This is a genomic window from Pseudomonas sp. UBA3149, assembly GCF_002364655.1.
Classification (GTDB): Bacteria; Pseudomonadota; Gammaproteobacteria; order Pseudomonadales; family Pseudomonadaceae; genus Chryseomonas; species Chryseomonas luteola.
Genome location: NZ_DEYV01000012.1, coordinates 171,924 through 229,594 on the forward strand (window position 1 = coordinate 171,924; position 57,671 = coordinate 229,594).

The following is a 57,671-nucleotide window of genomic DNA, read 5'->3' on the forward strand; positions in this document are numbered from 1 at the left end:
GTGCCTTCATCCTGACCGACCAGTGCACCCTCCGTGACCTCAGCCCGGCGTGCACGGCCGGCAATCGGAGAGGTCACGTTGGCATAGGCGAGCTTCAGGCGGGCGCTCTGTACCTTGGCTTCGGCTGCCTTCTCGGTTGCCCGCGCCTGCTTCTCAGTAAAGAAGTCCTTGCGGTACTGCTGGGCACTGATGGACTCATCGGCCATCAGTTGCCTGGAGCGTTTGGCAATGTCCTCGGCCGCATCGGCGGCTGCACGTGCCTGAGCCAGCTCCGCTTCAGCCGCTGCCAGTTCGGCCTTGAGTGGAGCCGGATCAATACGGAACAGCAGCGTACCGGCTTTGACCTCCTGGCCTTCCCGATAGGTGCGGGCTTCCACAATACCCTCCACGCGAGCACGGACTTCCGCCGTACGATAGGCCTCCATCCGCCCGGTCAGGCGTGTGGTCAGCGGTTCCGTCGAGGGCGTGGCCGTTGCGATGTCCACCTTCGGGACGGCTGATGTTTGCGTTTCGGCTGCCTTTTCGGTGGGTTCACAACCTTGGAGCAACACGGCCAGTGCCAACAGCGCGCCCTTTACCACATCCTTCATGCTCTCACCCGGGCCATGCAGTAGACATCCACGTAGGCACCGTCACGATAGGCATAGGCGATCTGAGTGCCCTCGTGAACAAAGCCGAACTTTTCATACAGGGCGATAGCCGGGGCGTTGTCCGTATACACCGTCAGCTCAATACGTTTGAGGTTCATCCAGTTGTCGGCGGCATCGATCAGCGCCGCCATCAGCTGGGTTCCTACGCCTTTACCAGTGTGGTCATCCCCAACCGCAATGACCAGCTCCGCCACATGAATCCGCCGGCCTTTCATACGGTTGAGCGTTGCAAAGCCCAGCACATTGTTTTGCTGTTCGGCCAGCACCCGAACGTCTTCAGCGGGGTACTGCTTGATCCAGTCGCTCATGCTCTGAGTGGGTCGGTAGGGTAGGCGCAGCGTACCCCGGCGCGTGCCCGGCTGGTTCAGAATCGATGCCAAAGCCTCGGCATCGCTCTCGCGGATAGCGCGTAGGGTAATGGTCATGAGTCCTCCTTGATTCAGGCCCGTTGTCGGTCAACGATCTCGCCTGAGCGTTCCAATGGTGCGACCGACGCCGCCAGTAATTCCTGAGTATACGGGTGTTGTGGCGCCTGAAAGATCCGGCAGGCCTCGCCGTGTTCCACGACCTTGCCATCCTTGATGACAATCAGATCATGGGCCAATGCCCGAACCACGGCCAGATCATGGCTGATGAACAGATACGTTAGCCCATGAATCGCTTGCAGGTTACGCAACAGGTCGACAACCTGCTTTTGAACGGTACGATCCAGAGCAGACGTGGGCTCGTCGAGCAATATCAGCTCGGGTTGCAGCACAAGCGCCCTCGCGATGGCGATACGCTGGCGTTGGCCGCCCGAAAACTCATGAGGATAGCGGTGCCGTGTTTCAGGATCGAGACCTACTTCCTGTAAGACCCGAATGATCGCCGATTCCCGCTCTTTGGGTGTGCCGATCTCGTGGATATCCAAACCCTCACGGATGATCTGCTCGACGGACATCCGTGGGCTCAGGCTGCCGAACGGATCTTGAAACACAATCTGCATGTGGCGACGAAGCGGACGCATCTGCCAGGCGTTAAAGGTTTCGATCGCCTGCCCCTGAAAGCGGATGGCGCCCTGGGCCTGCACCAGTCGCAGGATCGCCTGGCCCAAGGTGGACTTGCCTGAGCCGGACTCGCCCACGATGCCCAGGGTGCGGCCTTTCTTTAGCTCGAAGCTCACACCGTCCACCGCCTTGACATAGTGGCGCTGGCGGCTGAACAACGGTTTGGGCAGCGGAAACCAGACGCGTACATCCTGCGCCTGTATCAGCGAGGCATCGCTGGTTGTTGCTACCGGCCCGCCGTCGGGTTCGGCTTCGATCAGCATGCGGGTATAGGTATGCTGAGGTGCGGAAAAAAGGGCCTGACAGCTGTTCTGCTCAACTACCACGCCGTTACGCATCACACAGACACGCTGGGCAATGCGCCGGACCAAATTCAGGTCATGGCTGATAAGCAGCAACGACATGCCAAGGCGCGCCTGGAGGTCCTTCAGGAGTTCGAGGATCTTCTGCTGCACAGTCACGTCCAGGGCTGTGGTGGGCTCGTCGGCGATCAGCAGTTCCGGCTCGTTGGCCAGCGCCATGGCGATCATCACCCGCTGGCGCTGGCCACCCGAGAGCTGATGCGGGTAGGCCTTGAGCCGCTTGAGCGGTTCGCGTATGCCGACCAGCTCCAATAATTCGATCACTCGTGCACGCGCGTGCTTGCCGCCCAAGCCCTTGTGCAGCGCCAATACTTCGCTGATCTGCCGTTCCACAGTATGCAGCGGGTTGAGGGATGTCATGGGCTCCTGAAAGATCATGGCGATACGGTTGCCGCGCAGGGTGCGCAGACGCTTTTCGTTTGCGGTCATGAGGTTTTCACCGTTGTAGCAGATGCCACCGGAGGTTGTGGTAATGGAGGCAGGCAGCAGGCGCAGGATCGAGTGAGCCGTGACGGATTTGCCCGAGCCGGATTCGCCCACCAGCGCCAGACATTCGCCACGGCGAATATCCAGGTCGATACCGTGTACGACTTCCTGGCCGGAAAAAGCCACTCTCAGATCGCGGATTTCAATCAGACTCTCGGTCATCACACGGCCCTCGGGTCGAATGCATCACGGAAGGCTTCGCCAATAAAAACCAGCAGGCTCAAGATCAAGGCGAGGGCGAAAAAAGCGGTCATCGCCAGCCAGGGTGCTTGCAGGTTCTGCTTGCCTTCGTTGGCCAGCTCCCCTAGCGACGCGGTGCCGATCGGCAGGCCAAAGCCTAGAAAATCCAAAGCGGTCAGCGTTGTAATGGCACCGGTAATGATGAAGGGAACATAGGTGAGCGTGGAGGTCATCGCGTTGGGCAGGATGTGCCGCCACATGACCTTGCGATCAGACAGCCCCAGCGCCCGTGCCGCTTTGACGTACTCCAGACTGCGCCCGCGCAAGAACTCGGCCCGTACCACGTCCACCAGCGCCAGCCAGGAAAAGAGCGCCATGATGCCCAACAGCCACCAGAAGTTAGGCTCCACAAAGCCGGACAGGATGATCAGCAGATACAGAACCGGCAGGCCTGACCAAATTTCGATAAAGCGCTGCCCCAGCAGGTCTACCCAGCCCCCGTGATAACCCTGCAAGGCGCCTGCGGTGATCCCGATCACAGCGCTGACAGCCGTTAGTGCCAAGGCAAACAGGATAGAGATGCGTGCGCCGAAAATTACTCGTGCCAGCACATCACGGGCCTGACTGTCGGTGCCCAGCCAGTTTGTTTCCGACGGCGCACTGGGCGCCGGGACGGAGAGGTCGTAGTTTACCGTATCGTCACTGAACGGAATGGGAGGAAAGACCATCCAGCCGCCCTGGTCCCCTATCAGTTTCTGTACGTATTCGCTGCGGTAGTCTGGTTGGAACGGTAACTGGCCACCAAACTCGGTTTCGGTATAACGATTGAATATCGGGAAATATAGCGAGCCGTGGTAGCCCACCACCAAGGGTTTGTCGTTGGCAATGAGTTCGCCACACAGGCAAGTCACCAGCAATGCGCAGAATATCCAGAGCGACCACCAGCCGCGACGGTTGGCCTTGAAGCGGGCAAAGCGGCGTTGGCTTAACGGAGACAGTGTCAGCATCAGGCGTTCCTCGCCGAAAAGTCGATGCGTGGATCGACCAGGGTGTAGGAGATGTCCCCGGCCAGTTTGATCAGCAGGCCAAACAGCGTGAAAATGAACAGCGAGCCGAACACCAGCGGATAGTCACGGTAGAGCGCCGCCTCGTAGCTCATGCGACCCAGTCCGTCGAGCGAAAAGATCACTTCAATCAGTAGGGAGCCGGCAAAGAACACCTCGATCAGTGCCTGGGGAATACCGGCAATGACCAGCAGCATGGCATTGCGAAATACATGCTTGTACAGCACGCCGCACTCAGTAAGCCCTTTAGCCCGCGCCGTGACAACATACTGGCGGCTGATTTCGTTCAGAAAGCTGTTCTTGGTCAAAATGGTCAGGGTAGCGAACCCGCCAATGACCAGCGCCGAAACAGGCAGCACCAGATGCCAGAAATAGTCCACTACCTTGCCCGCGAGGCTGAGCTGGTCAAAGTTCTCCGAAGTGAGCCCTACGGCGGGAAACAGACTGAAATAACTTCCACCGGCAAACACCACGATCAGGAACATGGCGAACAGAAAGGCCGGCAAGGCATAACCCACGATGATGGCGGTGCTGGTCCAGATATCGAATGCGCTGCCATGACGGATCGCCTTGCGTATCCCGAGGGGAATCGAGATCAGGTAAGTGATCAGTGTGGCCCAGAAGCCAAGTGAAAGGGATACCGGCAGCTTTTCCAGAATCAGGTCCGTTACCTTGGCACCACGGAAAAAGCTGTTACCAAAATCCAGGTGCGCGTAGTTCCTGATCATTAGCCAAAGGCGCTCAAGCGGTGGCTTGTCGAAGCCGTACTGCCGCTCGATTTCCTTGATCAGCTCAGGGTCCAGGCCTCTGCTACCTCGCGAGCCGGACGAGGCTCCGGCCGCTCCATCATGGCTACCTCCTGCAATACCGCCCTGGTTGCCCATGCCTTGCAGGCGAGCAATGGCCTGATCTACCGGGCCGCCAGGGGCCGCCTGGATAATGACAAAGTTGACGATCAGGATGACCAGAAGCGTAGGAATAATGAACAACAGGCGTCTAAGGATATAGGCTGCCATCAGGGTTTCTCCTGTAGCCGTGCGGCCATCTGCTCGTTGGTGAGCGGGGTTGGGCTGACTTCCCACCAGGTGTCGAGCCCCTCTTCATAAGCGGGTGCTATGCGGGGACGGCCGAAACGGTTGCGGAATACGCTGGGCTCGCCGTCCGAGTAATAATGCGGAACCATGTAATAACCCCATTGCAGCACCCGATCGAGCGCGCGGGCGTAATGCACCATCTCATCCCGGCTTCTGGCATTGGCCACGCCTTCGATAAGCCGATCGACTACTGGATTCTTCAGGTTCATGGCGTTGGAGCTACCCACCCGGTTGGCACTGTCGGAGCCGTAATAATCAAAGAGCTCTCGCCCTGGCGATGCGCTGGGATCGCCACCCCGGGGAAAGCCGGTCACGATCATGTCGTAGTCGCGGCTGTTGGTGCGGTTGATGTACTGCGCTGTGTCCACATTGCGAATATTCAGCCCAATGCCTATCTGGGCCAGCGTCCGTTTGAAGGGCAGCACCATCCGCTCAAAACCGGATTGCCCATTGAGAAAGGTAAAGATCAGGGGATCGCCGTTGGCGTTGACGAGCTGGTCGCCCTTGGGATGCCAGCCGGCGGACTCAAGCAGGTACAGGGCTTCGAGCTGCTTGTCCCGAATAAAGCCCGAGCCGTCGGTCTTGGGCGGCTGGAACAACTCGGTAAAGACTTCATCCGGTATCTGGCCTCTAAAGGGCTCGAGGATTTTCAGCTCCTGTGCATCCGGTAGCTGTGTGGCAGCGATTTCGGTCTTGGGAAAGTAGCTCTGCTGGCGTTTATAGAAGCTGCGCATGAGCTGCTTGTTGGTCCACTCAAAATCCCAGAGCATGGCAATGGCCTGGCGGACGCGGCGATCCTGAAAGAAGGGATTGTCCAGGTTGAAGACAAAGCCTTGAGCACGGACGGGCTTTCCTGTCGCCAGGATGTCTCGCTGCAAGCGCCCATCGCGCAGGGCGGGGCTGTCGTAGCGGATGGTATAGCCTGTGGCGGAGTACTCGCGGTTGTAGTCGTACGCGCCGGCCAGCAGGAGCTCGCGGGCGACATCGGTGTCGGCAAAGAAGTCGACGGTGAGCGTGTCGAAATTGTACAGTCCCCGAGTTACCGGCAGATCCTTTGCCCACCAGTTCTTGACGCGCTCGAAGGTGACAGTGCGTCCCGGATCGACGTGCGAGACCTTGTAAGGTCCGCTCCCCAGCGGCGGCTCAAAGCCGTTACCGTTGGCAAAGTCCCGGTCTTTCCACCAATGTGCAGGCAGGATGTGCATGGACGCCAGATCCAGCGCCAGACTGCGGTTTTCGTTCGTCTTGAAGGTAAACAGGATCTGCCGGTCGCTTTCAATGGTGACGTCTTTTACGTCACCGTACAGCTGCCGAAAGCTCAGGCTCGCCTTGGTCACCAAGGTCTCGAAAGTGAAGCGAACATCCTCAGCCAGAACGGGCATACCGTCATGAAAGCGTGCCTTGGGGTTGAGGAAGAAGCGTACCCAACGGTTCTCCGGGTCGCGCTCCATCTTTTCGGCAATCAGACCGTACACCGTATAGGGCTCGTCCAGCGAGCGATAGGCCAGCGGCTCGTAGACCCAGGCATTGATCTGGTCGACGCCAGTGCCCTTGTCTAGATAGGGCAGCAGGAAGTTGAAACGGTCGATCGATTTGGCTGAGCGTCTGAGCGAGCCTCCTTTGGGCGCGTCGGGATTCACATAGTCGAAATGCTCAAAGCCCTCAGGGTACTTGGGCGGGTCGCCATAGACCGTCATGTAACTGTGGGGCGTAGCCAATAACGCCGATGAAACGAGGCAGGAAACAAGCAGTACCATCAAGCGGCTGTACGTGTGGATCGACCCTGTTGAAAACACCGCTTCACTCCTTATGAACGACACACATTAGGCTCTGCTCAAGCCTTTAAGCCTTGAATGATGTGAAGTGCCGACAACAGCCGAACCCGGCAACTAGCGTTGCCGGGTTCGGCTTCTTACATGAATTTGTAATCGAACCCTACGCGCAGGTAACGGCCCATAGGGTCGTACTGGGAGATGTCGTAGTAGTAGTTACTGCCTAATGCCGGGTCATACGGAGGCTTTTTATTAGCGATATTTTCCAGGGATGCCCGTAGCGTGAGGTTCTTGAAACCTCTATAGCTGACAGAAGCATCAAACTGGCTGTAGCTGCTGACTTTCTCCTTGCCCTCGGTTGCCAATGCGTCCAGGTAAGCCTGATGGTAGCTGCCGGTATAGAGCCAGCTCAGCCGAGTCGTCCAGGCGCTGTAATTCCATGTCAGGCTTGTATTGGCTTTCCAGCGAGGCATGGCTGCCCAGTAGTTACCGCCCGCCACGTTTATCAGAGGGGCGCCCGGATATTCTGGATAGCGGTAGTCCTTCAGGTAGGTCCAGTCACTGGCCAGGGTGAAGTCACCAAACCCATTGGTGGGTATACGCTGCGCCAAGGTCAGCTCATAGCCGGAAGTTTTCAGGTGACCCAGGTTCTCGTACCGGGTGATTACCCGAGTCAGGTGACCATCCTCATCACGAATGACCTGGCCGGGGTAGCTGTCCTGATTCTCGATCACATAGTTCGCCGAGACGGCGTCAATATAGTTCTCGATATCGATGTGGTAGTAATCGAGCCCGATAGTGGTGAGCGGTGTGGGTGCAACTACAACACCCAGGCTGATATTCTTGGTGCGCTCAGGCTTGAGCTCCGGATTCGACTCCTGGAAGCGGTTGATATTGAAGTTCTGGCCTGGGCGAAGCGGGTCGTAGGGGTCCGTTGCGGTGATATAGGAAACAGAGGCGCTATCGGCGTTTTCCGGTATGGTCGGCGCACGAAAACCACGGCTCCAGGAGCCTCGGAACGTGACGCGATCCTCTGGCTGCCAGCGAAAGCCAAACTTGGGCGAGAAGGCCTTGCCAAAATCGCTATACCAGTCCGCACGGCCCGAAGCGTTCAGCTCCAGGCTGTCGAGTACCGGAATGGTGGATTCGGCAAAGAGCGCCTTAACGACCCGGTTACCCGAAAACGAATTCAGACCTGTATTCATAACCTCACCAGACAAGATTTCATCAGCTGCTGGTGTGTTCATTGATTCCGAACGGATTTCTCCACCCAAGGCCAGCCCGATAGGGCCGCTTGGCAGTTCATACAAGTCGGAGTTGGCAAAGGTGAAGTTGGCAGCCTTGGTTTTGGTATGACCGATGCGGGTGCTGTTGATCAGCAGCCCGCGCGCCGCATCGGGCGTAAGTTCGGGATTGTTGAAATTGTACGTTCCGTTGTTGAGCGCATCCTGCAAGGCCAAGTAGCCCAGCGTCTTGCTGTTGTTCTCGACACGGTTGCCTGCATACGACAGGTTGGCGTTCCAGTCCCAGGCCGTATCGGCAATCGTACCCCTGAGGCCAGTCATGGCTCGGTAAGAATCTTCATCGATCTTGGAGGTGCGGCCACCGGATTGCAGAAAAGCTGTGCTGAACGGCATATCGACGCCGAACGGGTTGTAGGGATTGCCTGCCGGTAAAATATTGGCGACCCGCTCAACCTCACCCGCCGCATTGTAGTGGTAGCTACTGCTTGATAGACCGGCTGGCGAAAAGCTCTGCCAGGTATGAGTTTGGCTATAGAGTACTTCACCGTAGCCTTCGAGGTTATCGTTGAAGCGGTATGTGCCCCGGGCGTAGCTGTTGTAGCGCTCGGTCTTGGGAATGACCGTCATCCAGGGTTGTAGGTTGTAGCCGCAGGCGTTGGTTGAGTAAGGCTGATTGAAACTGGCATAAGGCATCAACTGTGAACCCGCCGGGCAGGTCGTTGAGTAGGGTTCCTGTCCTGATGGGCGCCAGACGTTTGTAGTGCCCCAGCCGGTATACCCGGCAAAGCCGGGCTTGGTGTAGTTGCCGCTGGCCAGATAGTCCCGGTCACTGGCCATCAGCATGTCGCGCTGATAGGCATCCAGCCCGAACGAGATGTTGAAGCGATCCTTATCCAGATTGCCAACGCCGCCCGCGATATAGCCGCTTTTCTGATCACCACCGCCATCGTCGCTCCAGCCGCGATCTGCGCCAACCGTAATGCCTTCATCCTTCTGCTTGAGAATGATGTTGACCACGCCGGCAACGGCATCGGACCCATAAACGGAAGATGCGCCGTCCTTGAGGACTTCGATGCGGTCCACGGCTGACATGGGAATGGTGTTGATGTCGGCGAAAACGTCCGACAGGTTTTGTGCAAAGGCGTAGTTGGGCAGCCGCTGGCCGTTCACCAGTACCAGGGTGTATTTCTGGCTCAGGTTGCGCAGTGCAATACCCGCTGCGCCTGGCGCGAAGCTGTTGCTGAAGCTTTCGTTATAGCTCTGCCCGCCATTGGCGGCGAGGTCCTTCAGGAAGTCAGCTACAGTGGTTCGACCAGATTCGCGGATTTCCTCAGAACTGATGACCTGCACCGGGTCCGCCTTGGCACTGTCCGAGCCACGGATATTCGAGCCGGTGACCGTCACGTTGTTGAGGCGTGTTTCCGAGCGTGTTTCCGTAGCGCTGCTTTCATCTGTAGCTTCTGGCGTCTGCGCATAGACGCCGGAGGCAAAGCCGCTCAGCGCGAAGAGAAGCGCTGGCAGAGGACGATGACGGTTAAAGGCAGAGGCAAGCGGCTTTACAACAAGACGTGGAGCGGACTTCAACATGACCAATTCCTTTTAAGGTGGCGGATATCGGCAAGGCGTTATGCGCCTCGGCGTATGCTCAATCTGATCAGTACGTCTGTACTGGCTTTGTGGGTCTGTACAGACGCTGTTATTCAATCCAGCAGTGGCACGTGCCTGTCTCCAGCCAGGGCAGCCGGAGACAGGCAAAGAGGTTAGAAGTGATAGGTCGCACGGGTGAACAGCGTGCGGCCAAGTGGGTCGGTGTAGCGGGGGTCGTAGCCGCTCTGGAACGTATCGGCTTGGTTCGAGAACGGCGGATCACGGTCAAAAAGGTTTTTGACGCCTACGTCCAGATCCAGCGTTTTGTTCCAGGTATAGCTCGCGCTCAAGTCCCACACGGAGTAGGACGCCACACGCTCATGGCCCTCGGTGTCGTAGTCACGATAGCGGGACTGGAACCGGTTAGTGAGCGATGCGCTATAGGGCCCTTTGGCCCAGCTGGCGGTCAGCGCATGTTTCCAGCGAGCTACGACTCGGCCATTGCCTCCAGAGGCGTAATTTCCTACGTTATCGGTGTAGGCGCCCCCCTTTTGCTCCTGGTAGTCGTAGCGATTGACCGCTGTGCCTTGCAGCGTCAGGCCAAACTGGCCGTACGGAGAAGTCGGGAATCGATAGTCCAGGGTTACGTCAACACCATTGGTTTTGACTTTGCCCAGGTTGGCTAGACCCGTGACGATATAGTCGATTGAACCATCAGCTGCTCGCACAATACGGTCAGAGTAGGTTTCAGGGTTGTCAAAGACGGAGGCCTCCGGAAATTCCTCGATCTGGCCGGAAATATCGATCCACCAGAAATCCAGCCCGACGGACAGGTTACGCACAGGTTGGTAGACGAAGCCGAGTGTGACGTTACGTGCAGTTTCCGGCGCTAGGTCCTGATTGCCGCCGCTTCGACTGCGAAATTGCTGCGAGCAATCTCGGCTGGCCAAGCCGCCTGCAGCGGCGTTACCACCTGGGCAGAGTGCAGGGTCACTGTAATCGCCGGCGGTCCAGGTGATGTAGTTCGGTCTATACAACTCATACAGTGAAGGCGCTCGAAAGCCCTCGCTGTACGCCCCGCGAACCACTAATTCCTTTATGGGTTGGAAGCGGAAGGAATACTTTGGGTTGGTTGTGCCTCCCACATCGCTGTACTTGTCGTGCCGTACCGCAGCGGTGAGTTCCAGCGAATCAAGTACAGGCACGTTAAGCTCGGCATATTCAGCACTAACGTGTCTGTCGGCAGAAACAGAAAAATCAGGATCCACCCCAAGGCTGCTCAGATTGCCTGCCCACTCTTCAATAGAGGTAGAGAATTCCTCTTTACGAAATTCGCCGCCAATGGCTAGCGCGGAGGGGCCTGCACCAAACCAATCACCTATCTCACGGCTCACTCGTCCGTCCACTGTTTTAACTCGACCTACAGAGGTCTGGTAATCACCGCTTAGATTGCTTGAACTCAACAGGTTTAAACCTTCCTGGGTCTGTTCACCGAAGGGGTTTAACGTGCCATTGGCAATCCCTTCGGTAATCTGCGTGTCATCCGTATAACCGCTGTGCAAACTGCTAACGACCTTGTTCTCGTTGTAGGAAGCTCCTAAGTTGTAATCCCATCCTGCGACATTGCCATCAAACGTAAGCTGAAGGCGCTGGCTGGTGTTCTGGTCATACTGAACACGAGCCCCTGCCGCCTCCTGACGAAAGTCCACGCCAACAGGCTGAGTCGGGTCGATTGCAAAAGAGGTAGGGGCTGGGGTAATGCCATTTCCTGGGTAAAACGCTGTGCCTGGATTGATCTCAAGACCTGTAACCAGGCTTGGGCCGATGATTGTTGTGTTGTTATTGCGAGCCCAGAAATAATCGAGGCTGACGTTATGATCGTCACTAAGCTTGCCTGTAGCCTTGGAAAAGATAGAGGTCTTTTCTGTTTCAGGCAGCGCATCGATATAGCTACGCGTGCTATAGCGACAGTTCCCGTTGGCATTGATCAGGTTAGGGCCGCTGCAGCCTGACGCTGCCGCCGGGTTTTCGCTAAACCCATTTTGGTTGTAAGTGGCCGGAAAAGCCCGGCCCGAGGTACCGTTCAAACCGCGTTCGGGTTGATAGTCTTTGGTAAAGGAGCGATCAATCGCCGAAAGGTGGTGCTGCTTGTCATAGTTGAGCACACCGAAGACATTGAAGCGATCGTTCTCCAAGTCCCCGAAGCCCCAGCTGCCATTGAAGTTGCGACTTTCCCCGCCACCTGAATGGGTCGGATAGTCATACCCCACGCTGACTTGCCCATCTGTGACACTGGTCTTGGTGATGAAATTGATGACGCCTCCAATAGCATCCGTACCGTACAGGGCAGAAGCGCCATCTCGCAGGATCTCGACGCGATCCAATGCGGCGAAAGGAATAGTGTTGAGGTCAACAGCGCTGCCATCGATAGCATTGTTTGCCAGGCGGCGGCCATTTAGCAGAACCAGCGTCTTGTTGGCACCAATGCCGCGCATGTCAGCAAATGAGGCACCACCCGTACTTTCACCCACGGCTCTACTGGCGTTGTAATTGGATTGACTTGCCACGATACGGCTTACCAGTTCCTCGGTAGTCCGTACACCTTCCTTTTGCAGTTGCTCCGTCCGCAGGATGGTTACAGGCACGGCGGTTTCTGCGTCAACCCGGCGGATGGCGGAGCCAGTCACCTCAATGCGCTGTAACTGGGTTGTCGATACTGCTGCTTCGGGCGAAGCGGCTACGGCTGCAGCGGTAGACGGTGGCGCTTCCTCTTCCGTCGCCTGCTGCGCATGGACCAAAGGTGCTACGCCAAGGGCCAGGCACAACGGTATGAATCGATACCGATGTACGGCCGCGGCGAGCGGAGTGGGAGCAAACGGTTTGGCTATATCTCTCATCATCACTCTTTCATCCCCAAAGGTGAGGCGTTGTTTGTGTGGCTTTATGGGCCGCCTGCGCGCCGGTGGGTTGTGCCTTCCCGGGCGATTTCTCTTTTTTGAAGCAGCCGTTCCCCAACCCGCTTACGCAAGCGCAAGCGGGACGGCTGTACAGCGGGGGATCTAGCGGGAGGTCATGACCGCGATGCGGGTGATTCCCGAACGTTCAATGGACGCCATGGCCTTGGCGACCTGTCCATAATTCACGCCTTCATCGGCTTGCAGCCGGACGCGCACTTCCGGGTCCTTGGCTTTCACATCCTTGAGGCTGGTCTCCAGGAGTTCGGGTTGCAGCTCGGACTTGTCCAGATAGAACTTGCCGTCCTTGTCTACACTGACGATCACCGGGTCCTTCTGCTCGGCCGGAGCGACGGCGTCGGTCTTGGGCAGGTTGACCTTGATGGCATTGGTCATCAGCGGCGCCGTCACGATGAACACCACGAGCAGTACCAGCATCACATCCACCAGGGGCGTGACGTTCATCTCGCTCAGTACTTCATCGCTGTCTTGGGTTGAAAAGGACATTAGCTAGCCTCCCTCATGTCAGCGGCAGTGTGGGATATCGGCTGGCGGGTCACCACAAAGGCGCTGCGCTGGGCCAGGCTGTCGAAGTCGTGGGCGAAGTCTTCCATCAGGGCGGCGGCCAGCTTCAGGCGACGCAGGAAGAAGTTGTAGACCAGCACCGCAGGAACCGCGACGGCAATCCCCACACCGGTCGCGATCAGGGCATGACCGATAGGGCCTGCCACGGTTTCAAGGCTGGCAGAGCCGGAAGCGCCGATGCTCTGCAGGGCTTCCATGATGCCCCATACCGTGCCGAACAGACCGATGAAGGGCGAGGTACTGCCGATACTGGCCAGAATCGCCAGGCCACTTTCCAATGCACGCCGCTCCTTCTGGATCTGCTGGCGCAGGTTGCGTTCAAGGCGATCCGATCGGTTGATGGTCTGGGCCAGCTGCTGGGTATTCTTGGGGGACTCGGTGGTGACCAGTGCGGCAAAGCCGCTGTTGGCGATACGGGCTAGAGCGCCTGGGTATTGCGCAGAATGCTCGGCGGCAGTGAGCAGATCCGGCGCCGCCCAGAAGGCTTTCTGGAAGCGCTTGTTCTCGCCTTTCTGCTTGGTGAACTGGATACCCTTGATGAGCAGGATCGCCCAGGTCACTACGGAAAACAGAATCAGCGCCCAAAGTACGCCGGGAACAATCAAGGAAGTCAGTGAGCTGTTCATATCGTTACCCTCGTAAATCGTCTTGTCGGTACAAGCGGCCGTTGGTTATTGAGGCAGCTTGAAATCAATGGTCTGTGTGGCGAAGCCTTCGATAGGCGTATCGCCGCGCTTGGCCGGTATGAATTTCCAGCCGCGTACTGCTTCTACCGCTGCATCATCCAGCTGCTTCTTGCCACTGGACTTGGTCACGTCCACGCTGCCGGCTCGCCCATTGGGCAGAACACGAATACGCAGGGTGACACTGCCTTCCCAACCCCGGCGCAACGCCAGCGAGGGGTATTCAGGCGGCGGATTACCCAGGCTGGCGAGACCTGAAACCGCAGCGGTTTCCTTGACCGGCGCCGGTGGGGCGGGCGGTGCAGGCGGCGCTTTGGGAGCCGGTGGCGCAGGGGTTGGCTGCGGCGCGGGTGGCGCAGGCGGTGTAGGCTTTTGCACGGGCTTAGGCTTGGGCTTGGGTTTTTCAACCGGCTTGGGCTTTGGCTTCTCGGGCTTGGGCGGTGGCTTGACGGCATTCTCGTCCACCGGCGGCGGCGCAGGCTCCTCGACCTTGGGCGGTTCGGGCTCAGGCGGCGGTGGAGGAGGAGGAGGCGGGGGCGGGGGCGGAGGTGGCTCCGGCGCAGGCGGCGTAGGGCTAGAAAATTCCACGACCATTTCGGGGATCTTGGGTGGTGTTTCCAGTTGTTCAGCCGGCGCGTTATTGATGTACCACCAGATACCGCCATGAAGCAGAAGAGATAACCCTGCCAATAGCGATAAGTCTCGACGCGATACACTACGTAACGAAGAACGGTTCGGTTTGAACGGTATATCTAATACCTGAGTTTGGCTCGCCTTATTGGTATGAAGCCCTCCGGCTTCAACTTTAGTAACAGCATTACCCATCAAACGTCCTCTGCATTAAATCGACAACACGAAGCCATCGAGCCAATAAAGGCCCGCTCCAAGTAACAGCGCGTCGTAATTAGTTAGGACGTTGCTTACGTTGTAGTATTGGCTGCATCAGTCGAACAGGGCTTTTGGCCCTTAGTTACCAAAAGTGCGTTCAGCACATCGAGGCAATCCGATAAGTACGGCGTTGTTGTTTTCATCTTAATTCCCAGCGGGTTGGTGAGAATCATCAACGTCTTTTACTGAGCAATGCATGTGCCAATGTAACGGAAATGTATCAAATTTCTGAATGGCTGCTGAATGGTCGCAAAATTGGAACATTTATACGGTCAAGCGACTTTTTGGTGTCAACTCAGATACATTTTTTGTTGTGTAACTGCACTGTTTGTGTGCGGTTATCTCTTTTTTAGAGCAGGAAGGGTGAGACTAAACTGAAGCTATTTAATAACTTATTAAATATTTTATAAATTAATGATAAGTGTCCTCGATGTGACTGGTTGGTCATTAAGTTTTGTTCATCAAATTGTGAGTATGCCGCATCGTTTGATAACTAATTAAAATAAGTAGTGATGAGGTTATAAACGAACCGCGCCTTGGCTAAGGCACGGTTAAGCGGAAGGGAAGCTTGCAGGACGTATTACTTTACCGAGGCGACTTCATCCTCGGTCGCTGTGATTTCCACACCAAAGCTACCATTTGCCTGATGGGCCCAAAGCCTGGCGTAGGCACCTTTCTTGGCCAGGAGCTCCTGGTGGCTGCCGTCTTCGATAATTCGCCCCTTATCCATCACCAGGATTCGATCCAAGTGGGCAATGGTGGATAGTCGATGTGCAACGACCAGAACGGTCTTATTGCCCATGATTTCATCAAGGCTGTTTTGAATAAGGCGCTCCGTCTCTGAATCAAGACTGGATGTCGCTTCATCCATAATGAGAATCGGAGCGTTTTTTATCAATACCCGGGCAATGGCGATACGTTGCCGTTGGCCGCCGGAGAGTTTAACGCCACGCTCACCTACCAATGCTTCATAACCCTGCTCCATGTGTTTAATGAAATCATGGGCATGTGCACGGCGTGCCGCTATTTCAATATCATCCTGTGTGGCTTTTTCTTTTCCATATCCGATGTTTTCACTCAACGTGCGATGAAATAAACCAGGCTCCTGGGGAATGAGACCTACTTGTCGGTAAAGCGACTCATATGTCATGTCGCGTATTTCATTGCCGCCAATTCGGATGTTGCCCTCTTGCGGTTCATATAGGCGAAGTAACAAGTTTAATAATGTGGACTTTCCTGAGCCGGAATACCCCACTATCCCCACGCGTTGTCCGGCCGGTATTTTGAGTGAGAAGTTTTGGAGTATAGGGCGGGTGGCCGAATATCCAAACGTCACATTTTCAAGCTCAATATCGCCGCGCTCGATTTTTATGTCCTGTGCCGTTTCTCGGTCCGGGTATTCATGGGGTTTTATTAAGGTATCGACACTGTTCTGAATATTGCCGCTCGACTCAAAAAAGTGCAGGAACTGATAACTTAGGTATTTGGCGTTGGCCACGATCAATAAGCCAAGGCTGGCGACCATGACGAACTGAGCGACATCGATTCGCTTTATGTGCCAAAGATACAAGGCCAGAATGATCAGACCCAGCCGCAGAACTAAAGCCATGGCATCCTGAAACCAGCGTACCCGTTCCATGAAGAAGAACGAGCGACGGGCCGCCTGCTTTTCCCGGGACAGATAACGGTCCAGGTACTGCCGCTCATACTGGTTTCTGGCAAAAAGCCGAACGCTGCTCAGGTTGGTAACAGCATCGACTACTTTGCCGGAGGTGGTGCTGCGTGCTTCCGCATGGGCATGGGCAAACACTTGGGCACGTCTGGCCATCTGATAGGACGCCGTGACATAAATGAGCATCCAGGCCAAAAGGCTCAGGCTCAACCAGACGGACGCTGTAGCCAGCAACAATAGCGAGCCGATGAGTGTCACCGCAATCGGCATAAGCTCCACCACGGCCATATAGTTGATTTCGAGCAGTCCCACGCTGGCTTCACTGATGCGCTGGGACAGACTGCCAGCAAACCGTTCGCTGAAATAGCGGTGGGAGTGCTGTTGCAGATAGGCGAAAAGATCGCCAGTGACCCGGCGTTTCTGCATCGGCCGCACAATGATCATGCAGATACTCATGGTGCGTGAGAACAGCATTTCACCTAATGCCAATCCGGCCAGCAGCAGAAGGTAGGGCAGGCAGGCCTCCAGTACATCGGTGCTGCTCCAAAGTCCCTGGCTGACAGCGCCGGTGATTTCACCGATGGCATAGGGAATCAGTGTGGTACAGGCCGCTGCACAGAGTTGCAGCAGAACGATGGCTATATTCCAGCCTGGATACAGCCGGTTGTAATGCCAGATAAACGCCCGCGGCGTGCCGGGTGGAATCGTCAGGGGTTCAGCGGGATCGTCAGACATCGGATAGTCCTGGCTACGTCGAAAGATCAGCAACAATCACAGCGAAAACGGCCCGGTTACCTGCTATGGGAGGAGGCGACCGGGCAAGGCGGGGATAAGCTAGAGCGTGAGCGTGAATCGGCTGGTCAAAACGCCGGGCAACAGGGTTGAGTCGGTATGTCGCTGACCGTAGGTGCTGTCGCTGACGCACAGGTCGCGCCGTTGGGTCACGGCTTCCAGGCTGGAGCCCAGGAAATTGAAGACGCTGTCATCAAAGCGCATCGTACTGACTGGCGCGACGATCTCTCCATTTTCTACCCAGAAACAGGCAAAGCGCGTCATACCGGTCAGACGAGCCACGGTGATATCCGAATAATTCAGGTACCAGAGATTGCCGATATACAGCCCGGTATCCAGGGTTTTCAGAATGGCTTCATCAGCCAGATCCCCAGCTTTCATCACCAGCGATTGCGAGCTTTCGCCATTGCCGGCGCCGTTCTGCGTCAGACCATACTCACGTGCACTACGCGGGCTGATGAGCTGGCCAACCATCCTGCCAGCCTCGACGAGCGGCTGGTCCTGCCGTTGGAACCCGGCCGGGGTGAACGCAGGAGCCAGTGAGCCAGATGCCTGCTCCGTCCAGCTTACCAATGGGCTGAGCAGCATGTGTTCACTGTGCAGTTTTTGCAGTGCACTCCGCTTGGTTGCCAGTTGCCGAGCAGAAAAACTGCCCCAATTCAGCAGGCCTACCACCTCGTTCAAGGCCGCTGGAGCAAGGTATGCACGGTACTCACCGGGCGAAAGCTGCCGGATTGGCTTGTTGAAGTGCGCAAGCTGACGCTGGGCGCTGTCCATCTGTGCGGCTACCTGTTCGCGATCCCAGGAAGTGCCGGCATACATGGATTTGACGGCATTGCCCTTCGGCTCGAAAAGGCTCCAGTCAAAGGTGCAGCTGCTGGCTTCGTGCCAACCTAGGCTGCCCCATGAGCTGGCAAAGCCGCGATAGACAGGGCCGCCGGCATAAAAGCCTACAAGGTCCTGAGCACCCGCCAGTGTGCTGACCTGCTCGGCGATTTCCTCTGCTGACGCAAGATTACCCGACTGAATGTTTTCACTGCGCCAGGGGCTGGTGTCCATCAGCAAATAGGGATCTGCCGGCAGGGCCGCCACGAGTTTGCGCAATGAAGCCAGCGCATCCTGCAAGGTGCTGCGATCGGCCGCAGGGTTACCTGATAGCGTTACTTTGAAGCTGGCATGGCGCTCACCCTGGATCAGCTTGAGCGTTGCCTCCGCCTGTTGAACATGGCCGGCCTGTCGGACCTTGGCATGGTTGAGGCGGATAAAATCGGATGCTTCAGCGCTGTACCAGAGCGTGAAGTGTTCTTCAGCTGATACAGCGGTACGCAACCAGTCCACTAGGGCTGCGAAGACATCGGCCGGCTTTTCGGTGGAGGCGAGTGGGGTTATAGGCATCAGGCTTCTCCTCCGAATACATCGACGTGGCTGAACACACAGGCGGGACTCGCATGGCCGACCCGAATAGCCTGGTTGGGCTCACCCTTGCCACAATGAGCGGTACCCATGACTTCGCGCGTCGAGGCATCGCCCACTGCCGACAGGCTACGCCAGAACTGAGCGGAAACGCCGCGGTAGTTAGGGTTCTTCACAACATGAGTGAGCTGCCCATTCTCGATCATCTGCCCCCATTCGCAGCCAAACTGGAATTTGTTACGTGCGTCGTCGATGGACCAGGAGCGGTTGCTGGCCATGAGCACGCCCCGCTCGATCCTGGCGATCAGCTGCGCAAGCGACTGGTCGCCATTCTCAACGTTCAGGTTGGCCATCCGGTCGATGGGAGGGCGGTTCCAGCTGCAGGCCCGGCTGTTTGCGACGCCTGCCATGCCACTGCGTCGTTGTGAAAGTGCACCCCCCAAGGGTCGCTTGAGAATACCGCCTTCAATCAACAACTCCTTACGCGCCGGGCTGCCGTCATCGTCATGGCTGTAGCTGGCAATCTCTTCGGGAATGTCGGGATCGAAGCTTACGTTGAGCAGCTCGGAGCCGTACCGGTAATTTCCGAACATGTCGGGTGTGACAAAGCTCGTTCCCGCATAGTTACGCTCATCGCCCAGGATGCGATCCAGCTCTAGCGGATGACCGATGGACTCATGAATCTGGAGGATCATCTGATCGGGCATCAGCAGCAGATCAAGCGTCTCATTGGGTGTGTTCGGCGCGAGCAGCAATTGCAGCGCCTCATCGGCCAGGCGCGGTGCGCAGCCGATTAACCCGATGCGCTCCACTGCTTCCCGACCGCCTTGCTGACCCAAGCGGCCAAAGCCGAGGGTACGGGTCTGTGTATCGGTGCCGTCATAGGCGGTAACGTGCATGTCGGGGAAGAGAAACCGCTGGGCCTGCCGTACGCAGGCGCCGTGGTTGTTCAGGTAGATCTGCTCGGTCTCGACAATGTTGAGCTGGGCGGACCAATCCACGAAGCGCTCGTTGCCCGGAACGGAAGCAGACTCCGCCGCCAGGATGTCGAGCCATTCGCGGGTATCGGGAAAGACCTTGTCCAGGTTGGGCGAAAGGTAATCCGCCCTGGCCGTGGCCACCGGCATGTCGGTAAAGTCGATCAGGCTATGCCGGGCCAGTACCTGGGCATACTGCTCGGCCTGCTCGAGGGCTTTCTGAAGGCCCGCTACGGTGAGGTCCGAGGTTGCTGCATAGGTCTCGATCCCATTCAGGCGAACATAGACCATTGCGCCTTCGTCCTTCTGGAAGAAGGGCGGATCGATGACATTTCGGGTGACGCTCAAGGCATGGGTAGTTTCGCTGACATAACGCAGGGACCAGGTGTCAGCGCGGCTGTGAAGTAAGGCGAAGCGTTGTTGCAAAGACGCAGTCACATCGAACATAGCGAGGGTATTCCTCATATCCGAAGCGCCCGGGTACAGACCTTTTGAGTCTCTACCGTGCACTTATCTGGACTCGTTCAAGTCCGCCAAAACAGAAAAGGAACCGTGTTGGTGCCTGATCCGCTCCTTTTGTTGTTCTCATCCAAGAGAGCTGGGGTCTATGAAAAAGTTGTGCCAGGTTTAATCAAGGCAAAATGCCTGTATGCCTTGGTTTAGACGGGCTCGAGCTGTTTCAGCAATGCTGAGGGGAAAGAATAGACGGGTTGGGAAGGGAAAGTATGAAACTACCATGAAAGGACTGGACGCAGCGTGGCCTGCGTCCAGCAGTTGGATCAGGGCTGTCCGACGTGGATGACGATCTTGCCCACAGTACGGCCGGACTCGCTTGCCTCATGGGCCTTGGCAATGTCCTTTAGCGCGAACTCGGCCGACACGACCGGGCGCAGATGACCGCTGTCTGCCAGACGTGCTAGCTCCTGCAGGATCTCGGCATTGGGCTCGATGAAGATAAACGCACTGCGGACATTGTGGGCCTTGGCCTTTTCTTCCGACGGCGGTGCAACGATGGAGACCAGAATACCCCCAGGCTTGAGCACGCTGAAGGACGCTTCCTGCACCTCGCCACCCAGGGTATCGAAGACCAGATCGGCGTCTTTTACGATCTCCTGGAAGTTCTGGCTCTTGTAGTCGATGACCTGATCAGCACCCAGGGATTCGACAAGCTTGCGGTTCTTTTCGGAGCAGGTGGCAATCACCTGAGCGCCGCGCCATTTGGCCAGCTGTACAGCCAGTGTGCCGACGCCGCCTGAGGCTGCATGAATCAGCACCTTCTGACCCGGCTGGGTCTGGCCCACATGCACGATAGCTTCCCAGGCCGTGATACCGGCCAGGGGCAGGGAGGCGGAATCGGCATGGGACAGCGTCTTGGGTTTGCAGGCCACTTCGCTTTCGCGCACCGCGATGTATTCGGCGTAGGTGCCATTGCGCTTGATGTCCGGGCGGGAATAGACCGCATCGCCTTTCTTGAAGCGAGTAACGCTCGCACCGACTTCTTCAACGATGCCGGAAACGTCCCAGCCCAGGGTCACAGGCAGGTCGTAGGGCAGCATGTCCTTCAGATAACCCTGGCGGATTTTCCAATCGACGGGATTGACCGAGGAAGCCACCACACGAATCAATACATCGTCGGGGTTCAGGGTCGGCTTTTCCACGTCGGTATAGGTAAGGACACTGGCATCGCCATAGGAGTGAATCTGAACAGCTTTCATCGAATTCTCCATGAAGTAGGGAGAGCGGCCGCCGTGGCCGTCTGATAGGTGATGTTGTTAGGTTCTTTTCAATGCAAGAGTTGCATTGACCTGCTTCAGGTGCGAAGTAGTTAGCGTCTCGCTTGTCATAAAACACGTTGAATCAAGGCGTTTTTCCCGTTTTCGAGCCATGCCGGTCGTCTGGCCAGACAAATTTCAGGCGACTCCTGCGGGTCTAGTGCTTACCGCATGATGACTGTCTGCTAGAGGTTTCATGAAACGTACGTCTGGTAAAACGCTTCCTGTGCTGCTTATTGTAGTCGCCGTGCTTGTCCTGGCGCGACTGGCAGCACCTTATGGTATCCACCGCTACGTAGAGCAGACGCTCAACGAAATACCGGGGTATCGAGCCACCATCGAAGACGTGGACGTCAGCCTGTTGAAAGGCGGCTACACGCTCAAGAACGTTCGGATCGAAAAGTCCAACGGTGCAGTGCCAGAACCGTTCTTCGAGGCTGAGCGCATCGATAACTGGACCCAATGGGGAAAGTTTGTCGATGCAAAACCTGTGGGACTGATGCACATGTATCGCCCGGTGCTGACCTTTGTACTAGCAGATAGCGAAAGTCATAGTCAGACTGGAATCGATTCGAGCTGGTTGCAACAGGTCGATGCCTTATCGCCGCTACCGCCGAATCAGTCGGAAATCCATGATGGAATAATTCAATTGATCGACAAGCGTCCAGAACGGCCCGTGACGCTTTACATCAGTAACATAGAGTCGGTTACTCGTAATCTGGCCAATGCAGACAATGTCGATGATCCGCTCTGGGCAGAATCAGAAATGACGGGTAATCCCATGGGGGCCGGCAGCATGACGACCCGCCTGCGTCTGGATGGTCTGTCGCCCAACCCGACGTTTGAGATGGACAGCGCAATCGATGATTTGCCGCTCAGCCGGCTGAATGATTTTTTCCGGGCTTATGCCAATATCGATGTAGAGCAGGGCACGCTGTCTTCACGAACACACGTCTCGGCGCAACAGGGTAACTTCACGGCCTATACGAAGCCCCAATACGAAAACCTCAAAATGGTTTCGCTGGAAAAGGACGTAAAGGAAAAAGGCGTCTTGGGCACTCTGAAGGAAGGCATCGCCAGTGTGGCGGCCAAACTGACTGATCAGGATGACCCACAGGATCCGGACGACGGGGTCACGTTGCGGTTGGCAGGCGTCATTAATGCGAATGAGCTTCGGCTCGATCCCAAAGCATCCTTCCGGCAGCAGTTTATCGACTCGGTGGTACCAGGGGCTCATTAGCCGGGCGGCAAGGCGAAGGGTGCTTTCGCCTTGCTTGCCAGTCACTGATCAATGCCCGCCAGGCCCTGCCGGATATCGTCGGTGCTGGCAGGACGGACCAGACGAGAGATTTCCTGGCCGTTTCGAAAGAAGATCAGCGTAGGCCAGAGCTTGACTTTGAAGGAGCGGCCTAGTCGCCGGCCGCTGCCATCCTCGATCTTGAGATGACGAATAGCTGGGTGATCCTGGAAGGCTTGCTCGATCAAAGGTTGTGCGGCCCGACAGAAGCCGCACCAGGGCGCGCCGAACTCGATGAGCGTGGCACCTTCGAGCGCATCGACCTCATTGCGGCTGGGCTCCTGCGCAGCATAGGTGGTGTTCATGGCCATAAAGGGACTCCTGAAACGTCAAGGGATACCTTACAGCAGACCACCGATCGCCAGGGAATATCTCGAAAGCCGTTGCCATGTCCTACAGCGGTATAGCAAAAGGCTTACACGGCATTACCACAGTTGGCGCTATGACGCTGCCGGGCCTGTGCGTAATCTACACATATCGGACAGCAGCGCAGGACGCGCTCATACGAAGGTCAAGGATGATGACCGAGCCAGGATGGCAAACTCGATAAGGACATTGAGTCCGGTCAGAAAACCCCGCTTAGGCGGGGTTTTTGTTTGCCTGCTAAAAAGTACCGCGCATGAAAAAGCCCGCCGAAGCGGGCTTTCCAGTATTACCGCGTTACAGCTTGAAGCGTGCCACCATGGTGTTGAAAGATGTCGCCAGACGGGACAGTTCCTGGCTTGAGGCGCTGGTCTGGTTAGCCCCTGCGGCAGTCTGGGCCGACAGGTCCTGGATGTTGACTAGATTACGGTCGACCTCCCGGGCGACCTGGGCCTGCTCTTCGGACGCACTGGCAATTACCAGGTTGCGCTCGTTGATCTGCGATACACCTTCGGTGATCCGGGTCAGCGCATCGCCGGCAGCAATCGCCAGGCTTTGGGTGTTAGTGGCCAGCGACTGGCTCTTCACCATGGCTTCTACTGCCTGATCCGCCCCGGCGCGTACCGTACTGATCATGCTTTCAATCTCTCCGGTGGAGGCCTGTGTGCGATGGGCCAGCGCACGCACTTCATCGGCTACCACGGCGAAACCACGACCCTGCTCACCGGCACGGGCCGCCTCGATCGCGGCGTTCAGTGCCAATAGGTTGGTCTGCTCGGCGATGGCACGGATCACGTCCAGCACCTTAGCGATATCGCGCACCTGACCAGCCAATGTGCCAACCTTGTCAGTGGAGGCGGTGATTTCCGATGTCATGACATTGATGGCCGTTACGGCTTCCTGTACCTGATTGCGGCCGGTCATGGCGTCCTGGCTGGTCGCTTGGGAAACTTCGGACGTCGAAACCGCGTTACGTGCCACTTCTTCCACCGCGGCGGTCATCTCGTTGACTGCCGTGGCGGCCTGCTGGATTTCGTCGTTCTGGCGAGTCAGTCCCTGGGTACTTTCCTCGGTTACCGCACTGAGCTCTTCGGCTGCCGATGCCAGCTGATGGGAAGCATGGGCAATTTCCTGCAGGGTGTCCTTGAGGCTGCCCTGCATATTGGACAGTGCCACCAATAGCTGGCCGGTCTCATCCTGGGTATGAGCCTGAATATGCTGGGTCAGATCTCCCTGGGCAATGCGCTTGGCGCTATCCACCGCCGAGTGCAGCGGACGAGTAATCATGCGAGTGATCAGAAGACCCAGACCAATGGCCAGGAAGAAGGCGATGATAATGCCCGTGAGCAGCGTCAGGTTGGCGCTTTTCTGCGTATGCATCGCATCGGCGGCACTTTCTTCGCTCTGCTTGATGTTGATGGCCAGAATGTTCTTCAGCTCGCCAACAGCCTTGCGATAAGCCGGATAGGTATCGCTGTTGGTTATCTTCACAGCGGTCTCAAGCTCCCCCCGACTCAGTGCCGAGATGACTTTGTCCACGCTGGCAGTATAGGCGGGCCAATCGTTGGCAAATTTGTCGCCTTCGGCCTTTTCCTCGCCATCCAGAGGGGTCGCTCGATAATCCACGAATGCTTTATCAACCGTCCCGCCGTTCTCTTTCAGCGAGTCCAGGGCTATTTGAACTTCGGCGGGCTCCGCATTCGTGGCCTTGAGTGCCAGCACTTTGTAGAGATCGCGGTTATGGGCAATGACGTTTCGGAAGAGCGTATTGACCGCCAGTACCGAGGCCAGATCGTTGTGGATCGCGTTGTCCAGATCATCGGAGAGCGAGTCGATGCTCTGTTTGCCCAACAGGCCGACCGCCAAGGTGATCAGTGCGCATAAAAGAAAGGCAATTAGCAACTTTGTTGCAAGTCTTGCATTGGCAAACCAGGCCATGGTGTGTCCCTGAAATAAAGGTGAGCGAGGTCTGAACACCATCGCTCTAGCATGAGTAATCAAACGTATTTAGTGGGCGTAGGGCATCGTTTAGCTGGGTTACGCCCATTGCTCACCCTTCGTCATACATCGACTGGAAGGCGGGAAACTTGAGTTGTAATGAGGGATGGTTGGCGAAATGCTGTTGAAAGGATGGCATTTATATCGCGCTGTTCTACAGTTCTTTAGTCAGACTATTTGCTTCGTCCTCTCTAGGGTGGGCGTTTGACGACTTCCTCTAACAATCACAATAAGGAATGCAGAATGGCTTTCGCGCGTCGCGAATTTCTTACTGTTTCACTCACCTCGGCCGCAGCGCTGGCGGCTGGCAGTGCGCTGGCAGCTACCAATACCCCCTCCGGCGATCCGTTTGGCCTCACCCGTGACTGGAACGGGACACCGGCTACCGTCATGCCTGATCCTGCCTGGGAGATTCATGACAAGGCATTTACCGGGCGGCTGGGCAATGCGATGGTAGAGCGCCTCTGGAGCGGCGGTCGCTGGACGGAAGGCCCCGTATGGATGGCGGATTGGCGCTGTCTTCTCTTCAGTGACATTCCTACCGGGCGAATCCTGCGCTGGAATGAGGATGACGGTCGCGTCACGGTGTATAGCGCCCAGTCCAATAATGCCAATGGCCATACGCGTGACCGAGAAGGACGGCTGATCAGCTGTGAGCACGATAGTCGTCGGGTAACTCGCCTGGAGCATGACGGCACAATCACGGTACTGCTGGACGTGTTCCAGGGCAAGAAGCTCAACGCGCCGAACGATGTGGTCGTTGCGGCTGATGGCGCCGTCTGGTTTACCGATCCGGGCTATGGAATCCTGGGGGCATACGAAGGCCATAAGGCAGACTTTGAGCTGCCGACCAATGTCTATCGCATCGATCCGCAAAGTGGCGAGGCCCAGGTGGCCGTGGGAGATTTCCAGCGTCCGAACGGTATCGCGTTCTCACCCGATGGCAAGCGCCTGTATGTCAGTGATACGGCTGGCGGGGGTGATCCGGGCAAGCCCTGCCACCTGCGGGCGTTTAACGTGGGCGAGGGCGGCAAGCTTGATGGGGGGCGTGTCCTGATCGATGCAAAGAACGGTGTAATCGATGGATTCCGCTGCGATAGTGATGGCAATCTCTGGTGCAGCTGGGCTGGAGATACGGCTAACAACAGTGTTCGCGTCTTTTCGCCTGAAGGTCAGCCACTGGCTACCCTGCATCTGCCGGAAACAGTGTCCAATGTGGAATTTGGTGGGCCTAAGGGCAACCGCCTGTTCATTACGGGTGGGCAGTCACTCTATGCCACCTATGTGAATGCAACCGCTGCCCGTCGCAGCTGAGCGGCATGAGGTTGGCCAAGCGCAGAATGCCGTCGCGCCTGGCCAAAGAATGTTACAGGCCGAACGGGTAGGTCTCGTCTGCCGAGCCTGCCGCTTCCGAGTCGCCCAACGGCGTAACGGCCTGGGTTTCCTCAATCCAGACGAAGGCATCGAACTGATCGGCCAGTACCGTTTCGAAGTAGTGGCTCATGCGCTCGGTTTCAGGTCGGTAGATGACGCCGATGGCGCGGTTGAGATTTAGCTCACCCAAGGCCTCACGCAGATCCTCTCGCCGGAAGTCCCGCCAATCAGTAAGAGACACCGGTACACCCGCCTTCAGGAAGCGATGTTCCCAGCTGTCGTGACGGGAAGGACGAACCTGCTTGATATACATCTCGCCATCCCAGTCGTCTGCTGCCGCGACGGTTCCCCGGTCAGTGCCCATACCAATCAGGACGGCCTCCCGCTCGTAGGCGCTGCGGCACAGCTGACCAATATTGAATTCACCGCGCCAGCCCATGGCAGTCGCATCGGCATTACCCACATGGGAGTTGTGTGCCCAGACAATGGCCTTTGCCTCCGGGCCACGGTGCTCCAGAAGGGTTTGCAGGGTATCGAACATATGTCGATCACGTAGGTTCCAGGAGGCGACCGATCCGCGGTACATCGCCCGATAGTATTGCTCTGCCGCCCGGACCACTCGAGCGTTCTGCTTGGCGTTGAACAAGTCTTCTTCATCCTGCGCAAGCTCTTCAAGCCGGGTGGAGAGCAGGCTGTGCAGCTGGTTGACGACTGCGTCTTCGCAGGAGTCCTTTCCGGCGCGCTCTACCAGATGACCATAGATAGCCGGCTCGTCCTGCCAACGGGAAAGACAGCTATAGCGCTCCCGGGCCTGCTTCGCTAATTCCGGATCGGTCTTGCCCAGGTAATCCAGCACCTCGGCGATGGAGTTGCGCAGGCTGTAGACATCCAGGCCACGAAACTCTACTCGGTCCTCAGGGGCCCGTTGCTCGTTATAACCGCGTAGCCATTGTGTAAAGGCCTCTACGTCCGTATTACGCCACATCCAGGTGGGGAAGCGCTTGAAGCCCGTTGCCTTCCAGTCATCGTTTGTTCGCCCGCGCACGTAGCGATCTATGTAGCCGGCGTCCGGCCAGTCCGCCTCGACGGCCACGATCGAAAACCCATGGTGCTCGATCAGGTGGCGGGTGATGGCGGCGCGGGTCTGATAAAAATCAGATGTGCCGTGACTGGCTTCGCCGATCAACACCACCCGTGCATCGGCGTAGCGATCGAAGAGAGGGCCAAAATCAGGGCTTTCCAGGTCCGGAAGCGGTTCTGCATAGCGCCTGAGCATGTCGATCGTGTGTTGATCCGAGGTGGATGATCGACGCAGGAAGCGTTGCAGTCGTTCTTTGGCCGGTGCGCTCATGGTTGTTACCTCGCGAATGCAGTGAGGCCCTTTATCCATGGGCGGTAGGGTGCGGTCATGCCTATATCAGAGACAGGGCTCGGCAGGGGGATGTTCCAGCCATGCGACCAACGCACTGGCGTCCAAACCAGTCATCGGCAGGGGCTCCGCTTCGTTGCGACATTGTTACAGACGCACGGTCAACCGAATTCATCCTGCAATCACGAGGAGGACCTCTATGTCATCCAATGTCGAGGTGTTGGACCGAACCATTCAGCAAACGAACCTGTGGCTTGACGATATCGCCACGCACCTGGGCGCTCCTGATCGACAGACGGCTTATCATGCCTTGCGCGCTGTACTGCTTTCGGTACGAGACCGTATCGGAATCGATAACGCGGCTCACCTGGCTGCCCAGTTGCCCCTCATGATTCGCGGTATTTTTTATGAGAACTTCCATCCGGCGGGCACACCCACCCAGGAAGAAACCCAGGACGCCTTCCTGAAAAAGATCAGCAGCCTTGTATCGCCCTCAATCGATCTGGATCCGCACAGGGCGGCCAAGTCGGTGCTACGTGTCCTGTATGAGCGTATAGACCCAAACGAAGTCGCCAAGGTCGCCAGCCTGTTCCCCATGCCGCTGCGTAGCCTTTGGCCGGAAGACACCGGTGTGCCCGGCACTCGGGAAGGGGAAGCGTAAGATGCACATCAACGTTGAAGAGCTGGACCAGTCCGTAAAGCAGGCCTTGCAGTGGATCGCGGACGTCGATGAGCGCATGGGAACTCGAAACCGGCGTCTTGCCATGACCTCTTTGCAATGCACGCTGCAAGCGGTCCGTCGGCAGCTCGACCCTGATCAGGTCGCGCGTCTGGCCAAGTGTCTACCCATTCCATTGAAGGGGGCCATGTTCGAGAACTGGCGCCCAGCAGCACCTAGTCCGGCTACAAGCCGTAGCGAGTTTTTGGGCCGCATTGAGGAAACCGTTTTTCGCAACCTCGACATTTCGGTCGAGCGCGGCGTCAAGGCGTCCCTTGAAGTGATGTGCAAGAGGATACCGGCTGAAGTCGTGGCCGAGTTTGCCGGACGCCTGCCATTCGACCTGCGCAGTTTATGGAGCAACGAGCCCTTGCCCTATCCAGGACACGGAGCGGTTTGAGTTTTTTCAGGTAATTGACCCAATGCTGCTCAAGTTCTGGAAAACCGCGTCGATACAGTGATCAGGCAGGCAGCTTTCCACCCTCCTTCGCTGCCTGACTTCTTTTTCTGCCCCACCTGTTGGGGCTTTTTTTTGCCCGTTAAAAGGCGCAGACCATTGCGCTCAGGACAACAGGCAGAACGCTGTACTAGTGGCTCGCGGCTCCTCTGCGGCCCGCCCACATCACGCACCACAGTGGGAGGGGAAGGGTAGTGATCAGCAGAACCCACAGCAGGGTGTAAACCGAGTCGACGCCTTCGTTTTGCAGGTTGATGAACAGCTTGACTGGAATCCCCTGCGGGAAATAGCTAAATACCAGCACGATGCCAAACTCGCCTATCACCCTTACCCAAGTAATGGCCAGTGCAGCGGCCAGCCCGCGGGCTGCCTGGGGTAGGGTGAGCCGCAGAAAGATCTGCCAGGCACAGGCCCCCAGCGTTCTACCGGCTTCTTCGGTCTCGACCGGCACCTGCTCAAATGCCGAGCGAGCCGACAGTACAAAGTAGGGGAGTCCGCCGTAAATTTGTGCCAGGACAAAGGCGGCTGCGTTGTTATTGAGTTCAAGGCCAATGGCAGAGAGCACTTCCCCCAGCGAACCATAGGCTCCGTAGGCAGATACCAACAGGATACCCAGCGCCAGGGGCGGCGCCAGCAGCGGTACGAGAACAGCCACTTCCACTGCGCCTCGCCACACGGATCGAGTTCTGGCCAGCCATACGGCCAGAGGCAGGCCAAGCAGAATGATTAACGGCAATGAGATAGCGCTCATACCCAGTGATACGGCCACTGCCTGGCCATCGCCATAGGCAAGGTGAAAGCCTGACCAGGGCGTGACCAGTACCAATGTCATGAAAGGGATGATCAACAGAAGGACCGCCGGTATCCCCAACCAGAGCGCGTTCAACTCAGATCGACCCACCTTTCGGGCGGTCATAACCGTTTTTCTCGAACAGCGCCTGGCCTTCCGGACTCTTCATGAACGCAATGAATTGTTGAGCCTGTTCAGGATGAGGTGCGTTTTTTAACACGGCGGCATAGAACACCAGCGGCTGGGTATGGAGTGTCTTGCGCTTGCCTTGCGGGTCGGTAATCTCGAAGCTGGCTTGGTTGTACCAGTCTGCCTCCATGGCCGGATTGCTCAGATTGATCTCGTCCGGCAACTTGACATAGGGCAAACCGGCTGAGCGCGTAGCACTTTCATAGCCGGAGGCTGCGTCGACCTGACCGGCTTCCAGCCGCGTCAGCAGCCCACCTTCGGCAAATACCTGCTGCGGATTTCGCGTGTCGCCCAGTACCTTTTCAGCCAGATCAGGCTGATGGTAATACCGGCTGGCCAGCATCAGCGTGAAGATAATGTTTTGTCCCTGGGGGTCGGTTACCGGATCGGTGCGGCCAAAGCGCAGTGATGGTGTCTGCAGGACTTTCCACCAAGGAGTCGCCTGCGTCGGATTTTCACTGGCGGCGCGAAATGCCTCGGCATATTTTCCCTTCGGGTTGTAGGCGATCACCATACTGGTACTGGCGACCGGTTCGGCGGTATCGACCAGCCCGGCCTTTTGCAGAACGGCAATCGGCCCAGGCGTGATGGATACAAAAACGTCCGCTACCACTTTCCTGGACGCCAGCAGATTGGCCATGCCATAGGCGCCCTGGCCTTGTCCCTGGTAATTGACCTGTTCACGTTGCGCGAAAGCCGGGCCAAGCGACTTGTCCATCACCACGCCCATCGACCCTGCATAGGTCACACGAAAATCATCAGCCGCATGGGCGGGGGAGGTCGAGAAGAGGAGCGACACAAGTGTAACGCCCAGCAGGCGTGAAGGAATAAGAGCTTTCAGAGTGAGGTTCATCATGCATAATCGCTATATAGTTAGCTATATAACGATATGGATTTTCAACGCGCTGTCAATGAACGTGACGGCGCTAGCGCTGAACGTGCTTGAGGCCACCTGTTCGAAAGCGGTTGGAAGAGCACCTTTTTGCAGGCAATAAAAAACCCGCCGAAGCGGGTTTTGCTGACCATACTCGACATCCCTGGCAAGCTGCCATCCTGGCGTGGTCATTCATCCTTGATCTCCCTGAGCGCTTCCTGCGCTGCAGTCCGATGTGTGTAGATTACGCAGGATAAGGCGCGGGCAATAGCGCTGACTACAGGCATGCGATGTAAGCCTTTTGCTATTGCGTGAGTAAGACGCCTGTAAGTCGACCGTTAGGGCTTCTTCTCGTCAGAGGCTCTGGCAGCGGGTGCCAGTTCCTGCTTGACGCCCTGCTCGCTGGCAGGGCTGGACACGGCGCCTTGCGCCTGCTCGTTGGTAGGCTGACTGCCAGTCTTGTTGTCTTCGGAAGTCTTTTCACAGGCGGCCAAGCCAAGTGCACTGGCCAGCAAGACGGCAGAGGCAAGAGTCTTGTGCATGATGTTGTCCTCGGATGGGTGCGTTATTTCGAGCCTGCACCCGGAGGCGAGTTCCTGAGCGATCCTCCGGCACTTTCGTCCATCTGCTTTAATGACGTAACGACGAATAGAGGGAATGCTGCATGAGAATCGCATGGATACTACTGTTGGTGACAGTGGCAGGATGCTCGAAAGTGTCTACCCCAACGGAGTCCGCAGATACCCCGGACTGGTTAAAGGCCAGGATCAAGTCGTTACAGGCGCTGCCTGAGGCCAATCCGCCCAGACGTATTTTCAGGACGACGTTTGAGGGAGAGACCGCTTATTACGTTTCTCCAGCCTGCTGTGACATACCCAGTGAACTCTACCGGGTTGACGGTACGTTATGGTGTTATCCCAGCGGTGGCATCGCCGGTGGTGATAGGCGCTGCCCTACGTTCAGTCTGGATCGCCAGCGCATGGAGCCTCTCTGGCAGGACGATCGATCCTCCAAGGCCAGCCGCACGCCTGCCAGGAACTAGGGTGCCGTTTTACTCTTGAGCTTGAGCATCAGCAAAAGTGATTGCCCGCGTACGGATCCTGGCGGCTACGGCCTTGAAATACCGTTTAGCTGATCTATTCCTCAGAAATATTCTAGACGGCTGTGTTTGTTTTGGCCTGTGGTAGACTAGCCAACTCTTTGTTTTTAAAGGAAATCAAGAGGCATGCCCATGCCGAATCGGTATAGGGCAGATAGGAGCGGCATTAGACGGTAGTGTCTCGTCAGCCAATGATGGCCGCCTTTTTGCGCCAATTCTCTTTTTCTGGCGCCTTCCATTACAACGCCAAAACTAGAACAACGGGGATATACATTCATGTCCAAGCCCAAGCTTAGTCTTGCCTGGCAGATTCTCATCGGTCTTGCCCTGGGAATTGCAGTCGGAGCGCTTCTCAACCACTTCAGCGGCGAAAAAGCCTGGTGGATCGACAATGTTCTCAAGCCAGGCGGCGATATCTTCATTCGCCTGATCAAGATGATTGTCATACCCATCGTGATCTCCACCCTCATCGTAGGCATCGCCGGGGTAGGGGACTCGAAAAAGCTGGGGCGCATCGGCCTCAAGACCATCGTGTATTTTGAGATTGTCACCACGATTGCCATTGTGGTGGGACTGATGCTGGCCAACTTCTTCCAGCCTGGCTCGGGAATCGACATGTCTACCCTGGGTACGGTGGATATCTCCCAGTATCAGAAGACCACGCAGGAGGTTCAGCACGACCATGCGCTCGTAGCGACCATCCTCAACTTGATTCCTTCCAATATCTTTGCTGCGGTGGCCCGTGGCGAGATGCTGCCCATCATCTTTTTCTCGGTGATGTTTGGACTGGGCCTGGGCGCGCTACCTGACAGTACGCGTGAGCCCGTGGTTCGTGTGTTCCAGGGCATTTCCGAAGCCATGTTCAAGGTTACCCACATGATCATGCGCTACGCGCCCATCGGTGTGTTCGCGCTGATTTCGGTAACCGTGGCCAACTTTGGTTTCTCCTCGCTGCTGCCGCTGGCCAAGCTGGTGATCCTGGTTTATGTCGCCATCCTGTTCTTTGCCCTGGTGGTGCTGGGGCTGGTGGCCAAGCTGTTCGGCTTCTCGGTCATGAAGCTGATCCGTATCTTCAAGGACGAGCTGATCCTGGCGTATTCCACGGCCAGTTCCGAAACCGTACTGCCGCGTATCATCGAAAAGATGGAAGCCTATGGTGCGCCCAAGTCGATCAGCAGCTTTGTGGTTCCGACAGGGTATTCCTTCAATCTGGACGGCTCGACGCTGTATCAGAGCATTGCCGCCATTTTCATCGCCCAGCTCTATGGCATCGATCTGAGCCTTGGTCAGCAGCTTCTGCTGGTCCTGACCCTGATGGTGACCTCCAAGGGCATCGCCGGTGTACCGGGTGTGTCCTTCGTGGTGCTGCTGGCTACCCTGGGCAGCGTGGGTATTCCATTGGAAGGTCTGGCATTCATTGCCGGCGTGGACCGCATCATGGACATGGCGCGTACGGCCCTGAACGTGATCGGTAATGCCTTGGCGGTTCTGGTCATTGCCCGTTGGGAAGGTTTGTACGACGCTGAAAAAGGCGAGCGTTACTGGAACTCCCTGCCGCATTGGCGTCATGATAAGACGCAGGCATACGGCAACATGACCAAGTCGGATATTGCACAATCCTGATCGAAAAGAAGCCGCTGAAAAGCGGCTTCTTTTTTGGGTGCAGATTGGTGACCGGCCCGTTTTTCGTCTGTCAGGATACCTTGCTGAGCGAGATGAACCCGATGTTTTCCAGGGCCGAAGCGATCATGGCACCGGTTTCTTCGAGTTGGCTGGCAAGGTCATCGCTCGAAACCCGCATTGACCACTCTTCCTCTTCAAGCGGCGGCCAGGGTTGTTCAGGGCTGGCCTCTACCTGATCCACTGCATTCAGGAAGGCACCTAGGTCTGGCAGGAAAACGGTATAGCCATCCCCCTTGAGCGCCATGGTACGAATGCCCAGCAAACGGCAGATTTCCGCCTTTGCGCCTACTTCTTCGCGGTCCGCCTGCCGGGAGCGCTCGATCAGAGCTGCCAGCTCTGTATCCATGAGGCGCCCCCCATGAATCAGCTCAGGGCCGGACTGCCAGGTTTCAGGCGCGCAGTCCTTTAAATCCGGGCGCAGCGGAATATGCGGATTGATTTCCATGGGGTAGATCCGGCAGACCAAGGGGCGACGCTCATAGATCGAACAGCGATTACTGTCGTCCAGGTTGCGGCACGGGCCAACGTTATACGCGGCGAAGGTGATAGAGACGTAGGCCTGTGTATTGCCGCAACGAACCGGTAGCGAACGGCGTTGTACATGCTCACGCTGGTTGACAGGCACTCCGTAGCCATTGTCCAGAAAGCCTTCGACCAGAATGATCAATTGGCCGCCATCGGTTGCCCAGGCCTTGGCTTCCTGAAGCGTCAAAGGGACGTGATGATCGTTGCAGCACTTGCCGCAGCCGTTACAGGCGAATCGAGTATTCATGTCGGACCCAGAACTGGTTGAACGAGCGGCGGAAAACAGGCACCGCCGCCAGGAAAACCTCTTCCGAGCAATTAGCGCGCCAGCCTTGCAAGGGCTGGCGAACCTGTTAGTGCTCGATCATCTCGCGGATACGAATGGCCAGCTTTTCCACGGCAAAGGGTTTGGTGACCATTTCCATACCGGGCTCCAGAAAGCCGCTCGCCAGCGTCGCGTTTTCAGCATAGCCGGTGATGAACAGAACCTTCAGGTCGCTGCGTAGCTCGCGGGCGGCATCAGCCAGCTGGCGACCGTTGAGGCCGGGCAAACCAATGTCGGTGATAAGCAGATCGATAGGCTGGGATGACTGAATGATCTTGAGCCCGGACGGTCCGTCATGGGCTTGCAAGGCCTTATACCCCAAGTCCTTGAGGACCTCGACGATCAGCTCGCGAACAATGGGCTCGTCCTCGACAATCAGCACCGTCTCGCCGTGCTCGGTGCGGTAGGCGTCGGTCAGGCCTGTTTCTTCACGATCCTCTTCGTGCGAGCCCTGAAAACGCGGCAGATACAGTTTTACCGTCGTACCGATGCCCACTTCAGAATAGATAGTGGCATGGCCCTCGGACTGACGAATGAAGCCATAGATCATCGACAGGCCAAGCCCCGTACCTTGCCCGATGGGCTTGGTCGTAAAAAAGGGATCAAATGCCCGCTCGATGACTTCCCTGGGCATGCCGACGCCGGTATCGGTTACGGAGATGCACACATACTGTCCGGGCTTTATGTTGCGCTGGCGTGACGTATAGGCCTGATCCAGATGGGCATTGCAGGTTTCGATCACGAGACGGCCGCCGTTGGGCATGGCATCGCGCGCATTGATCGCCAGATTGAGGATGGCGCTTTCCAGCTGGTTGGCATCGCACAAGGTGATCCACAACCCGCCAGCAGTGACCATCTCCATCTGAATGCTCTCGCCCAGGGTGCGATGCAGGAGGTCTTCCATCGAGACGACCAGCTTGTTCACATTGACGGGCTTGGGGTCCAGCGGCTGTCGGCGTGCAAAGGCCAGCAGGCGGTGAGTCAGCGCGGCTGCCCGGTTGGCAGAGGTCATCGCGGCCTTGGCGTAACGCTCGATAGCCTCGACACGGCCCTGGGCTAGGCGGGTCTGCATGATATCGAGCGAGCCGATGATGCCGGTCAGCAGGTTGTTGAAATCATGGGCGATGCCACCCGTCAGCTGTCCCAGCGCTTCCATCTTCTGCGACTGACGCAAGGCTTCTTCAGCCATTCGCAGCGCTTCGGCCTGCTCCTTTTCCGCGGTGATTTCTCGACCTACGGCATGGATGAGCGTGCCATCCGGAACGGCAATCCAGGACAGCCAGCCGTAGCTGCCATCCTTGCGCAGGTATCGGTTTTCGAAGCGCATGGTGGTGATTCCCTTGGCGAGACTTTCTGTCTCGGCCAGGGTGCGCTGCCTGTCATCAGGATGGGTAAAGTCGAAGTAGGAGCGGCCAATCAACTCCTTTTCGTTCCAGCCAAACAGTGTTTTCCAGGCCGGGTTGGCCGCCGTAATGGTGCCATCGAAGCGGGCCACCAGCATGACGTCTGTTGACAGTCGCCACATCCGGTCCCGGTCGGCGGTGCGTTCGGCTACCTGCGCTTCCAGTGTCTCGTTCAGCTTGCGCAGTGCCTGCTCCGCCTCCAGGCGCTTGAGTACGGCCCCGGCCGCGCGCGCCAGCGCTTCAAGCGTAGCAATCTCGGCCGGTTCAGGCGTATGGAGTCTGGCCCAGTACGCGCCGATGGCAGCGGTAGCGCGTCCATCGCTGACCAGGGGTACCATCACAAGACTCTTGATGAAGGTAGGCGTGTAAAAGCGTTTGATCAGCCTCGGATCATCCTGCACATCGGGAATCACTGCTGTTTCCAGGTGAGTCATGGCCCAGCCGGAGATGCAGTCGGTGATGGCGAACCGTTGACCCTTCCACAGCGGTTCAGGCGTGATCTCGGCAGCGTAGAAACACTGATCGCCTTCGCGCAGCACAATCGCGACTCCATCAGCATTGGAAAGCCGACGTGCTGCATGACTCACGATCTCGATCAGCTCCTCCAGTGTGTGGGCGGAAGGTGCTTTCTCGATGGCCTCAGACAGCAGCTCTAGGCGGTTGCTGCGCTCATGTGCCAATTGCTCGGCCCGCTTGCGTTCGGCCAACTCGTTCTGGGCCTTGCGGAAGAGACGGGCATTGTCGATGGCAATGGCCGCCTGACCGGCAATGCCATCCAGCAGGTATTCGTGCTCTTCGGTAAACATGCCGGGCTCGGCGTGGCCAAACAGCATGCCGCCCAGTACCTCGCCGGAGCGTGAAACCACCGGGACGGCCAGATAGCTGCGCACTGGCAAATGCCCTTCAGGCATTCCAGCATGGGGGGCGCTTTTTCCGTAACGGGGGTCCTGGGTGATGTCATCAGAGCGTACGATGCCCTCGCCCTTGAAGGTTGGCGCAAAGACGGCGGTGTTACGCGGCATGGGAAAATCAGCAAACGCTTCGCGCGGTACACCCGACAGCGCATACAGCATGTAACTTTCACCCTGCTCGTTCAGCACGTTGTAGAAGAACGCGCCGAACTGCGCATGAATCAACGCAACGGCTGCATCGGTCGCTTCCTGCACCAGCTTGTCCAGGTCCAGTTCGGCGGCCAGGCGGGCACCAATCCGGTTGAGAATTTCAAAGCGATCCACGTCTGGAGTGAGCGCATCCTGCGGCATGATTGAATTGAGTTCGACATCCAACATGTAAACGGCTCTACAACGGGGCAGGCAGAAACAAAGCCGCCGGCTAGCGGGACCTTGGGTATATGAGGAGGATGTTGGGCTGCTTGACGTGGCTTCGCTCTGTTAAAAACAGGCCGCAGGGCGCGCGTGGGCGATCAAGGCGCGCAGCTACTCATCAGGCTTACCAACAACTTCATCTACAGCCGATGGGCATTGGGCGCGGAATCTACTGGCAGGAGGGGAGGCTGGCAATACAGATCTGACGATCGTCACAGTTTTATGGTCTCAAACCATTTCGTTGTCAGGTGGGGGATGGCCTCCAAAGAGGCCATCCAGATGCTTAGAAGCGCAAGGTCAGGTTGGCTTTGACATTCTGATCAGTGGTATCGCTGCTGAGCTGACCACCATAGCTGATCCCTACGCTGACCGTTTCATTCAGGGCCATATCCACTGCACCCTCGATAACGGCTGCGTTGCGAGCAATCGGTGCGCCTTCCAGGGTGAATGTATTGCCACCCTCGAACGCTGCCTTGTGCTCGGGCGTTACGTCACCAAAGGCATGCCGCCATCCGAGGGTTGCGCTGGGCTTGAGTTGTACCCTGCCAACCGACGCCGTAGTCGATGCACGCAAGCCCAGAGTGCTGAAGGTCACGTCTGTATCCTGGGATTTGTTATCCAGCGCCAGGGCACCGCTGCGCTCATGGAAACTGTCGGTATGCACTCGGACATGGGCAAGACCCGCGAAGGGCTCCAGCGTCACCTGATCCTGCCTGATCAGATAACCCAGTTCGCCAAACACCTGCGTGGTGCCTGCATCATAATTAGGCGACAGCCGATCGGCACTGCCCAGAACGGACAGGGTGCGCTTGGCATCAATGTCATGCCAGGTGTGCGCCGCGCCCAGCTTCAGGCTCAGGGCATCCCATTGGGCGCCGGCGTACAGACCCAGATGATAGTTGTCGCTCTTGGACGAGCCCGAGGTGTGGCGCAGGTCGAAGTCACTGTGGCTATAACCTGCCAGCGCGCCCAGGCGCCAGGTATCGTTAAGCGGTGCATCAGCGCCGAACAGGATGCCGGTGGTGTGCGTATCCAGACCTGAGACGTTATGTGTGCTGTCGGTCTTGCCCCAGGCGCCAAGGGCTTGCGTCCAGACCACACCTCTAGCGTTATCGCCCATCAGGTTCTGCATGCCCGGCGCGGTATCAGCTGCCGAGACCTGGGCATTATGCAGGCGATCCGTCATGGCGTTACGGACCAGACGGCTGTCCTCGACCAATGCTGTCTGGGTAGAGGCGTGCAGTTCATTCGACAGCGCACGGAAGGTCTGCTGCGCCGTCGCCGTGTCCAACTGTGCCACCTGATCCCACAACGCACTGCCAGCTACGACGCTATCCAGCCCGGCCGCAACGGCACGCTCGTTACGGGTCGTGCCCAGGGAGGCAAAGGCAGTGCTGTTGCGCTCCAGCGCCAACTCAACACCATTGGCAGAGTAGCTGAGCGTGGGCGTCAGGAAGGCATAGTTGGAGGTGACGTTGGCAAAGGTGCCGGTAACCCCGCCATTGGCTGTCAGGATGGAATAACGCGTCAAGGGTTGCCAGTTGCCGCTCTGGACCAGCGACAGCGTGCTGTTATCGATCGTGGCGCTACCGGTCGCGACGATGCGATCCGTCTGGCCGGCCTCGTTGGTTTCAACCTGATAGACCGCTCCATTGGCGAGCGTGACATTACCGTTCACGTTCAACTGTCCGGCGGAGTTTCCGGGCGCGACGATGCCGCTCTGGGCCACGACGAGGGTGCCGACCGTACCGTTGCCACCCAGGGTCGCGCCCTGGTTGACGGTAACGGCAGAGTTGGCGAGGCTGCCGTTCACGGCCAGGCGGCCTTCGTTGACTGCTGTGGTACCCGAAAAGCTGCTATTGCCGGTCAGGTCCAGCGAGCCGGCTCCGGTCTTGATCAGCGAGCCGTTACCGGCAAGGGTGTTGCCCATCGTATCGTCGACGGACTGGTCCAGCACAAGGGTGGCGTTGTTGGTGATGGCACCGCTGCCAAACGCGCGGGCATAGCCCCTGAGCGTACCGCCATTGATCGTCGTGCCGCCGGTATAGGTATTTTCGCCACTTAGCGTCAGCTCCCCGGTGCCATTCTTGATCAGCCCACCGCTACCGCTGATGTTATTTCGCCAGGCATCCTTGGCGTTGAAGCCGCCGAGGCTGGCATCCATGTTGACCGTTACGTCGGAGGTGAAGGCCCCGTAGCCATCACCAGCCGCCAACAGGTTCAAGCGGCCATAGCCGTTGGACTCATCGATGACCACATAGCCGGACGAGATTTCGGTACTGGCCAGCACATCACGACGCTGGCTGGCGTCCAGATAGGGGAAGCGGGTTTCCAGCAGCACTTCGGCATTGACCGGCACGACGGGCGCAAGGTCTGTCGGGCCTACCGGCGCAAAGCCATAGGTCATGCGTGAGGTATACAGCGCCTTGTCCTGCGCATGTTGCGAGAAGCGGTCCGTTGCCGGGTCGATTGGATCCATGCAGTTGTTGATATCGCCACCGCACTGCTCGGTGAAGTATGCCTGCGCCTGCTGAAAGGCCTCATTGCGAAGTTGGGCGTTATTGGTGAGGTTGTCGATCGCAAAGTAGGTCGCGGTGATACGGCCGCCTATTACATCGAACGGCGAATGCATACCTGCGACGATCCGGTTGTTACCTACCTCCGAGGCGCGCAGCATCAGCTCTTCGAAGCGCTGCGGGATGGCATAGCTCAGGGCAATCGAGGAAAGATAAGCCGCGTTGGTATGTCCACTGGGAAAGCCGCCGTCCGTTTCTGGAGTGCTGCTGCGAGCCGGCCGCAGGGAGGGCTGAATAATCTCTTCCTGGGTCTGGCGCCAGGGGCGAGGGTACTGATAGGCATTCTTGGCGGGTGTAGTGGATGCATCGTTGCGCACCGCACCAACCAGCTGAACAACCTTGCCCAGGGCGGATGAGGTCTCGCCTGCACCGTTGCCCTTGTCGTCGTATTTGACGGTCTGGTTGGAGTCGTCGAACGTGGTGATGGTGGTAAAGGCACCGGAACCTGCACGGTATGCGTCCGCCAGTGAGCCCAGCCCATCGATGGCGCTGTAGCTCTGGTTGCGACGGTCATCGTAATAGGCTGCGATTTCCTGCTCACGTGTCCGAGTATGGGAAAGGTCCACAACATACTGAACGTTACGCTGAAGAATCGGTGCCCCCAGTGCGGTCGGCGTACCGGTATTCCACGTGGCGCCGGGTGTCCAGAGCGTGTTGAAGCCAGACAGCAGGTCTACACCGTTGATGGCGTTGTTATCGGCACGACCGGCCGCTTGTACTGATGCAGCCAACAGGGACAGAACGAACGATGAAGCGACCACACACGAGCTGACGTTTGACGGTCTCACTAACGACTCCTTTCATGTATCCGAAGCTTTACGAAAAGGTACAAAGCGGTACAAAGGTCGAGGAGCGTACGTAGCCAGCTTTTCAGTTCTGTGGCGGGAACATGACAATTGGGTTGTGCGATGACGTTTAGGCGGCCATGAAAAAGCCCGGTCTAGACCGGGCTTCATGCTGACGCAGGCTGATTACTGCTGACCGAATTCGCGCGTCAGGTGCGCCTTGTATTCGGCCTGATGGCGCTCGATGTCGGGCGCCTTGATGACATCATTCGCCAGATAGGTCGGCAGGGCCTCAAGGCCTACAAACTGCTGTGACTTGTGGAAGGGGAAGTACACACCGTCCACACCTTTGCCTTCAAAGAAGTTACCCGGCTCGTCGAACGCTTCACGCGGTGCGTTCCAGGTCAGGGACAGCATGTAGCGACGGCCCTGCAGCAGGCCACCGGTGCCGTACTGCTTGGTGGGATCGCTACGGGTACGACCGTCGTTGGCATATAGCGAGCCGTGGCCGGCGGTCAGGACCTCGTCTAGATACTTCTTGACGGTCCAGGGGGCGCCCATCCACCACCCCGGCATCTGATAAATGATGGCATCAGCCCACAGGTACTTCTGGACTTCAGCCTCAACATCGTAACCCGACTCGATCACGGTTTCCTTGATGGTATGACCCAGCTCGCTCAGATGGCCCACAGCCAGAGTGTGCAGGGTTTCGTTATAACGCCCTGCGGAATGGGCGAACGATTTGCCGCCATTGATCAACAAGATATTCATGAAAGCTCCCACTTAAACGGGTAGGGCGCAAAAGGGGTGCGCCAGAAAGCGGTACAGTGTCCTCCGCACATGCTTGTCGTTAAAGTAGATAAACTGGAAAAGATAATTGATTTGAAATCAAGAATGACGGGCGAAGGCAGGCATGAAAACCACGCTGGAAGAACATCTGGTATTCAAGACCGTTGTCGAAACGGGTTCTATAACCGCAGCGGCCGACCAGTTGGGACAAACCGTTTCGGGCGTGAGTCGCGCTCTTAGCCGCCTTGAGCAAAAGCTTGACACCACACTGTTACGTCGCACGACCCGGCGTCTGGAGCTTACCGATGAGGGACGGCATTTCCTGACCCAGGTCCGTGCCATCCTGGCCTCGGTCGATGAGGCCGAGGAGCAACTGGCGATCCGCCGGCAACGGCCGGCAGGCCGTTTGCGGGTAAATGCGGCACCGTCTTTCATGTACCACGTTATCGTGCCGTTGATGGGCCTGTTCCGTGAACAGTATCCCGGCATTACGCTGGAGCTGGACACGAATGACCGCTTCATCGACCTGCTGGAGCAGCGCACGGATGTTGCCATCCGGATCGGCGAATTGCGTGACTCTACTCTGCACGCGCGACCGTTGGGGCAGAGCCGGCTCAGCCTGCTGGCCAGCCCGGACTACCTGAATAGGCATGGGACACCGCTTGCTGTCGCTGACCTGCATAAACATACCTTGATCGGTTTCAGCCAGCTTGATCACCTCAATCAGTGGCCGCTACCAAACGAGCGAGGCGCTACGCTGGCGGTTTCGCCCGATATATCCGCCTCAAGCGGGATGACGATTCAGGCATTGGCACTGGCCGGACAAGGAATTGTGTGCCTGGCGGACTACATGACACGGTCGGCTCGCGAGCAGGGTCTGCTTGTTCCGATCATGAGGGATCAGGTGCAGGACTCCTTTCAGATCATCAATGCGGTCTACTACCGCAATACCCAACTCTCACTGCGGATCACGCTGTTTCTGGACTTTATTGCAGAGCATTTGCGCGAGCGCTTGTAGCGTCTGTCGACCGGTAGCGATCGCTGTTCAGGCACTTCGGCCCGAATACAGCCTCCTAATAAAATGTTATCCAGAACAGGTGATGCCTATGAGCAACGCCTGTCCGTGCCTCGAAGGAGTTTGCCATGTACCGGATCGGCTTTGCCTGCAATTACCGCCATCCCGACAGAAGCCTGCCTGCAAAAGAGATCGAAGCCATCGAGCGGCTCTACAATGGCAAGACCACCACGCTACGTTGGCTGTCCAGCCAGACAACCGAGGCGGCCGAAGAAAAGCTGCTCTATGTGATCGAGCACAATCTTCAGGCCCAGATGCGTCTGTTGCAGTATGTCAATTCCTTGCCGGTTCACCTGCACATGATGCGCATGAGCAGCGATATCCTGCCGTTCTACAGCCATCCCAGTTATGCCTATTTCTACGACTCCACGGCTATCCGGGATTTCATCTCCGAACAGTTCCAAGGTATCGGTGACTATGCGCGTACCCATGACATTCGCCTCTCCATGCACCCGGGGCAGTATTGCGTGCTGGCCTCGGATAACCCGGATACGGTGGAAAACAGCATCCGCGAATTTGAATACCACGCCGATATGATCCGCATGATGGGCTATGGACGGCAGTTTCAGGATTTCAAATGCAATATCCACATTGCGGGCAAGCTGGGCGTCGAAGGCATCCTGCATATCTGGCCGCGCCTGTCAGACGTGGCCCGCAACTGCATAACCTTTGAGAACGAGGAAAAGAAATACGGTGTTGACGCCTGCCTTGAACTAGCCGACCACGCTCCGGTCGTTCTGGATATCCACCACTGCTGGATTCACGAAGGTCGCTACATCGACCGTCATGACCCACGGGTAAAGCGCATCGTCGAAAGCTGGCGGGGCGTACGTCCGGCCATGCACTACTCACAGTCCCAGGAAATGTTGATGGAGCTGGGCATCTCGGCTGACGAGAAGATTGAAATGGAACAGCTGCTGACTAAGGTCAACAAGCGTGACCTGTATGGTCACAGTGACCGGATGTGGAACCGCTGGTGTAACGAATACGCCAAGTCATTTCTGGACGAGTTCGACATCATGTTCGAAGCCAAGCACAAAAACCTCGCCGTGATCGATTTCTACGAACAATACATGGTTCAAAAAGCTGCCTAGGTCTCAAACTTGGACACTCTCCGGTTTCTGGCCTGCAAAGCCCCGTAAGCTGGCTATAGTCACTAGAACAATAATAAGAGGAGCACTGCCATGCCTGAACTCGCCCGTCGTGAATTCTGGAAAGAACTCCAGCCGATTCCGAACAGCTTGAAGCCTGATGCCAGGCCTGAGGTCTACATTGAGGACGCACCGACAGAAGACGAGCGCTATTACGTGCCGTTTACCGATACCGTCTCGAGTCGCCCGTTATGGATCTCGCCCTCCGAGAACAAGTGGTGCGATGTCCTCATGGCCAAACAGGCGGGCCTGGTGAACCGTCATTACCATCCCCATGAGGTTTTTGCCTATACCATCTCTGGAAAGTGGGGCTACCTGGAGCATGGCTGGACGGCCAGAGCCGGCGACTTCGTTTACGAAACGCCTGGCGAGGGGCATACGCTGGTGGCTTATGATTATGATGAGCCGATGCGGGTCTTCTTTATCGTCAAGGGCCCTCTGATCTGGCTGGATCAGGACGGCAACGCCGCGGGCTATTTCGATGTACACGACTATATCAAGCTCTGCCGGGAGCATTTCGAGCGCGTCGGTATCGGCGCAGATTACGTCGATACCTTGTTCCGCTAGGTAAAAGCGCCCTGCGATCCTGCCTTGCAGGGCGCTACGTCATACCGGGACGTTCATATTGATACGACGCCATACCGCTTCGGCAAAGCTGTAGACCGCAAAGGCGATCAAACCCAGCGCAACCACCAGCAGAATGATATGGCCGAAAGGCAAGTTCTGAAGCCCGTTGAGAGCCTCCTTGATTCCCGGTGGGTGCATTGCATCGTAGCGTGAGCCACTGACAGCCAGCAGTACGGCAATCTCGATAAAGGCCACCCCCCGTGCAATCAGTCCGAATCGGGAGACGGGGCGTACCATGCGCATGACACCTTCATCCGCCTCGAAATACCGTTCGAAGGAGGCCTTCCACCCCTTGATGATATGGGCAATGCCTACACCCAGCGGAATCAGGGCTATCAGCCGTATCACTATATTGGAGTGGTCCCAGCTGAGCAGGTGTGAAAGAAAGTCCTGTGCCTGACCACCACCTCCAGAGCCTCCGCCCTCACCAGAAGTTTTGAAACCGCTGATCAGAAGGCCCAGGGCGAAGAGCGCCAGGAGGACATATGTCACGCCACTGGCGAGGAGTCCTGTACGGATCGTTAATCCTTTGAGATCCGTGCCGTGATGATCCGAATCTCGTAGAGCCTGTACGGCACGCCAGGCTGCAAAGGCTGCAAGCCCGATCACCACAATCCAGAGCAGGGTACTGCCGGACGGTTGCGCCAATACGGTTTGCAGGCTCTGATGACTGTCGACGGGCTGTCCTGAGCCTATGGCTGCCAGTAACGCGAAGCCACCGATAATGAGGTACACCACGCCTCGGGCAGCGTAGCCACCACGGGCCAGCCAGGTAAGGCCTCGGTTGGGAGTCATGCTGATTAGGTTTCCTGTAGTTATGAGGGATACAGGAAAAGACCCGGCGACTGAGGCGGCGGTTCGTATTCACGGCTGGGGTAGCAAGCCAAACGGACGAAAGGCGACTGGCCAGTATTTGTAGGAAAAAGCTTACAAGGACTCTCAGCGGTTGGCTCTAGGGGAAACGAAGGGAGAGGCGTAATCTATTTACATCGGAGCAGCGCACGGAAGCGCTCATGGTAGATCAAGGATCCGATATGACCGCCAGGATGGCAGCTTGACAGGATGTCGAGCATGGTCAACGAAACCCCGCTACGGCGGGGTTTTTCCGTTTCACCGCTGTTTAGCAGTCTATTCTCCGGGTCAGTCGACGTTCCAAACCGACGCGTCCTTTATACGTCCTGCCCTCATCGATCCATCCTTCTTTTAAATAGAGCCCCAGCGCTGATTCATTGTGGGCGTCTACTGCCAGTTGAATATGCCGGATATCGGGCCACTGCCTGCAGACCAGCTCGGGAAGCGCCCGCAGGCAGGCTTTGCCCAGCCCTCGGCCCTGTGCGCGAGCCGCGATTTGCAAGGCATGGAGCGAGCAGGCATCGGCGCTGACCCACTGGGGAGACAGGGGAGGCCGCTTAAGTAGAAACAGACCTGCCGGCAGGCCTGTTTCCAACAGGGCGAACCCTTGTACATGCCGAGGTGACTGCTCCTCAAGACTCACCAGTGCAGCCTCAGGCGTGCCTGAAAAGGCTATCTGCTCAGTGTGTAATTCAAGGCTGAGCAGCGCCTGGCGCTGGGCATCGTCAAGGGCGGTAATGGCTTCAATCAAAAGAGGGCCATCATTTCGTCGGACCTTTGAACCGTTAATGACCACTATCAATCCTGTCGATTTCTCAAGGTATCAATCACAGCGTACTGTGAAGCCTGGCTTAAGAGTAGATAGAGGTCCTTATGCCCATTGTTCAAATCATGTCAGTAGTAGGCAGTGCCGTACCTGCTGCGCTTCGGGAGGCCGGTTTTATAGTCTGCTGGTATCTGGTACGCAATGGCGAGCGCATCAGTGGTCCGTTCACGACGCGTCAGGAGGCACAAGTGCAAATGAGCACCTTGGCCGAGTTGCATACCGTCGCCTGATCAGGCGGTTCGTTTCAGCATTTCCCAGAGCCTGGGGTCGTTGAAGTCTGCTATTGCCAGATCGGCGCCGGCTGCCAGCAGTTCATCGGCTGTCAATGTTGAGGTAATACCGACCGTAACGATTCCGGCAGCCTTGGCTGCCGTCAGGCCGGGAATAGAGTCCTCGAAAACCAGTGCCTGCCGGGGCTGGATCTCCAGCGTATTCAACGCAGTGGTATAGGGAAGGGGATCCGGCTTCGAACGTTCCAGCTCTTCACCCAGCACGATCAGGGGAAAGCGGTTTTCCAGTCCAAGCGCTTTGAGCATGTGGTGGACATTGGCACGCGGGGCATTGGTCACGATCGCGCGTTTCCATCCCTGTTGGTCCGCGTAGCTCAACAACGTTTCAAGGCCGGCGGTGGGCTCGAGTGTGTTGGCTAACTCACGCAGCAAGGCTTCCTTTTCGTTTGCAATCACCGTGTGCTCATCGGGCGTCTTGTCTGGATAGAGGTCTTTGCAAACTGCGTCGTTGGCGCGACCCGAAATGTGACGCCTGAAGTCCTCTTCATTCAAGTCGCGTCCCTCGCGGGCCAGAAGTTGCTTCCAGGCCTGGTAATGAACCGGATCGGTATCAGTCAGGGTTCCGTCGAGATCGAATATCAGTGTATTGAGCATCAGCATGTCCTGAATGGCTCCAAGGATGAGCCTGAAAGGACTCAGGCTCATCGGGAGGGAGGTGGCTTACCAGATCTTGATACGTTTATCCGGGGGCAGGTACATCTGGTCGTCTGGCTTGACGTCATAGGCCTCGTAGAAACCAGGCACGTTGCTCAGCACCCCATTGGTGCGGTATTGCGCCGGTGAGTGCGGGTCGGTTTTCAGACGATTGAGCAGGTTCTGTTGTGTGTACTTGGTGCACCAGACCTGCGCCCATCCGGTAAAGAAGCGCTGTTCGGCCGTCATGCCGTCAATGACAGGGGCAGGTTTGCCGTTCAATGACAGGTGATACGCCGAGTAGGAGATCGTTACGCCACCCAGGTCGGCAATATTTTCACCCAGGGTAAAGCGGCCATTGATGTGATAGCCCGGTACCGGCTCATAGGCCGAGTACTGTTCAGCCAGCGCTGTCGCACGCTTTGCGAAGCGCTCGCGGTCTGTCTTGGTCCACCATTCTCGCAGATTGCCGTCGCCATCGAACTGCGAGCCCTGATCATCGAAACCATGACTGATTTCGTGGCCGATGACTGCACCGATACCACCGTAATTGACAGCATCTTCCGCCTGCATGTTGAAGAAGGGCGGTTGCAGGATGGCGGCCGGGAAGACGATCTCGTTACGCAGCGGGTTGTAATAGGCGTTGACTGTTTGTGGCGTCATGGCCCACTCATCTGGATCGACCGGCTTGCCGAGTTTGGCAAGGTTGCGTTGATACTCGAATGTCTGGGCCCGCTGCAGGTTGCCGATCAGGTCATCCGGGGCAATGTGCAAGGATGAGTAGTCACGCCACTGGTTGGGGTACCCGATCTTGTAGGTGAACTTCGCCAGCTTGGCCTTGGCTGCCTGGCGGGTGTCTTCGCTCATCCAGTCCAGCTTATCCATAGCCTGCCCATAGGCGGCGATGAGGTTGCGCACCAGCGCCTCCATGCGGGCTTTGTTTTCCGGCGGAAAATGACGCGCGACATATTCCTTGCCCAGAGCTTCACCCAGGCTGCCTTCAACCGCACTTACGCCACGCTTCCACCGTGGACGCTGCTCCTTGGCGCCGTTCAGGGTCTGCTGGAAGAATGCGAAATCCTCCTGGGCATAGGCGTGCGGTAGTGCCTGGGCATAGGCATGCAGGACGTGCCACTTGAGATAGGTTTTCCAGGTGGAGAGCGGTGTAGACGTCAACAGCTTGCCAAGCCCCGTGATGTAGCTGGGCTGTTCAACAATGATCGGGTGTTGATCGACAAAGCCGGTCTCCTTCAGGTACGACGGCCAGTCGATGGCACGGGTCAGCGTACGCAGTTGGGTGGGCTCATAGGCATTGTAGGTTTTAATGGGGTCGCGGTTGTCGACTTTGTCCCACTGGGCCAGGGCGATCTGCTTTTCCAGTGCAGCCACTTTGCGGGCACTACCGGCAGGGTCCGGGAGGTTGGCTAGGCTTAGCATGCGCTGCATGTGCGCGACGAAGCCGGAGCGGATCTCGGCGAATGATGTGTCATCGATCAGGTAGTAGTCCCGATCGGGCAGGCTGAGACCGGACTGGGCAATCTCGGCTACGTATCGCTTGGAGTCCTTGGCATCCTGGGTGACATAGGGTTCGAGCGGAACATCGATACCCAACCGCTGGAAGCGGGCCATTGTGATGAGCAGCGAGCGACGATCATGAATGGAGTCGATAGCATCGAACGCACCCTGCAAGGGTTTGAGCCCCTGCGCCTCGATGGCGGCTTCATTCATGAAGGAGGCATACAGGTCGCCGATTTTCTGCTCGTCGCTGCCAGTAGCCTTGTCGGGCTTGGCGGCCAGCGCCTCGATGATGGCGTGCAGCTGTTTCTCGGTGGTATCGGCAATGGCATGGAAAGCGCCGTAGCTGGTCTTGTCGGCCGGGATAGGTGTGTTTTTCAACCATTGACCGTTAATGGCGTTGAAAAAATCATCCTGAGGCCGGACGCCGGGATCGAAGTTCTCCTTCTTGATGCCGGACTGCAGCGTGTTGGCAGGGGTTTGGGGCTGGACAAATTCCGATTTACCGCAGGCGCTCAACGCCAGTACACAAACGGCGCCGGCAAAGATATGTCTCATGGGATCTCCATTGGGATTAGCGGTCACGCACGTGACTATAACGGGCTCGCTTATGGCGAGGCCAACGGCTTTGCAAGGGCGGGGCCAGGCACTGCCGAGGGCGTATCACACCCGTTATGTCTGCGGTGAACGTACCAGAAGCACGCGGCTCTGGCACTGTTTTGGGCTATGGAACATCCCTTGTAGAGCGCCTGGCTGCAAAATGGTGCCCGCTATCGGCACGGTAAGGTGTCACTCCGGGCAGCTGGCCGCCAGAGTAGGTTGCTGCGCTACCTGAAGTTTTCGCAGGAGATCCCGCTTCTTGGAGTGATGCGCCTGCATGCGTGCCAGCAGATCGTGCAAGGTATGGACGGCCTTCAGAATGTGCGGACCCTTGTTCAGCATCACGCATTCGGCCCGTACGCCCATGGCGGCATCCGTAATCTCGGCCCGCGACGGCGCGCCTTTCTTGGCCAGGGTTTCCAGTACCTGGGTCGCCCAGATTACTGGCACATGGGCCGCCTCGCACAGGCAGAGTATTTCTTCCTGAAGCTCAGCCAGTCGTTCGAAGCCGCTTTCTACCGCCAGATCGCCCCGCGCGATCATGACGCCGAAACGCGGAAGATTCATGCCTGCAAAGAGCAGCGCCGGCAGGTTCTCGAAGCCTCGACGTGTCTCGATCTTGAGCACTACGCCCAGCTCATGGGCGTTCAGTCGATCAATGTGATGGAGCAGGGTCCTGACGTCATCTGCCGTGTTAACGAAAGAGAGCTCGACCACGTCGGCATGCTCGGCTGCGAACGCCAGGGCTTCGATGTCATGGGGCGTGAGCGCATCGAGACGCAGATGGCTGTCCGGAAAGTTGATGCCTTTGTCGCTCTTGAGCTTGGCACCCCCAGGCGCGTGGGTGATACGGATACGCAGCGTCTCGCTCTGCACCGAATCAATGATTCCGCCAATCTTGCCATCGTCGAACCAAACTGGCTCGCCAGCCCGTACATCCTCGAAGATTTCCGGCAGCGTGCAGCCGATGGACGCTGGGGTCAGGACTTCTCCGAAACTGTCGTAGGTTGCCGGATGCCCGGTATGTTGATCCTTGGTCAGAGTCAGCACATCGCCCTCCACCAGCTTGATGGCCTGCTCTTGAGCCGGGAAGGGCGCAATGCGTGTCTCGCGTTTCCGGCCTTTCCTGTCCTTGATCAAGAGGGCTGTGTTCGGCGTCAGGTAGGCGGTCTTGTAGAGTTCGCCCCAGCATCCTTCGCGGGAGATATCAACGATCTCGATCTGCCGCTTCGAGCCGCGGGCATCGTGAAGGATTACCTGTGTATGTGGCTGTAGATTCGATAACCAGTCCGCCGCTACCGGCAGGCTGGCATCTGCCTGGGTCGGTGGAGCTTGGGGATTTTCTCTGGCGGTCAGCCAGAGGCGGGCTGGCTTGACTGCTCGACCGAAATCATCGCGGGTCGGCTTGACGCGTATCACGGCCGGGCCGGCGTTGATTTGCCCGGTACGCAGCTTGGGACCCGCAAGGTCCATCATGACGCGGCAAGGCTTGCCAAGGGCCTTTTCCGCTCGGCGTGCATGTTCAATCATCTGTTGCCAGGTCTTGGCGTCGTCATGAGCACAGTTGATGCGCATGCTGTCCATGCCGGCTGCCAGCAGATCATGCACAAGCGAGTAGTCTTGTGCGGCCTCGCTGGGCATGGTCACCATGATTCGGACTCCACGCCCGACAGGCGTTGCGCCAAACAGAGCCTTGGTGTGCTCATGCAGCAGCTGCTCGCCCCGGTCCATGCCCAGCGGCTCATAAGGAGGGCGCGCGTTCTTGCTGCCGGAGAGCTTTTGCAGGATTTCGATAAGGGTGGTGATTGCAGCCAGGATGTAGGCTTCCGAACGACCCAGCGACGACAGTCCCAGCCGTGCCAGGCGTGCCTGTAGCGGCCGGATGTCATGACGGCGTAGCGCCAGATAGTTAAGCAGGTTATGTGCGCTCTCGGTATAGCTCTGGTGCACATGCTCCGCCAGGATGGGTGCGTCACAGGCCGCCGTGATCATCTCCTCACGCAGCGCGATCAGTTCGGACAGGGCCGCTTCGATATCGGCCGGGATCAGTGCGCCTGGGGGAAGTGTCCTGGTGTTCAAGTGATAACCTCAACAGTCAAAGTCCGGATAACAACAGGCGTCATTACGTCGCGTCGGCCGAGCTAAGCACAGGTATGTGACGTTGGTATGTAGGGGTGCCCTTATGGGGACAGGCGAAGGTTTAGAAAGAACCAGACTGTGGGTGTTCTGCAGGATAGCGGACGCTTTGTTTCATGAGATTACGGTAATAGCATATCTGCTCAGAAAGCTATCTATGTAGGCAAAGGCTTACAAGAAGTGACTGTGATTGACGCTAGGGAAGAAGGCGGCGGTGGCGTAATCTTCTTACCCATGGAATGCAGCGCAGGACGCGCTCATGAGCCTCAAGGATGAAAGACCCGCCAGGATGGCACTCGATAAGGATATCGAGCGGTCAACAAAAACCCCGCCTAGGCGGGGTTTTTTCGTTGGGCCGGAAAAAGGATCTCCTCGAAATCCTCTCCGGCAAGCCCTCACTCACGTATGGGAGTGAGGGGCTGGTGTTTCGCTCTGGGCGGTATTGGTAGGCGGCAGGTTATCGGGCGGAATGGCCAGCGCGCGCAGCGCACCTGACATGATTTGGCTGAACACCGGTGCCGAAACCAGACCGCCGTAGTAGCCGATCTTGGTTGGGGAGTCCATCATCACGGCCAGTACCAGCTTGGGATCGCTGGCGGGCGCCATGCCTACGAACATCGAACGATAGGCATGTTCCTTGTAGCCGCCGCCCCCGGAGCGACGGGCAGTACCACTTTTCCCTGCCACCTGATAGCCCGGCACCCGGGCGCGCACGACGCCGCTGGGATCTTCCACTACCTCCTTGAGCATCATGCGAATCCGATGCGCCACCTGTGGGTCCATCGCAGGCACCAGTTGTTGTGGGTTATCGCGCAGCAGCGAGAGTGGGGCAAGCTTTCCGTCATTGGCGAAGACCGTATAGGCCTGGGCCAGCTCGGCGGTATTGACGGCCAGACTATAGCCATAGGACATGCTGGCTGTGGCGATTCTGGACCATTTCACATGGTTGGGCAGATAACCTGCGTTTTCACCCGGGAAACCCAGAGACAGGGGCGAGCCAAAGCCGACCCGGGCCAGCTGTTCAAGGATAGGTTTGGGACCGACTTCCAAGGCAACCTTGCTCATGCCGATGTTCGACGAGTTGATCAGCACGCCGGTCATGGTCAGGATGTCCCGACGTGCTACGTCGCGAATCGTGTGGCCGTCGATGACAAACCAGCCCGGCGCCACACTCACTTGGGTATTTTCGTTGAATTTTCCCGTGGCCAGCGCTGCTGACATGCTGAACGGCTTGATAACCGAGCCGGGTTCGAACACATCGGTTAACGCGCGGTTACGCATGAAAGTCGGGTTGATGGATGCCCGGTTGTTCGGGTTATAAGACGGAAAGTTCGCCATGGCCAGGATCTGACCATTCTTGGGGTTGACCAGTACGGCCGAGCCGGACAGGGCACCAAACTTGGTTACTGCCTCCTGCAGGGCGCGATAGGCCTCGAACTGCAGACGCAAGTCGATGGACAGGGCAATGTCCTGGCTGGGCTTGGGCTGTTTGTCGACCTTAATGTTCTTGACGATGGAGCCGCGCGGATTGATCAGCACCTCGCGAACGCCTGCTTTCCCGCTGAGCCATTCGTTGTAGCCCAGCTCCACGCCTTCCTGGCCTTCACCATCCAGGTTCACCAGACCAATCAATTGGGCTGTCAGGTCAGAGGTGGGGTAATAGCGCTTGTACTCCTTGAGCTGGTGCACGCCCTTGATATCGAGCGCCATGATGTCCTCGCCTTCGATGGGAGACAGGCCACGGGCCAGGTAAAGGAAATGCTTTTCCGAGCGGGCCTTGATATAGGACATGAGCTCGTCTGCGGGACGATGCAGTGCCGCTGCCAGCGCAGGCACCCGGTCCATGCTCTCCTTCATTTCCGAAGGGTTGCACCAGATCGTCGACACTTCGGTTGAGACGGCCAGGGGAGAACCATTGCGGTCGGTAATCAGGCCGCGGGTAACGGGGATGGGGATATGACGAACGCTGCGCCGTTCGCCCTGATCGATCAGGAACTCACTGTCATGAACTCGGAGATAGACCAGCCTGGACGCGACGGCCAGAGTAAGCAGGAACAAAAAAAATAACACCGCATGAAAACGGTAGCGGTTTGAAAATCCATTCATGGTCTTGGCAACTTGACGTGTTCAATGCCTGGGCAGGCCATCGTCAGGCCTGCTGGCCCGATGAGGCGAGAAAGCGCGGATAGTACCGTAAAGGTGCCAGTAGTTGGCGATGGGTTTCGCATCAGCGTAGGCATCTTTCAATCTCGAAGGCGCGACACGACCAATGGTCATTCCGCCAAACAACCGGTCTTGAGCGGCTCCCGCAAGCGGGATCGCTAGCGTCTGGGTGTAATGCCGTGCTTGTGCAGCTTCCGGTAAAGCGTGTTTCGGCTTATGCCAAGGCGTTCGGCCGTGCGTGTCATCTGCCAATGTTCCTGCTCCAGTATCTGGAGCAGGGCAGTCTTCTCAGCATCTTCCAGAGGCGCATCCAGCGTCAGGGCGGGCAGGCTCGCTGGGCTGGAAATCTCCTGCGGCAGATCACCCCTGCGAATCACCCCATCCTCACACAAGGCCACCAGGGTTCGCAGGACATTGCGCAACTGACGAACATTGCCTGGCCATTGATACCCAAGCAGGGCCTGGCGAGCCTCGGCGTCCAGGTGCAGGCTCTGGCCCTGCGCCTCTTCAAGCAGCAAGTGATTGAGCAGCGCGGCCTTGTCGAGCCGCTCACGTACCGGCGGCAGGCTCACCACCAGACCGTTGAGCCGGTAGTACAAATCCTCCCGAAAGCTGCCGTCGCCTACCCGTATCCTGAAATCGCGGTGGGTGGCGCTAATGATGCGGATGTCAATCGCCTGCGGTTGTCCGCCCAGCGGAACGACCTGCCGTTCCTCCAGTACGCGCAGCAGGCGGGTCTGCAACATCAGGGGCATATCGCCGATTTCATCGAGAAACAGGGTGCCGCCGTGGGCTTCGAGTAGCTTGCCACGCATGCCTTCCTTGCGCGCACCGGTAAACGTGCCACCGGCGTAGCCGAACAACTCGCTTTCGATAAGTGATTCCGGGATCGCCGCGCAGTTAAGAGCAATAAAAGGCTTTTTGGCGCGCGAACCGGCCAGATGCAGGGCTTTGGCGAAGGCCTCCTTGCCGGTCCCCGTCTCACCGGTGAGCAGCACCGGAACATCGCGCTCCATGACCTTGCGGGCGCGCTCGAACTCCCGCGCAAGGGCAGGATCTTCCAGACACAGCGCTGGACGCGGCGGGGTACGGACAGGCACGGACTGAACAAGCTTGTGCGGCGCTCGCAGCTGTCCATAGAAGCGTGTTCCCTCAGTGCTGTACAGCGGCCAGCAATGTGTAGGATGCGGTTGTGCACGATCAAGTAACGAAGCAAGGGGAAGCTCGACGAGCGCCTCCACGGGTTGCCCCAGAAGGGCCGGTCGCGTCGTGCCTAGCAGGTTCAGCGCGCTTTCGTTGATGGCGCTGATTCGGCCAGACTCATCAAACGCCAGCAAGCCTTCACTCAGCAGCCCGACGTAATCCGGCTGGGTATGGAAGCGCAGCAGATAACTGTCCTCGCATTGACGCAGGAAATAGCAGCTTTCGATGAGCTTGGCCGACAGGTTGACCAGCGCCATGGTGTGAAACTGGCTCTGCCGGGAAACGGTGCGCCGCGCCGAGGACACATCCAGTACGGCCAAAAGGTCTCCGGCAGGGTCGAATACCGGGCTGGCGGAGCATGTCAGGATGGTGTGGCGATTGCGGAAGTGCTCATCCTGATGAATCGTCAGTGCATGCCGTTCGACCGCGCAGGTGCCGATGCCATTGGTGCCCTCGCAGGATTCGCTCCAGTCTGCTCCCAACCACAGGCCTGCTCGCTGAAAGGTGTCTCGTTCGGCCTCGTGGGTGATGCAATCGAGAATAAGGCCGCTGGCATCGGTAAGCAGGACGGCATGACCGGCACCCGCGAGCTGCTGATGCAGGCGATTCATCTCGCCATGGGCGATTTCCAGCACCCGTTGCGAGCGCTCGCGCTGCTCAAGGATACGAGGGTGCTCGAGTACGCTGGGCGAGGTGGCAGTGGACGGATCCAGGCGGTGCTGTTCGAGACAGCGACGCCACGAACGGGCAATGGCAGGATCGGTGTCGGCCTGGCCCAGACCATGACCAACGGCAAGCACCTGACGCGTGTGACGACTCATGGGTGTGGCAGTCATTCTTTTTGTGCTCCGCGAGGTGAATTCCGGGTCCTTGATTCACAGAAACCCTCCGATTCAGCGAAGTGCGTAATAGCGCCTATGCTTGATCAGGCGCAGGTTAAATGCAATGCAGATCGTCGACTGTGTCAGAAGTGGTACAGCCTGTCACGCCTGCTGTCCTGGCGCTGACACACGATGTGACACCTGCCGGTTCGTGCCGGACAGCCGAAGCCGCCTGCGGCGCACATTTGCCACAGTTGGCCCAGGCCTTGCTATTTCTCAGGTATTACCGGTCCTCATAACAAACACAACATCGGGAGAACCACCATGCGTTACGCAGCCCCTGGCAGCCAAGGTGCTCTGATCACCCTGCAATCCCGTTACGGCAATTACATCGGCGGCGAATTCGTACCGCCGGTCAAAGGCCAATATTTCACTAATACCTCGCCGGTCAATGGCTCTGTCATTGGCGAGTTTCCCCGTTCCTCTGCTGAAGATATCGAAAAAGCGTTAGATGCTGCCCATGCGGCGGCAGATGCCTGGGGCAAGACGTCAGTACAGGCGCGCTCGTTGACCCTACTCAAGATTGCCGACCGCATCGAGCAGAATCTGGAAAAACTGGCCATTGCCGAAACCTGGGACAACGGCAAGGCCGTGCGTGAAACCCTTAATGCCGACGTGCCGCTGGCTGCCGATCATTTCCGCTACTTTGCAGGTTGTATCCGGGCTCAGGAGGGGACGGCGGCCGAAATCGACCAGCATACGGCGGCGTATCACTTCCATGAGCCGCTCGGCGTGGTAGGGCAGATCATTCCCTGGAACTTCCCGCTTCTGATGGCTGCCTGGAAGCTGGCACCTGCGCTGGCTGCAGGTAACTGTGTGGTGCTCAAACCGGCCGAGCAGACGCCGCTCTCCATTACGCTCTTCGTTGAGATGATTGGCGACCTGCTGCCACCCGGTGTGATCAATATCGTGCAGGGCTACGGCAAGGAGGCGGGGGAAGCCCTGGCGACCAGCACACGCATCGCCAAGATTGCTTTTACCGGCTCGACGCCGGTGGGCTCGCACATCCTCAAGTGCGCAGCGGCCAATATCATTCCAAGTACGGTCGAGCTGGGGGGCAAGTCACCCAACATCTATTTCGACGACATCATGGGTGCGGAGCAAAGCTTTATTGAAAAGGCGGCCGAAGGGCTGGTGCTTGGCTTCTTCAACCAGGGAGAGGTATGTACCTGCCCATCCCGCGCCCTGGTGCAGGAATCTATCTATGAGCCGTTCATGGCGGAAGTCATGAAAAAGGTTGCGCAGATCAAGCGCGGTGATCCGTTGGACACCGACACCATGGTCGGTGCCCAGGCCTCTCAGCAGCAATTCGAAAAGATAGTTTCGTACCTGGAAATCGCGCGTGGCGAAGGGGCCGAATTTTTGACTGGCGGCGCTGTAGAAACCCTGCAGGGCGACTTGGCCAATGGGTATTACATCCAGCCGACCCTGCTCAAGGGCCACAACAAGATGCGGGTATTCCAGGAAGAGATCTTCGGGCCGGTCATTGGTGTGACCACGTTCAAGGACGAGGCCGAAGCGCTTGCCATTGCCAACGATACCGAGTTTGGCCTGGGCGCGGGGGTCTGGACGCGGGATATCAATCGCGCGTATCGCATGGGTCGCGGCATCAAGGCCGGGCGTGTGTGGACCAACTGCTATCACCTCTATCCTGCCCATGCGGCATTCGGTGGCTACAAGAAGTCCGGCATCGGTCGCGAGACCCACAAGATGATGCTGGATCACTATCAGCAGACCAAGAACCTGCTGATCAGCTACGACACGAATCCGCTGGGCTTCTTCTAGGCCCGTCATGGGGGCCGGTGAATCCTCATCGGCCTCTGGGACTGCGGCGTATCTACTCCTGTGAAGGCTCAACCTGAGCCTTCCTTGAGCGAGGTCATCATTTCTATGCCTTTTTTGCTCCAGGCTTGCAGTATGGAGCGCCGGAACGATTGACCTGTATTTGCCAGCACTACTCCATACGTCATGTATCCATGAGGGATCACGTCATGCCTAAAACAATGAAAGCTGCCGTCGTTCGTGAGTTTGGTAAACCGCTGGAAATCGAGGAGGTGGATGTCCCTACCCCAGGCGCAGGACAGGTCCTGGTGAAGATCGAAGCCTCCGGAGTGTGCCATACCGACCTGCATGCCGCCGAAGGCGATTGGCCGGTCAAACCCAATCCGCCCTTCATCCCGGGGCATGAAGGGGTTGGGTATGTGGTCGGGGTGGGCGCTGGCGTCACCCATGTGAAGGAGGGGGATCGGGTCGGTATCCCATGGTTGTACTCCGCCTGTGGTCATTGCGAACACTGCCTCGGGGGTTGGGAAACACTGTGCGAGGATCAGAAGAACACGGGCTACTCGGTCAATGGCGGCTTTGCCGAATATGCCCTGGCTGATGCCGGCTACGTGGGGCGGCTGCCGGATAATGTGGGCTTTGTGGAGATTGCGCCGGTGTTGTGTGCCGGGGTGACCGTTTACAAGGGACTCAAGATGACCGAAACCAAGCCCGGGCAGTGGGTAGTGATCTCCGGAATTGGTGGCCTTGGACACATGGCCGTGCAGTATGCCAAGG

The 57,671-nt window shown here is 57.5% G+C and carries 44 protein-coding genes and 1 pseudogene (2 of these 45 cut by a window edge); 12 read left to right on the forward strand and 33 right to left on the reverse strand.

The window, feature by feature from the left end:
• The 15 genes from B3729_RS10250 to B3729_RS10320 form a co-directional block, all read right to left on the reverse strand.
• On the reverse strand, positions 1-590 hold the 5' portion of the coding sequence (locus B3729_RS10250) for an efflux RND transporter periplasmic adaptor subunit (protein ID WP_286787804.1). It extends 553 nt beyond the left edge of the window; only the first 590 of its 1,143 coding nucleotides appear in the window; the start codon lies at positions 588-590; its stop codon lies off the left edge, out of view.
• Positions 587-1,075: a GNAT family N-acetyltransferase gene (locus B3729_RS10255; RefSeq protein WP_286787805.1), complete on the reverse strand. Its 489-nt coding sequence runs from the start codon at positions 1,073-1,075 to the stop codon at positions 587-589. The genes B3729_RS10250 and B3729_RS10255 overlap by 4 nt, the downstream gene beginning before the upstream one ends.
• Before the next feature lie 14 nt (positions 1,076-1,089).
• Positions 1,090-2,706, reverse strand: coding sequence for an ABC transporter ATP-binding protein (locus B3729_RS10260; protein WP_286787806.1), 1,617 nt, complete (start codon positions 2,704-2,706; stop codon positions 1,090-1,092).
• Positions 2,706-3,731 (reverse strand): ABC transporter permease, encoded by a 1,026-nt coding sequence (locus tag B3729_RS10265; RefSeq protein WP_286787807.1) that lies wholly within the window; start codon positions 3,729-3,731, stop codon positions 2,706-2,708. Before B3729_RS10265 ends, B3729_RS10260 begins: the two co-directional genes overlap by 1 nt.
• The gene (locus tag B3729_RS10270) at positions 3,731-4,804 is read right to left on the reverse strand and encodes a microcin C ABC transporter permease YejB (protein WP_286787808.1); all 1,074 of its coding nucleotides are present in this window, start codon (positions 4,802-4,804) and stop codon (positions 3,731-3,733) included. Before B3729_RS10270 ends, B3729_RS10265 begins: the two co-directional genes overlap by 1 nt.
• Positions 4,804-6,639 carry an extracellular solute-binding protein gene (locus B3729_RS10275; protein ID WP_286787911.1) on the reverse strand — a complete coding sequence of 612 codons (1,836 nt, stop codon included), beginning with the start codon at positions 6,637-6,639 and terminating at the stop codon, positions 4,804-4,806. Before B3729_RS10275 ends, B3729_RS10270 begins: the two co-directional genes overlap by 1 nt.
• A 155-nt stretch (positions 6,640-6,794) precedes the next feature.
• Entirely contained in the window at positions 6,795-9,485 is a 2,691-nt protein-coding gene (locus B3729_RS10280) for a TonB-dependent receptor plug domain-containing protein (RefSeq protein WP_286787809.1), read from the reverse strand.
• Positions 9,486-9,658: 173 nt separating this feature from the next.
• Positions 9,659-12,385 carry a TonB-dependent receptor gene (locus tag B3729_RS10285; protein WP_286787810.1) on the reverse strand — a complete coding sequence of 909 codons (2,727 nt, stop codon included), beginning with the start codon at positions 12,383-12,385 and terminating at the stop codon, positions 9,659-9,661.
• A gap of 159 nt (positions 12,386-12,544) precedes the next feature.
• Positions 12,545-12,946, reverse strand: a complete 402-nt coding sequence (locus B3729_RS10290; protein ID WP_010795766.1) for an ExbD/TolR family protein — start codon at positions 12,944-12,946, stop codon at positions 12,545-12,547.
• On the reverse strand, positions 12,946-13,650 hold the full coding sequence (locus tag B3729_RS10295) for a MotA/TolQ/ExbB proton channel family protein (protein WP_019367444.1): 705 nt from the start codon (positions 13,648-13,650) through the stop codon (positions 12,946-12,948). Before B3729_RS10295 ends, B3729_RS10290 begins: the two co-directional genes overlap by 1 nt.
• 45 nt (positions 13,651-13,695) lie before the next feature.
• Positions 13,696-14,532, reverse strand: a complete 837-nt coding sequence (locus B3729_RS10300; RefSeq protein ID WP_286787811.1) for an energy transducer TonB — start codon at positions 14,530-14,532, stop codon at positions 13,696-13,698.
• A gap of 643 nt (positions 14,533-15,175) precedes the next feature.
• On the reverse strand, positions 15,176-17,002 hold the full coding sequence (locus tag B3729_RS10305; RefSeq protein WP_286787812.1) for an ABC transporter ATP-binding protein: 1,827 nt from the start codon (positions 17,000-17,002) through the stop codon (positions 15,176-15,178).
• A 99-nt stretch (positions 17,003-17,101) separates the two neighbouring features.
• Entirely contained in the window at positions 17,102-18,454 is a 1,353-nt protein-coding gene (locus tag B3729_RS10310; RefSeq protein WP_286787813.1) for a TldD/PmbA family protein, read from the reverse strand.
• Complete coding sequence (locus B3729_RS10315) at positions 18,454-19,896, reverse strand: TldD/PmbA family protein (protein WP_286787814.1); 1,443 nt, start codon at positions 19,894-19,896, stop codon at positions 18,454-18,456. Before B3729_RS10315 ends, B3729_RS10310 begins: the two co-directional genes overlap by 1 nt.
• A gap of 332 nt (positions 19,897-20,228) precedes the next feature.
• Positions 20,229-21,164 (reverse strand): NADP-dependent oxidoreductase, encoded by a 936-nt coding sequence (locus B3729_RS10320; RefSeq protein WP_125887534.1) that lies wholly within the window; start codon positions 21,162-21,164, stop codon positions 20,229-20,231.
• A gap of 253 nt (positions 21,165-21,417) precedes the next feature.
• On the opposite strand from B3729_RS10320, the gene B3729_RS10325 reads away from it, so the two are divergent.
• Entirely contained in the window at positions 21,418-22,461 is a 1,044-nt protein-coding gene (locus tag B3729_RS10325; RefSeq protein ID WP_286787815.1) for a DUF748 domain-containing protein, read from the forward strand.
• Between the two features lie 41 nt (positions 22,462-22,502).
• Here B3729_RS10325 and B3729_RS10330 read toward each other — a convergent pair whose 3' ends face one another.
• The 3 genes and pseudogenes from B3729_RS10330 to B3729_RS24790 all read right to left on the reverse strand — a co-directional run.
• Positions 22,503-22,829 carry a thioredoxin family protein gene (locus B3729_RS10330; RefSeq protein ID WP_019366033.1) on the reverse strand — a complete coding sequence of 109 codons (327 nt, stop codon included), beginning with the start codon at positions 22,827-22,829 and terminating at the stop codon, positions 22,503-22,505.
• Between the two features lie 349 nt (positions 22,830-23,178).
• Complete coding sequence (locus tag B3729_RS24785) at positions 23,179-24,042, reverse strand: methyl-accepting chemotaxis protein (RefSeq protein ID WP_409438611.1); 864 nt, start codon at positions 24,040-24,042, stop codon at positions 23,179-23,181.
• Positions 24,037-24,861, reverse strand: a pseudogene (locus B3729_RS24790) (MCP four helix bundle domain-containing protein); the annotation flags it as partial. The gene B3729_RS24785 and the pseudogene B3729_RS24790, both read right to left, overlap by 6 nt.
• Positions 24,862-25,122: 261 nt before the next feature.
• Between B3729_RS24790 and B3729_RS10340 the strand changes: the two are divergent.
• Positions 25,123-26,193 (forward strand): SMP-30/gluconolactonase/LRE family protein, encoded by a 1,071-nt coding sequence (locus B3729_RS10340; RefSeq protein ID WP_286787817.1) that lies wholly within the window; start codon positions 25,123-25,125, stop codon positions 26,191-26,193.
• 52 nt (positions 26,194-26,245) lie between these two features.
• On the opposite strand, the gene B3729_RS10345 is transcribed toward B3729_RS10340, so the two are convergent.
• A complete protein-coding gene (locus tag B3729_RS10345) occupies positions 26,246-27,604 on the reverse strand; it encodes an erythromycin esterase family protein (protein WP_286787818.1) in 1,359 nt (452 codons plus the stop codon).
• Between the two features lie 217 nt (positions 27,605-27,821).
• Here B3729_RS10345 and B3729_RS10350 point away from each other — a divergent pair, with 217 nt between their 5' ends.
• Positions 27,822-28,283 (forward strand): DUF2267 domain-containing protein, encoded by a 462-nt coding sequence (locus tag B3729_RS10350; protein WP_074822112.1) that lies wholly within the window; start codon positions 27,822-27,824, stop codon positions 28,281-28,283.
• Between the two features lies 1 nt (position 28,284).
• Positions 28,285-28,740 carry a DUF2267 domain-containing protein gene (locus tag B3729_RS10355; RefSeq protein WP_010795753.1) on the forward strand — a complete coding sequence of 152 codons (456 nt, stop codon included), beginning with the start codon at positions 28,285-28,287 and terminating at the stop codon, positions 28,738-28,740.
• Between the two features lie 187 nt (positions 28,741-28,927).
• Here the strand turns inward: B3729_RS10355 and B3729_RS10360 are convergent, their stop codons facing one another.
• The 3 genes from B3729_RS10360 to B3729_RS10370 form a co-directional block, all read right to left on the reverse strand.
• Positions 28,928-29,713: an ABC transporter permease subunit gene (locus B3729_RS10360; RefSeq protein WP_219651072.1), complete on the reverse strand. Its 786-nt coding sequence runs from the start codon at positions 29,711-29,713 to the stop codon at positions 28,928-28,930.
• Positions 29,685-30,632, reverse strand: coding sequence for an extracellular solute-binding protein (locus B3729_RS10365; protein WP_258019708.1), 948 nt, complete (start codon positions 30,630-30,632; stop codon positions 29,685-29,687). The genes B3729_RS10360 and B3729_RS10365 overlap by 29 nt, the downstream gene beginning before the upstream one ends.
• A 356-nt stretch (positions 30,633-30,988) precedes the next feature.
• Positions 30,989-31,192, reverse strand: a complete 204-nt coding sequence (locus B3729_RS10370) for a hypothetical protein (RefSeq protein WP_010795748.1) — start codon at positions 31,190-31,192, stop codon at positions 30,989-30,991.
• A gap of 122 nt (positions 31,193-31,314) precedes the next feature.
• Here B3729_RS10370 and B3729_RS10375 point away from each other — a divergent pair, with 122 nt between their 5' ends.
• Together B3729_RS10375 and gltP are read left to right on the forward strand one after the other, a co-directional pair.
• Complete coding sequence (locus tag B3729_RS10375; RefSeq protein ID WP_219651073.1) at positions 31,315-31,692, forward strand: DUF6970 domain-containing protein; 378 nt, start codon at positions 31,315-31,317, stop codon at positions 31,690-31,692.
• A gap of 333 nt (positions 31,693-32,025) precedes the next feature.
• Positions 32,026-33,372 carry a glutamate/aspartate:proton symporter GltP gene (gene gltP, locus B3729_RS10380; protein WP_010795746.1) on the forward strand — a complete coding sequence of 449 codons (1,347 nt, stop codon included), beginning with the start codon at positions 32,026-32,028 and terminating at the stop codon, positions 33,370-33,372.
• Between the two features lie 70 nt (positions 33,373-33,442).
• Here the strand turns inward: gltP and B3729_RS10385 are convergent, their stop codons facing one another.
• From B3729_RS10385 to B3729_RS10400, 4 genes are all read right to left on the reverse strand, one after another.
• The gene (locus B3729_RS10385) at positions 33,443-34,204 is read right to left on the reverse strand and encodes a YkgJ family cysteine cluster protein (RefSeq protein WP_010795745.1); all 762 of its coding nucleotides are present in this window, start codon (positions 34,202-34,204) and stop codon (positions 33,443-33,445) included.
• Between the two features lie 106 nt (positions 34,205-34,310).
• Positions 34,311-36,974, reverse strand: coding sequence for a GAF domain-containing protein (locus B3729_RS10390; RefSeq protein ID WP_219651075.1), 2,664 nt, complete (start codon positions 36,972-36,974; stop codon positions 34,311-34,313).
• Positions 36,975-37,293: 319 nt separating this feature from the next.
• Positions 37,294-40,374, reverse strand: a complete 3,081-nt coding sequence (locus tag B3729_RS10395) for an autotransporter domain-containing protein (RefSeq protein ID WP_286787819.1) — start codon at positions 40,372-40,374, stop codon at positions 37,294-37,296.
• 183 nt (positions 40,375-40,557) lie between these two features.
• The gene (locus B3729_RS10400) at positions 40,558-41,142 is read right to left on the reverse strand and encodes an NAD(P)H-dependent oxidoreductase (protein ID WP_286787820.1); all 585 of its coding nucleotides are present in this window, start codon (positions 41,140-41,142) and stop codon (positions 40,558-40,560) included.
• Positions 41,143-41,284: 142 nt separating this feature from the next.
• Here B3729_RS10400 and B3729_RS10405 point away from each other — a divergent pair, with 142 nt between their 5' ends.
• From B3729_RS10405 to B3729_RS10415, 3 genes are all read left to right on the forward strand, one after another.
• Positions 41,285-42,178, forward strand: coding sequence for a LysR substrate-binding domain-containing protein (locus B3729_RS10405; RefSeq protein WP_286787821.1), 894 nt, complete (start codon positions 41,285-41,287; stop codon positions 42,176-42,178).
• A gap of 125 nt (positions 42,179-42,303) precedes the next feature.
• Positions 42,304-43,329 (forward strand): UV DNA damage repair endonuclease UvsE, encoded by a 1,026-nt coding sequence (uvsE, locus tag B3729_RS10410; RefSeq protein ID WP_010795740.1) that lies wholly within the window; start codon positions 42,304-42,306, stop codon positions 43,327-43,329.
• Positions 43,330-43,419: 90 nt separating this feature from the next.
• Positions 43,420-43,953 (forward strand): 2,4'-dihydroxyacetophenone dioxygenase family protein, encoded by a 534-nt coding sequence (locus B3729_RS10415; protein WP_010795739.1) that lies wholly within the window; start codon positions 43,420-43,422, stop codon positions 43,951-43,953.
• A gap of 39 nt (positions 43,954-43,992) precedes the next feature.
• Here the strand turns inward: B3729_RS10415 and B3729_RS10420 are convergent, their stop codons facing one another.
• On the reverse strand, positions 43,993-44,808 hold the full coding sequence (locus B3729_RS10420) for a DUF1206 domain-containing protein (protein ID WP_286787822.1): 816 nt from the start codon (positions 44,806-44,808) through the stop codon (positions 43,993-43,995).
• Positions 44,809-45,133: 325 nt separating this feature from the next.
• Complete coding sequence (locus tag B3729_RS10425) at positions 45,134-45,616, reverse strand: GNAT family N-acetyltransferase (RefSeq protein ID WP_286787823.1); 483 nt, start codon at positions 45,614-45,616, stop codon at positions 45,134-45,136.
• Between the two features lie 122 nt (positions 45,617-45,738).
• Between B3729_RS10425 and B3729_RS10430 the strand changes: the two genes are divergently transcribed.
• On the forward strand, positions 45,739-45,921 hold the full coding sequence (locus B3729_RS10430) for a hypothetical protein (RefSeq protein WP_019366018.1): 183 nt from the start codon (positions 45,739-45,741) through the stop codon (positions 45,919-45,921).
• On the opposite strand, the gene B3729_RS10435 is transcribed toward B3729_RS10430, so the two are convergent.
• The 5 genes from B3729_RS10435 to B3729_RS10455 all read right to left on the reverse strand — a co-directional run bounded on the left by B3729_RS10435 (position 45,922) and on the right by B3729_RS10455 (position 55,067).
• Positions 45,922-46,575 carry an HAD family hydrolase gene (locus B3729_RS10435; protein WP_074822640.1) on the reverse strand — a complete coding sequence of 218 codons (654 nt, stop codon included), beginning with the start codon at positions 46,573-46,575 and terminating at the stop codon, positions 45,922-45,924. It lies immediately after the preceding gene.
• A gap of 66 nt (positions 46,576-46,641) precedes the next feature.
• Positions 46,642-48,687: a M13 family metallopeptidase gene (locus tag B3729_RS10440; RefSeq protein ID WP_286787824.1), complete on the reverse strand. Its 2,046-nt coding sequence runs from the start codon at positions 48,685-48,687 to the stop codon at positions 46,642-46,644.
• Positions 48,688-48,918: 231 nt separating this feature from the next.
• Positions 48,919-50,808, reverse strand: a complete 1,890-nt coding sequence (locus B3729_RS10445; RefSeq protein WP_286787825.1) for a pyruvate kinase — start codon at positions 50,806-50,808, stop codon at positions 48,919-48,921.
• A gap of 456 nt (positions 50,809-51,264) precedes the next feature.
• A complete protein-coding gene (locus B3729_RS10450; protein WP_019366014.1) occupies positions 51,265-52,971 on the reverse strand; it encodes a peptidoglycan D,D-transpeptidase FtsI family protein in 1,707 nt (568 codons plus the stop codon).
• 215 nt (positions 52,972-53,186) lie between these two features.
• Complete coding sequence (locus tag B3729_RS10455) at positions 53,187-55,067, reverse strand: sigma-54-dependent Fis family transcriptional regulator (RefSeq protein ID WP_286787826.1); 1,881 nt, start codon at positions 55,065-55,067, stop codon at positions 53,187-53,189.
• Between the two features lie 309 nt (positions 55,068-55,376).
• Here B3729_RS10455 and B3729_RS10460 point away from each other — a divergent pair, with 309 nt between their 5' ends.
• Together B3729_RS10460 and adhP are read left to right on the forward strand one after the other, a co-directional pair.
• Positions 55,377-56,897 (forward strand): aldehyde dehydrogenase family protein, encoded by a 1,521-nt coding sequence (locus B3729_RS10460; RefSeq protein ID WP_019366011.1) that lies wholly within the window; start codon positions 55,377-55,379, stop codon positions 56,895-56,897.
• 206 nt (positions 56,898-57,103) lie between these two features.
• On the forward strand, positions 57,104-57,671 hold the 5' portion of the coding sequence (gene adhP, locus B3729_RS10465) for an alcohol dehydrogenase AdhP (RefSeq protein ID WP_010795729.1). Its footprint extends 464 nt past the window's final position; only the first 568 of its 1,032 coding nucleotides appear in the window; its start codon is at positions 57,104-57,106; its stop codon lies beyond the right edge, outside the window.

Bases quoted from the DNA above. Each gene is read 5' to 3' on its own strand.
- B3729_RS10305 (WP_286787812.1), bottom strand. From the start codon at position 17,002: ATGTCTGACGATCCCGCTGAACCCCTGACGATTCCACCCGGCACGCCG.
- B3729_RS10270 (WP_286787808.1), bottom strand. From the start codon at position 4,804: ATGGCAGCCTATATCCTTAGACGCCTGTTGTTCATTATTCCTACGCTT.
- B3729_RS10400 (WP_286787820.1), bottom strand. From the start codon at position 41,142: ATGAATATCTTGTTGATCAATGGCGGCAAATCGTTCGCCCATTCCGCA.
- B3729_RS10340 (WP_286787817.1), top strand. From the start codon at position 25,123: ATGGCTTTCGCGCGTCGCGAATTTCTTACTGTTTCACTCACCTCGGCC.
- B3729_RS10390 (WP_219651075.1), bottom strand. From the start codon at position 36,974: ATGTTGGATGTCGAACTCAATTCAATCATGCCGCAGGATGCGCTCACT.
- B3729_RS10415 (WP_010795739.1), top strand. From the start codon at position 43,420: ATGCCTGAACTCGCCCGTCGTGAATTCTGGAAAGAACTCCAGCCGATT.
- B3729_RS10385 (WP_010795745.1), bottom strand. From the start codon at position 34,204: ATGAATACTCGATTCGCCTGTAACGGCTGCGGCAAGTGCTGCAACGAT.
- uvsE (WP_010795740.1), top strand. From the start codon at position 42,304: ATGTACCGGATCGGCTTTGCCTGCAATTACCGCCATCCCGACAGAAGC.
- B3729_RS10370 (WP_010795748.1), bottom strand. From the start codon at position 31,192: ATGCACAAGACTCTTGCCTCTGCCGTCTTGCTGGCCAGTGCACTTGGC.
- B3729_RS10375 (WP_219651073.1), top strand. From the start codon at position 31,315: ATGAGAATCGCATGGATACTACTGTTGGTGACAGTGGCAGGATGCTCG.
- B3729_RS10320 (WP_125887534.1), bottom strand. From the start codon at position 21,164: ATGAAAGCTGTTCAGATTCACTCCTATGGCGATGCCAGTGTCCTTACC.
- B3729_RS10295 (WP_019367444.1), bottom strand. From the start codon at position 13,650: ATGAACAGCTCACTGACTTCCTTGATTGTTCCCGGCGTACTTTGGGCG.
- B3729_RS10355 (WP_010795753.1), top strand. From the start codon at position 28,285: ATGCACATCAACGTTGAAGAGCTGGACCAGTCCGTAAAGCAGGCCTTG.
- B3729_RS10440 (WP_286787824.1), bottom strand. From the start codon at position 48,687: ATGAGACATATCTTTGCCGGCGCCGTTTGTGTACTGGCGTTGAGCGCC.
- B3729_RS10260 (WP_286787806.1), bottom strand. From the start codon at position 2,706: ATGACCGAGAGTCTGATTGAAATCCGCGATCTGAGAGTGGCTTTTTCC.
- B3729_RS10420 (WP_286787822.1), bottom strand. From the start codon at position 44,808: ATGACTCCCAACCGAGGCCTTACCTGGCTGGCCCGTGGTGGCTACGCT.
- B3729_RS10350 (WP_074822112.1), top strand. From the start codon at position 27,822: ATGTCATCCAATGTCGAGGTGTTGGACCGAACCATTCAGCAAACGAAC.
- B3729_RS10285 (WP_286787810.1), bottom strand. From the start codon at position 12,385: ATGATGAGAGATATAGCCAAACCGTTTGCTCCCACTCCGCTCGCCGCG.
- B3729_RS10315 (WP_286787814.1), bottom strand. From the start codon at position 19,896: ATGTTCGATGTGACTGCGTCTTTGCAACAACGCTTCGCCTTACTTCAC.
- B3729_RS10275 (WP_286787911.1), bottom strand. From the start codon at position 6,639: ATGGTACTGCTTGTTTCCTGCCTCGTTTCATCGGCGTTATTGGCTACG.
- B3729_RS10280 (WP_286787809.1), bottom strand. From the start codon at position 9,485: ATGTTGAAGTCCGCTCCACGTCTTGTTGTAAAGCCGCTTGCCTCTGCC.
- B3729_RS10255 (WP_286787805.1), bottom strand. From the start codon at position 1,075: ATGACCATTACCCTACGCGCTATCCGCGAGAGCGATGCCGAGGCTTTG.
- B3729_RS10435 (WP_074822640.1), bottom strand. From the start codon at position 46,575: ATGCTCAATACACTGATATTCGATCTCGACGGAACCCTGACTGATACC.
- B3729_RS10265 (WP_286787807.1), bottom strand. From the start codon at position 3,731: ATGCTGACACTGTCTCCGTTAAGCCAACGCCGCTTTGCCCGCTTCAAG.
- B3729_RS10365 (WP_258019708.1), bottom strand. From the start codon at position 30,632: ATGATGAACCTCACTCTGAAAGCTCTTATTCCTTCACGCCTGCTGGGC.
- B3729_RS10360 (WP_219651072.1), bottom strand. From the start codon at position 29,713: ATGACCGCCCGAAAGGTGGGTCGATCTGAGTTGAACGCGCTCTGGTTG.
- B3729_RS10290 (WP_010795766.1), bottom strand. From the start codon at position 12,946: ATGTCCTTTTCAACCCAAGACAGCGATGAAGTACTGAGCGAGATGAAC.
- B3729_RS10345 (WP_286787818.1), bottom strand. From the start codon at position 27,604: ATGAGCGCACCGGCCAAAGAACGACTGCAACGCTTCCTGCGTCGATCA.
- gltP (WP_010795746.1), top strand. From the start codon at position 32,026: ATGTCCAAGCCCAAGCTTAGTCTTGCCTGGCAGATTCTCATCGGTCTT.
- B3729_RS10330 (WP_019366033.1), bottom strand. From the start codon at position 22,829: ATGGCCATGAACACCACCTATGCTGCGCAGGAGCCCAGCCGCAATGAG.
- B3729_RS10310 (WP_286787813.1), bottom strand. From the start codon at position 18,454: ATGCCTATAACCCCACTCGCCTCCACCGAAAAGCCGGCCGATGTCTTC.
- B3729_RS10325 (WP_286787815.1), top strand. From the start codon at position 21,418: ATGAAACGTACGTCTGGTAAAACGCTTCCTGTGCTGCTTATTGTAGTC.
- B3729_RS10300 (WP_286787811.1), bottom strand. From the start codon at position 14,532: ATGGGTAATGCTGTTACTAAAGTTGAAGCCGGAGGGCTTCATACCAAT.
- B3729_RS10405 (WP_286787821.1), top strand. From the start codon at position 41,285: ATGAAAACCACGCTGGAAGAACATCTGGTATTCAAGACCGTTGTCGAA.
- B3729_RS10460 (WP_019366011.1), top strand. From the start codon at position 55,377: ATGCGTTACGCAGCCCCTGGCAGCCAAGGTGCTCTGATCACCCTGCAA.
- B3729_RS10450 (WP_019366014.1), bottom strand. From the start codon at position 52,971: ATGAATGGATTTTCAAACCGCTACCGTTTTCATGCGGTGTTATTTTTT.
- B3729_RS10455 (WP_286787826.1), bottom strand. From the start codon at position 55,067: ATGACTGCCACACCCATGAGTCGTCACACGCGTCAGGTGCTTGCCGTT.
- B3729_RS10430 (WP_019366018.1), top strand. From the start codon at position 45,739: ATGCCCATTGTTCAAATCATGTCAGTAGTAGGCAGTGCCGTACCTGCT.
- B3729_RS24785 (WP_409438611.1), bottom strand. From the start codon at position 24,042: ATGCAGGGCAGCCTCAAGGACACCCTGCAGGAAATTGCCCATGCTTCC.